General features: G+C 71.6%; 49 protein-coding genes and 3 pseudogenes (1 of these 52 running past the window's edge). 26 read left to right on the plus strand and 26 right to left on the minus strand.

The window, feature by feature from the left end:
- Positions 1–1320, minus strand: partial view of a right-handed parallel beta-helix repeat-containing protein gene (locus ABZ880_RS45730; protein WP_361276736.1) — the 5' portion only. Its footprint begins 429 nt before the window's first position; the window shows 1320 of its 1749 coding nt (coding positions 1–1320); the start codon lies at positions 1318–1320; its stop codon lies beyond the left edge, outside the window.
- Positions 1321–1500: 180 nt separating this feature from the next.
- Here ABZ880_RS45730 and ABZ880_RS45735 point away from each other — a divergent pair, with 180 nt between their 5' ends.
- Entirely contained in the window at positions 1501–2439 is a 939-nt protein-coding gene (locus tag ABZ880_RS45735) for a glutaminase (protein ID WP_361276833.1), read from the plus strand.
- Positions 2440–2449: 10 nt separating this feature from the next.
- On the opposite strand, the gene ABZ880_RS45740 is transcribed toward ABZ880_RS45735, so the two are convergent.
- Positions 2450–3220 carry an alpha/beta hydrolase gene (locus tag ABZ880_RS45740; protein WP_361276738.1) on the minus strand — a complete coding sequence of 257 codons (771 nt, stop codon included), beginning with the start codon at positions 3218–3220 and terminating at the stop codon, positions 2450–2452.
- A gap of 178 nt (positions 3221–3398) precedes the next feature.
- On the opposite strand from ABZ880_RS45740, the gene mptB reads away from it, so the two are divergent.
- A complete protein-coding gene (gene mptB / locus ABZ880_RS45745) occupies positions 3399–4793 on the plus strand; it encodes a polyprenol phosphomannose-dependent alpha 1,6 mannosyltransferase MptB (protein WP_361276740.1) in 1395 nt (464 codons plus the stop codon).
- On the plus strand, positions 4790–6121 hold the full coding sequence (locus ABZ880_RS45750) for a glycosyltransferase 87 family protein (RefSeq protein WP_361276742.1): 1332 nt from the start codon (positions 4790–4792) through the stop codon (positions 6119–6121). The genes mptB and ABZ880_RS45750 overlap by 4 nt, the downstream gene beginning before the upstream one ends.
- Positions 6122–6171: 50 nt before the next feature.
- On the opposite strand, the pseudogene ABZ880_RS45755 reads toward ABZ880_RS45750, so the two are convergent.
- From ABZ880_RS45755 to ABZ880_RS45765, 3 genes and pseudogenes are all read right to left on the minus strand, one after another.
- Positions 6172–7053, minus strand: a pseudogene (locus ABZ880_RS45755) (serine hydrolase); the annotation flags it as partial.
- Positions 7054–7131: 78 nt separating this feature from the next.
- Positions 7132–8277, minus strand: coding sequence for a transcription termination factor Rho (gene rho, locus ABZ880_RS45760; RefSeq protein WP_361276744.1), 1146 nt, complete (start codon positions 8275–8277; stop codon positions 7132–7134).
- Between the two features lie 278 nt (positions 8278–8555).
- Positions 8556–9383, minus strand: a complete 828-nt coding sequence (locus ABZ880_RS45765; RefSeq protein ID WP_361276746.1) for a class I SAM-dependent methyltransferase — start codon at positions 9381–9383, stop codon at positions 8556–8558.
- Positions 9384–9493: 110 nt separating this feature from the next.
- Here ABZ880_RS45765 and ABZ880_RS45770 point away from each other — a divergent pair, with 110 nt between their 5' ends.
- From ABZ880_RS45770 to ABZ880_RS45790, 5 genes are all read left to right on the plus strand, one after another.
- Positions 9494–10414 carry a zinc-binding dehydrogenase gene (locus ABZ880_RS45770; RefSeq protein WP_361276748.1) on the plus strand — a complete coding sequence of 307 codons (921 nt, stop codon included), beginning with the start codon at positions 9494–9496 and terminating at the stop codon, positions 10412–10414.
- 541 nt (positions 10415–10955) lie between these two features.
- Entirely contained in the window at positions 10956–11726 is a 771-nt protein-coding gene (locus ABZ880_RS45775; protein WP_361276750.1) for an SDR family NAD(P)-dependent oxidoreductase, read from the plus strand.
- 6 nt (positions 11727–11732) lie between these two features.
- Positions 11733–12146, plus strand: a complete 414-nt coding sequence (locus ABZ880_RS45780; RefSeq protein WP_361276752.1) for a VOC family protein — start codon at positions 11733–11735, stop codon at positions 12144–12146.
- Positions 12147–12157: 11 nt separating this feature from the next.
- The gene (locus ABZ880_RS45785) at positions 12158–13690 is read left to right on the plus strand and encodes an MFS transporter (RefSeq protein ID WP_361276754.1); all 1533 of its coding nucleotides are present in this window, start codon (positions 12158–12160) and stop codon (positions 13688–13690) included.
- Between the two features lie 163 nt (positions 13691–13853).
- Complete coding sequence (locus ABZ880_RS45790; RefSeq protein WP_361276756.1) at positions 13854–14438, plus strand: DUF402 domain-containing protein; 585 nt, start codon at positions 13854–13856, stop codon at positions 14436–14438.
- An 82-nt stretch (positions 14439–14520) separates the two neighbouring features.
- Here the strand turns inward: ABZ880_RS45790 and ABZ880_RS45795 are convergent, their stop codons facing one another.
- Together ABZ880_RS45795 and ABZ880_RS45800 are read right to left on the minus strand one after the other, a co-directional pair.
- Positions 14521–15072 carry a hypothetical protein gene (locus ABZ880_RS45795; RefSeq protein ID WP_361276835.1) on the minus strand — a complete coding sequence of 184 codons (552 nt, stop codon included), beginning with the start codon at positions 15070–15072 and terminating at the stop codon, positions 14521–14523.
- Between the two features lie 81 nt (positions 15073–15153).
- A pseudogene (locus ABZ880_RS45800) lies at positions 15154–16247 on the minus strand (M20/M25/M40 family metallo-hydrolase).
- 89 nt (positions 16248–16336) lie between these two features.
- Between ABZ880_RS45800 and ABZ880_RS45805 the strand changes: the two are divergent.
- Genes ABZ880_RS45805 through ABZ880_RS45825 form a run of 5 tightly spaced genes read left to right on the plus strand, consistent with a single transcriptional unit; the run spans position 16337 to position 20214 of the window.
- Positions 16337–17071 carry an SgcJ/EcaC family oxidoreductase gene (locus tag ABZ880_RS45805; protein WP_361276759.1) on the plus strand — a complete coding sequence of 245 codons (735 nt, stop codon included), beginning with the start codon at positions 16337–16339 and terminating at the stop codon, positions 17069–17071.
- Positions 17068–17346, plus strand: a complete 279-nt coding sequence (locus ABZ880_RS45810) for a YciI family protein (RefSeq protein WP_361276761.1) — start codon at positions 17068–17070, stop codon at positions 17344–17346. Before ABZ880_RS45805 ends, ABZ880_RS45810 begins: the two co-directional genes overlap by 4 nt.
- Complete coding sequence (locus ABZ880_RS45815) at positions 17343–18599, plus strand: RNA polymerase sigma factor (protein WP_361276763.1); 1257 nt, start codon at positions 17343–17345, stop codon at positions 18597–18599. The genes ABZ880_RS45810 and ABZ880_RS45815 overlap by 4 nt, the downstream gene beginning before the upstream one ends.
- A gap of 50 nt (positions 18600–18649) precedes the next feature.
- Positions 18650–18775, plus strand: a complete 126-nt coding sequence (locus ABZ880_RS45820) for a hypothetical protein (RefSeq protein WP_361276765.1) — start codon at positions 18650–18652, stop codon at positions 18773–18775.
- 2 nt (positions 18776–18777) lie between these two features.
- Entirely contained in the window at positions 18778–20214 is a 1437-nt protein-coding gene (locus ABZ880_RS45825) for an MFS transporter (protein WP_361276767.1), read from the plus strand.
- Here ABZ880_RS45825 and ABZ880_RS45830 read toward each other — a convergent pair.
- The 8 genes from ABZ880_RS45830 to ABZ880_RS45865 form a co-directional block, all read right to left on the minus strand.
- The gene (locus tag ABZ880_RS45830; protein ID WP_361276769.1) at positions 20189–20959 is read right to left on the minus strand and encodes an SDR family oxidoreductase; all 771 of its coding nucleotides are present in this window, start codon (positions 20957–20959) and stop codon (positions 20189–20191) included. The genes ABZ880_RS45825 and ABZ880_RS45830 overlap by 26 nt on opposite strands.
- 39 nt (positions 20960–20998) lie before the next feature.
- Positions 20999–21991 (minus strand): LysR family transcriptional regulator, encoded by a 993-nt coding sequence (locus ABZ880_RS45835; RefSeq protein WP_361276771.1) that lies wholly within the window; start codon positions 21989–21991, stop codon positions 20999–21001.
- Positions 21992–22141: 150 nt separating this feature from the next.
- A complete protein-coding gene (locus ABZ880_RS45840) occupies positions 22142–23098 on the minus strand; it encodes a fumarylacetoacetate hydrolase family protein (protein ID WP_361276773.1) in 957 nt (318 codons plus the stop codon).
- A 3-nt stretch (positions 23099–23101) separates the two neighbouring features.
- Positions 23102–24508: an FAD-binding oxidoreductase gene (locus tag ABZ880_RS45845; RefSeq protein ID WP_361276775.1), complete on the minus strand. Its 1407-nt coding sequence runs from the start codon at positions 24506–24508 to the stop codon at positions 23102–23104.
- Between the two features lie 9 nt (positions 24509–24517).
- Positions 24518–25486 (minus strand): cyclase family protein, encoded by a 969-nt coding sequence (locus ABZ880_RS45850; RefSeq protein WP_361276777.1) that lies wholly within the window; start codon positions 25484–25486, stop codon positions 24518–24520.
- Positions 25483–26487 (minus strand): amidohydrolase family protein, encoded by a 1005-nt coding sequence (locus ABZ880_RS45855; RefSeq protein ID WP_361276779.1) that lies wholly within the window; start codon positions 26485–26487, stop codon positions 25483–25485. The genes ABZ880_RS45850 and ABZ880_RS45855 overlap by 4 nt, the downstream gene beginning before the upstream one ends.
- Positions 26484–27608 carry an FAD-dependent monooxygenase gene (locus ABZ880_RS45860; protein ID WP_361276781.1) on the minus strand — a complete coding sequence of 375 codons (1125 nt, stop codon included), beginning with the start codon at positions 27606–27608 and terminating at the stop codon, positions 26484–26486. The genes ABZ880_RS45855 and ABZ880_RS45860 overlap by 4 nt, the downstream gene beginning before the upstream one ends.
- A 40-nt stretch (positions 27609–27648) precedes the next feature.
- Positions 27649–27954, minus strand: coding sequence for an antibiotic biosynthesis monooxygenase (locus ABZ880_RS45865; protein ID WP_361276783.1), 306 nt, complete (start codon positions 27952–27954; stop codon positions 27649–27651).
- Positions 27955–28215: 261 nt separating this feature from the next.
- Between ABZ880_RS45865 and ABZ880_RS45870 the strand changes: the two genes are divergently transcribed.
- The 5 genes from ABZ880_RS45870 to ABZ880_RS45890 all read left to right on the plus strand — a co-directional run bounded on the left by ABZ880_RS45870 (position 28216) and on the right by ABZ880_RS45890 (position 34442).
- Positions 28216–29181, plus strand: coding sequence for a fumarylacetoacetate hydrolase family protein (locus tag ABZ880_RS45870; protein ID WP_361276785.1), 966 nt, complete (start codon positions 28216–28218; stop codon positions 29179–29181).
- Complete coding sequence (locus ABZ880_RS45875; RefSeq protein WP_361276787.1) at positions 29178–30113, plus strand: VOC family protein; 936 nt, start codon at positions 29178–29180, stop codon at positions 30111–30113. Before ABZ880_RS45870 ends, ABZ880_RS45875 begins: the two co-directional genes overlap by 4 nt.
- A gap of 37 nt (positions 30114–30150) precedes the next feature.
- Complete coding sequence (gene hisD, locus ABZ880_RS45880) at positions 30151–31452, plus strand: histidinol dehydrogenase (protein ID WP_361276789.1); 1302 nt, start codon at positions 30151–30153, stop codon at positions 31450–31452.
- A complete protein-coding gene (locus ABZ880_RS45885; protein WP_361276791.1) occupies positions 31449–32219 on the plus strand; it encodes an SDR family NAD(P)-dependent oxidoreductase in 771 nt (256 codons plus the stop codon). Before hisD ends, ABZ880_RS45885 begins: the two co-directional genes overlap by 4 nt.
- Positions 32220–32510: 291 nt before the next feature.
- Complete coding sequence (locus ABZ880_RS45890; protein ID WP_361276793.1) at positions 32511–34442, plus strand: hypothetical protein; 1932 nt, start codon at positions 32511–32513, stop codon at positions 34440–34442.
- Positions 34443–34467: 25 nt separating this feature from the next.
- Here ABZ880_RS45890 and ABZ880_RS45895 read toward each other — a convergent pair whose 3' ends face one another.
- On the minus strand, positions 34468–34866 hold the full coding sequence (locus ABZ880_RS45895) for a nuclear transport factor 2 family protein (protein WP_361276795.1): 399 nt from the start codon (positions 34864–34866) through the stop codon (positions 34468–34470).
- Between the two features lie 107 nt (positions 34867–34973).
- On the opposite strand from ABZ880_RS45895, the gene ABZ880_RS45900 reads away from it, so the two are divergent.
- Entirely contained in the window at positions 34974–35702 is a 729-nt protein-coding gene (locus ABZ880_RS45900) for a methyltransferase domain-containing protein (RefSeq protein WP_361276797.1), read from the plus strand.
- Between the two features lie 3 nt (positions 35703–35705).
- On the opposite strand, the gene ABZ880_RS45905 is transcribed toward ABZ880_RS45900, so the two are convergent.
- The gene (locus tag ABZ880_RS45905; protein ID WP_361276799.1) at positions 35706–37784 is read right to left on the minus strand and encodes an AAA family ATPase; all 2079 of its coding nucleotides are present in this window, start codon (positions 37782–37784) and stop codon (positions 35706–35708) included.
- Between the two features lie 142 nt (positions 37785–37926).
- Complete coding sequence (locus ABZ880_RS45910) at positions 37927–38487, minus strand: AAA family ATPase (RefSeq protein WP_361276801.1); 561 nt, start codon at positions 38485–38487, stop codon at positions 37927–37929.
- Positions 38488–38593: 106 nt separating this feature from the next.
- Between ABZ880_RS45910 and ABZ880_RS45915 the strand changes: the two genes are divergently transcribed.
- The 3 genes and pseudogenes from ABZ880_RS45915 to ABZ880_RS45925 all read left to right on the plus strand — a co-directional run bounded on the left by ABZ880_RS45915 (position 38594) and on the right by ABZ880_RS45925 (position 40449).
- A complete protein-coding gene (locus ABZ880_RS45915) occupies positions 38594–39487 on the plus strand; it encodes an MEDS domain-containing protein (protein WP_361276803.1) in 894 nt (297 codons plus the stop codon).
- Between the two features lie 7 nt (positions 39488–39494).
- Positions 39495–39869, plus strand: a pseudogene (locus tag ABZ880_RS45920) (MEDS domain-containing protein); the annotation flags it as partial.
- Positions 39763–40449 carry an ATP-binding protein gene (locus ABZ880_RS45925; RefSeq protein WP_361276805.1) on the plus strand — a complete coding sequence of 229 codons (687 nt, stop codon included), beginning with the start codon at positions 39763–39765 and terminating at the stop codon, positions 40447–40449. The pseudogene ABZ880_RS45920 and the gene ABZ880_RS45925, both read left to right, overlap by 107 nt.
- On the opposite strand, the gene ABZ880_RS45930 is transcribed toward ABZ880_RS45925, so the two are convergent.
- The 3 genes from ABZ880_RS45930 to ABZ880_RS45940 form a co-directional block, all read right to left on the minus strand.
- On the minus strand, positions 40419–41186 hold the full coding sequence (locus tag ABZ880_RS45930) for a GntR family transcriptional regulator (protein ID WP_361276807.1): 768 nt from the start codon (positions 41184–41186) through the stop codon (positions 40419–40421). The two genes, ABZ880_RS45925 and ABZ880_RS45930, sit on opposite strands and share 31 nt — an antisense overlap.
- A gap of 130 nt (positions 41187–41316) precedes the next feature.
- The gene (locus ABZ880_RS45935; protein ID WP_361276809.1) at positions 41317–42483 is read right to left on the minus strand and encodes a serine hydrolase domain-containing protein; all 1167 of its coding nucleotides are present in this window, start codon (positions 42481–42483) and stop codon (positions 41317–41319) included.
- Between the two features lie 243 nt (positions 42484–42726).
- Positions 42727–43695, minus strand: a complete 969-nt coding sequence (locus tag ABZ880_RS45940; RefSeq protein ID WP_361276811.1) for an acetylxylan esterase — start codon at positions 43693–43695, stop codon at positions 42727–42729.
- A gap of 117 nt (positions 43696–43812) precedes the next feature.
- Between ABZ880_RS45940 and ABZ880_RS45945 the strand changes: the two genes are divergently transcribed.
- A complete protein-coding gene (locus ABZ880_RS45945; RefSeq protein WP_361276813.1) occupies positions 43813–45171 on the plus strand; it encodes an 8-oxoguanine deaminase in 1359 nt (452 codons plus the stop codon).
- 31 nt (positions 45172–45202) lie between these two features.
- Here ABZ880_RS45945 and ABZ880_RS45950 read toward each other — a convergent pair whose 3' ends face one another.
- From ABZ880_RS45950 to ABZ880_RS45960, 3 genes are all read right to left on the minus strand, one after another.
- Entirely contained in the window at positions 45203–45796 is a 594-nt protein-coding gene (locus ABZ880_RS45950; RefSeq protein ID WP_361276815.1) for a hypothetical protein, read from the minus strand.
- Positions 45797–45982: 186 nt separating this feature from the next.
- On the minus strand, positions 45983–46768 hold the full coding sequence (locus ABZ880_RS45955; protein WP_361276817.1) for a ferredoxin reductase: 786 nt from the start codon (positions 46766–46768) through the stop codon (positions 45983–45985).
- Entirely contained in the window at positions 46761–47366 is a 606-nt protein-coding gene (locus ABZ880_RS45960) for a sulfite oxidase-like oxidoreductase (protein ID WP_361276819.1), read from the minus strand. Before ABZ880_RS45960 ends, ABZ880_RS45955 begins: the two co-directional genes overlap by 8 nt.
- Positions 47367–47580: 214 nt before the next feature.
- Here ABZ880_RS45960 and ABZ880_RS45965 point away from each other — a divergent pair, with 214 nt between their 5' ends.
- Together ABZ880_RS45965 and ABZ880_RS45970 are read left to right on the plus strand one after the other, a co-directional pair.
- A complete protein-coding gene (locus ABZ880_RS45965) occupies positions 47581–48495 on the plus strand; it encodes an NADP-dependent oxidoreductase (protein WP_361276821.1) in 915 nt (304 codons plus the stop codon).
- The gene (locus tag ABZ880_RS45970; protein WP_361276823.1) at positions 48492–49202 is read left to right on the plus strand and encodes a GNAT family N-acetyltransferase; all 711 of its coding nucleotides are present in this window, start codon (positions 48492–48494) and stop codon (positions 49200–49202) included. The genes ABZ880_RS45965 and ABZ880_RS45970 overlap by 4 nt, the downstream gene beginning before the upstream one ends.
- An 8-nt stretch (positions 49203–49210) precedes the next feature.
- Here ABZ880_RS45970 and ABZ880_RS45975 read toward each other — a convergent pair whose 3' ends face one another.
- On the minus strand, positions 49211–49684 hold the full coding sequence (locus ABZ880_RS45975; protein ID WP_361276825.1) for a MarR family winged helix-turn-helix transcriptional regulator: 474 nt from the start codon (positions 49682–49684) through the stop codon (positions 49211–49213).
- A gap of 232 nt (positions 49685–49916) precedes the next feature.
- On the opposite strand from ABZ880_RS45975, the gene ABZ880_RS45980 reads away from it, so the two are divergent.
- On the plus strand, positions 49917–50726 hold the full coding sequence (locus tag ABZ880_RS45980) for a putative protein N(5)-glutamine methyltransferase (RefSeq protein ID WP_361276827.1): 810 nt from the start codon (positions 49917–49919) through the stop codon (positions 50724–50726).
- Between the two features lie 107 nt (positions 50727–50833).
- On the opposite strand, the gene ABZ880_RS45985 is transcribed toward ABZ880_RS45980, so the two are convergent.
- Positions 50834–51517, minus strand: a complete 684-nt coding sequence (locus tag ABZ880_RS45985) for a hypothetical protein (protein WP_361276829.1) — start codon at positions 51515–51517, stop codon at positions 50834–50836.
- Positions 51518–51988 lie beyond the last annotated feature (471 nt).

Genomic DNA, 51988 nt, shown 5'->3' on the forward strand with positions numbered 1-51988 from the left:
GCGGACGGTGACGGAACCGAGGTTGGGCTGGAGCCGGAGTGCCGGTGCGCGGACGGAGCCGTTCGCCGTGATCAGCACCGTGTTCTGGTAGATGGACAGATGGGTGACCCGTGATCCCTCCGCCACGATGCCGCCGTAGTCCTGGATCTTGCGGCCGTTGTTGTGGCTGACGTTGTACCGGATCGTGTTGTCGGTGTGGACCGAGTTCCAGATGGCGGAGTACGCCAGGAAGCCCGCCCCGTCGTTTCCGTAGGCCAGGTTGTACTGCATCAGCGAGTGGGACACGTTGTTGTCCAGGCCGAAGCCGCCGCCGTCCACCTGCGAACCGGAGTGATTGGCGTAGGAGATGTTCCGCTGGAACGTCATCCGCGTCGAGTCGTACGTCCAGATACCCTCGGGGCCCTCCATGGCGGTCGCCGAGGACGACATCCCGTTGTCCCGGGCGACGGACTGCTGCACGATGCCGTGGCGGACGCTGCCGAGCACGATGCCGCTTCCCGTGTTGCGGCCGGACGCCTCGGGGTCCCCGACGTTCTGGTACGCACTAACCTTCGACACCGTCACGTCCTCGTGGGCGTACTCGGGCGCGTCCGCGTCGAACGCGGGGCCGTCGGTCACGAGACCCGCGTCCTGGTTGGTGTGCAGCGAGCAGTCGTAGATCTGCACGTTGCGGAAGCCGGACGCCTGGGAGCCGCCGTGCAGCCGGATGCCGTTGCGGAACCCCGTCACCTCGACACCCGAGACCCGGATGTACGGCAGCTTGCGGTGCCCCGGCAGATCGCTCACGAAGGCGATGCCGTCCTCGTCCCGGTAGGCCGCGCCGTCGCCGACGACGATCAGGTTGCGGATGACGACCCCGCTCGTGTTGTGCACCTCGATGCCGCGCGTGCCGGCGGCCGCGATCGTCGCCCGCCCGCTTCCGTAGGACTCGATCACGACGGGCTTGTGGTCGTTGCCCGCGTCTCCCTGACCGATGCTCAGTGTCCCCGGGAAGCGCGCGCCGCCCTGCAGCCGCAACCGGTCGGCGGGCTTGAACCGCAGGGCATCGGCGTGCCTGAGCGTGCGCCAGGCCGTCTCGGGGGTCCGGCCGTCGGCTCTGTCGTTGCCCTGCGGGCTGACGTAGAAGTCCCGTCCGCCTTGTGCATTCGTCCGCAGGGGCACATGCGGCGCGGGCAGGCTGCATCCGGCCAGCAGCACCACCATCGCGCACAGGCCCACCGCGGCGCGTCGGCGCGGCAGCGCGCCGACGGCCGCGGTTTCGCCCCCGTGCTCCCGCCGAGGCGAGCCGGGGACTTCGGTGCATTCGATCCGCTGGCGCAATCTCGCTCCTGTCTCGATGGCTGTACGGCCCCGGGTTCATGGAGACCGTGTCGCCTCACCTTGACGTGCGGGCTCGGGACTGGCGGGCCAGCACGCGGAGTTCGCCCCAAGACATGCCTGATCGGACTCGTGCCCGCGGCCGCGAACGGGGTCGAACCCACTGCGTGGGTTTGCGGCATGATGGTGATCATGACAACGCCGTCGTCCCACTCCTTCCAGCCCGTCCTGGAGCGCATCGCAGAAGAGATCGAACACACCCCCGGCCGCGGCCGCCCCGCCGACTACATCCCGGCGCTCGCGGCCTGCGACCCGCGTCGCTTCGGCATGGCGGTCGCGGAGCCGGACGGCACGGTCTACGGGGTGGGGGACTGGCGGCAGCCGTTCTCCACGCAGTCCATCACCAAGGTCTTCACCCTCGCCCTCGACCTGGCCCGCGAGGGCGACGAACTCTGGGAGCACGTGGGCCGCGAGCCCTCCGGCAACCCCTTCAATTCCCTGGTCCAGCTGGAGTACGAGAACGGCATCCCGCGCAACCCGTTCATCAACGCCGGCGCCCTCGTCGTCACCGACCGCCTGCAGACCCGTAGCGGAGACGCAGCCGGCGAACTGCTGACCTTCCTGCGCACCGAGAGCGGCAACCCCACGCTGGACTTCGACAAGGACGTCGCCGCCTCCGAGGCCGGACACGGCGACCGCAACGCCGCGCTCGCCCACTTCATGGCGTCCTACGGCAACATCGAAAACCCCGTCCCGGCCCTGCTCGACCAGTACTTCCGCCAGTGCTCCATCACCGCCTCCTGCGCCGACCTGGCCCTGGCCACCGGCTTCCTGGCCCGCCACGGCATCCGCGCCGACGGCAGCCGGCTGCTCACCCGCAGCCAGGCCAAGCAGGTCAACGCGGTGATGCTGACCTGCGGAACGTACGACGCGGCGGGCGAGTTCGCCTACCGGGTCGGCCTGCCGGGCAAGAGCGGTGTCGGCGGCGGCATCATCGCGGTCGTCCCCGGCCGCTGCACGCTGTGCGTGTGGAGCCCCGGGCTCGACGAGCGCGGCAACTCGGTGGCGGGAGTCGCCGCGCTGGACCGCTTCACGACCCTGACCGGGGTGTCGGTGTTCTGAGCGGGCGGGCTCAGCCCAGGAACTCCGTCAGCAGCGGCAGCAGCAGCGAGGTGCGCCGCATCAGATCGACGTGCGTGGTGGACGGCAGGACCGCCAGCGCAGCCCGGGGGATCAGCCGCTGCATCTCCGCCGCGTGCTCCACACGCACGAAGTCGGTGTCGCCGATGACCAGCAGCGTGGGCGCCTGCAGCCCGCGCAGGTCGTCGTCCGTCCACGGCAGCGGGGAGTGCGCCGCGGCCGCGACCTTGGCGAGGAAGTCCTGGAAGTGCTCGGGGTGCGGGGCGACGGCCGCGTACGCGTCCGCCATCTCCTGGAAGTCGGCCTGACTGGGAAGCCGAGGGGAGGAGGAGCCAGGGGTGCTGATCTCCTCGTGGTAGCCGCCCTGTTGGTACTGCGTGGCGGCGAGCACCAGCCGTCCGACGCGCTCGGGATGCCGTACGGCGACCTCGAGCGCGGTCAGCCCGCCGAGGCTGAAGCCGATGAAGTCGGCCTGCTCGATGCCCAGTTCGTCGAGCAGCGCCACGACGTCCGAGGCGAGGTTCGGCACCGTCAGATCGCGGTCGGTGTCCGCCGTGTGGCCGTGCCCCTGCAGTTCGGGTGCGACGACGCGGCGATCCGCGGCCAGCGTGGGCAGTACGGCGGCGAAGGACAGGCCGACGGTCTGCACACCGCCGTGCAGCAGCACCAGCGGACGCCGGCTGTCGTCGCCGGCACCGTGGACCTCGTAGTACATCTCCAGGCCGTTGACCTTGGCATGGGCGGAGCTGTGCGGCACGGTCATCACGTCCGTTCTGCGAGAGTCGCAAACGAGTGTCGGGTACCAGGCAGACCCTCCGCACCCGGAGAACTCATCGGTCGGACACCCGAGATCACACGCCGGTCACACGCAGGCCCCCGTCCGGAGGGCGGCGCGTCAAGTTCCGGCCACCCGGCGTTGACACGCTTCCCGAGTGTTGGCCATGGCTTTTCCCGTCGATCTCCGCCGCTGCCAGGTCCTGGGCCTGGCCGGCACCGCCTTCCTCGCCCTGGGCGGTGAGACCTCCGGCGCGCTGCCCGTACGAGACCTGCTGGCCCCCGCCAACATCCACGCGGCGCTGGGCCTGGTCGGCGTCTACTTCGGCGTCGTCCTGCTGATAGCCGCCTGGCTGCTGCTCGGGCGGCTCGTCCGCAGCACCGAACCGCCCACCCCGCGCGACCTGCTGCTCGTCCTCGCCGTCTGGGCCGCGCCGCTGCTGCTCGCCCCGCCTCTGTTCAGCCGGGACGTCTACAGCTACCTCGCGCAGGGCGCCATGGTCGACGCCCATATGGACGTGTACGCGCACGGGCCCTCCCAGCTCGGCGGCCCGCTCGCCGACGAGGTGGCCCCGCTGTGGCGGCACACCGGAGCGCCGTACGGCCCCGTCTTCCTCGCCGTCGCCTCCGCACTGTCCGGCCTGACCCGCGGCGAACTGCCCGCCGGCCTGGTCGGGATGCGGCTGGTCGCGCTGCTCGGCGTGGCGCTGATGGCGGCCGCGTTGCCCCGGCTCGCCCGCCACAGCGGCGCCGATCCGGCCGCCGCGCTCTGGCTCGGCGCCCTCAACCCGCTCGTCCTGCTGCACCTGGTCGCCGGCGCCCACAACGACGCCATCATGCTCGGCCTGCTCGGCGTCGGCCTGGTCGCGGCACTCGGCCGCTGGCCGGTGCTGGGCGCCGTGCTGGTCACGCTCGCCGCCCTGGTCAAGGCACCTGCCGTGCTGGGGCTCGCGGCGGTCGTGGTGCTCCAGGTGCGCGCCGGGCGCCGGCCTGCCAAGGCCGTGGTGACCACCGTCGTGGCCGCCGCGGCCACCACCGTTGCCGCGACCGCCGTCGCCGGCACCGGATACGGCTGGATAGGCGCCCTCGACACGCCCGTCTCCCCGCACAACTGGGCCCTCAGCAGCCTCCTCGGCCGGGCCACCGGCGCCCTGCTGGAACGCCTCGGCAGCGACCTGGCACCCCTGGCCCTCCCGGTCTGGCACGTGCTCGGCCTCGCGGTCACCGCCGTCGTGGTGGCGGCCATATGGTGGCGGCTGCGCCCGCGCCCGGTCTACGCGCTGGGCCTCAGCCTCGCCACGGTGGCCGCCTTCGGCCCGGCGATCCGCCCCTGGTACGCCCTGTGGGGGCTGTTCCTCATCGCCGCCGCGGCGCCCACCGCATCGGTACGGCACCGGGTGGCGGCCGTGACGGGAGTGCTCGCGCTCGCCACCCTGCCGAGCGGCGGCCCGGTGGACAGCGGGCAGCTGATGCTGGCCGTCTCCGGCGGCGTGCTCGCCGTGGTCGTGCTGTGGCAGGCCCACCAGGCGGCCCAGGCACCCGCCCTGGAGCGCACGGCATGACCCCGCCCCGCACCGACCGCGGCCGCCTCCTCCTGGTCCTCGCCCTCGCCGCCGCCGTCACCGTCTTCACCGCGACCGTGCCGCTGCTGCGCGACTGGTTCGACCTGCGCGTCTACTACGGGGCCGTCAACACCTGGGTCCACGACGGCGGACGGATCTACGACTACCGGGTGCCGGGCACGACGTACGGCTTCACCTACCCGCCGTTCGCGGCCGTCTGCATGCTGCCCATGGCGCTGCTGGGCCTGCACACGGCGATCGCCTGCGCGCTGCTGCTCAACCTGGCCGCCCTGGCGGTGGTCGTGCACATCCTGACCAAGGGGGCGTGGCGGCGCTACGGCTGGTACGGCTGTGCCCTGGGCGCCTGCGTCCTCGCCCTGTTCGAGCCGCTGCGCGACACCTTCAGCTTCGGCCAGGTCAACCTCCTGCTGCTGGCCCTCGTCCTGACCGACGCCTGGCTGCTGCGGTCCGGACGGGACCGCTGGGCGGGCGTCGGCATCGGCCTGGCGGCCGCGATCAAGCTCACTCCCGCGGTCTTCATCGGCCTGCTCCTGCTCGCCCGACGGTGGCGCGCGGCCGCCACGGCCACGGCCGTCACCGGCGCGGCCACCGCGCTCGCGGCCTGGGTGGCGCCCGACGCCTCCCGCTTCTACTGGACCCGGGCCCTGTGGGACACCAACCGGGTGGGCCGCCTCGACTACGTCTCCAACCAGTCCCTGCAGGGCATCCTGGCCCGCCTCGGCGAGCCGGACCGCACGATGTGGGCGGCGGCGGTCCTGCTGGTCCTGGCCGTCTGGGCGTACCGGACGCACCGCGCACTCACCCTGGGCGACTGGCCGGCCGCGTTCGCCCTCACCGGCCTGGCCGCCTGCCTGGTCAGCCCGATCACCTGGGTGCACCACCTGGTGTGGCTGTTGCCGTCCTTCGCCGTACTGATCCGCGCCGGACACCCGCGCATCGCGAGCGCCCTGTACGCCGTGCTGTGCACCAGCGTGGTGTGGCTGTGGTTCCACGACGCCTCCGGCATCGACGGATTCCTCGGCAGCAACATCTACGCCTGGATCACCCTCGGCCTGCTGCTGTGGCTGCCCACCGGTCAACTCTCCACCGGACGCACGCCCTTGCCCCGCAACACCAGCGCCACGGCGCCCGCACCGAGCGCCGCGGCAGCGGAGATGACCCCCGCCTCCGGCCAGCCCGTGCCCCGCTCCGGCGCGACGGCCGCGGCCACCGGGTGGGGCCCCGGGCGCGGCCCGGGCCGCAGGGCGTCCAGCGAGCCGACGGGCGCGACACGTCCCGCGGCCCCGAACCCCCAGTCGAGCAACTGACGGGCCTCCTCGTACACCGTGAACCCGCCGCCCGCCTGGGGATTCATCACCGTGACGACGAGCGTGCGCCCGTCCCGGCGGGCCGCGGCGACGAGTGTGTTGCCCGCTTTGCTGGTGTAGCCGTTCTTGACACCGATCAGCCCCCGGTACGGCTCCACGCCGTCCGCCCCGGTCAGCAGCCGGTTGGTGTTCACGATCTCGTACGACCCGCTGCCACCGCCCGGGAACCAGGCCCAGGCCGTGCCGCAGTACCGCGCGAACTCCGCGTTGCGCAGCCCCGCCCGGCCGAACACCGCCAGGTCGTACGCGGACGACACCTGGCCCGGTGTGTCGTAGCCGTCGGGCGAGCGCACATGCGTGTCGAGGGCGCCGAGCGAGCGGGCCTTGGCCTGCATCCGCGCGGCCGTCGCACGCCAGCCGCCGTTCAGCGAGGCCAGGACGTGCACGGCGTCGTTCCCGGAGTTGAGGAAGACACCGCGCCACAGGTCGGCGACCCGGTAGGTGTGCCCCTCGGCGACGCCGACCAGGCTGCTGCCCGGCCCGATGCCCGCCAGCTCCTTCTCCCGCACCGTGTGGCGGATGCCCGCGGGCAGGACAGGCAGCACGGTGAGCGCGAAGAGGGTCTTGAGCGTGCTCGCGGGCGGCAGCTTGCGGTGCGCGTCGTGCGCGGCGAGCACGTCTCCGGAGCGGGCGTCGGCCACCAGCCAGGACAGGGCGGAGACGTCGGGAAGGAGGGGGGCGTCGCCGCGGGAGTGGAGCTGCGTGCCCGGGTGGTAGAGCAGCGAGGGATGTGGCGTTGCTGCCGGCCGCTGGGCGGGCGTGGGCCCCGGGTCGCCGCCGGAGGCCAGGGCCGAGGGGGTGAAGGCCAGCAGGCCGGCCACGCAGAGGGCGCAGGTGGAGAGGGCAGCTCGGGACGTAATTCCGATCATCATATGATCAACGTAGAAACGGACCGGTCGAACGCGGTGGTGCCAGGGCCGAGCGGGGCGCGTGAGCACTCGGATGCCCTATTACTGCTCCGCGGGCACCGTTCCCCGGATCCGCCGCAGGAACGTCGCGTTGTCGGGGGTGTCCCGCATCCGCTCCAGCAGGGTCTCCAGGCTCGCCTGGCCGTCCCGGGTCTGCAGGGCGCGTCGCAGGCCGCGTACGGCGGTCAACTCGGCCGGGGTCAGGAGGAGTTCCTCGCGGCGGGTGCCGGACGGGTTGATGTCGACGGCCGGGAAGACGCGCCGGGAGGCGAGCTCACGGTTCAGGCGCAGTTCCATGTTGCCCGTGCTCTTGAGCTCTTCGAAGAAGTAGTCGTCGGCGCGGGAGCCGGTCTCCACCAGCGCGGTGGCCAGGATCGTGAGCGAGCCGCCCTCCTCGGCCAGCCGGGCGGCGCCGAAGAACCGCTTCGGGCCGAGCAGCGCGGTCGCGTCCACGCCGCCGGACAGGGTGCGGCCACCGGCGGCGGCCGCGTTGTTGTGCGCCCGGCACAGCCGGGTCAGCGAGTCGAGCAGGATCACGACGTCCTCGCCCGCCTCGACGAGCCGCTTGGCCCGTTCGACGACGAGTTCGGCGAGCGCGATGTGCTGCTTGGCCGCCCGGTCGAACGTGGAGGCGTACACCTCGCCGCGCACGGAGCGCCGCATGTCGGTGACCTCCTCGGGGCGTTCGTCGAGCAGCAGCACCATCAGGCGGCACTCGGGGTGGTTGCCGGCGACGGCGGCCGCGATCTGCTGCAGCAGCACGGTCTTGCCGGTCTTGGGCGGTGCCACGATCAGCCCGCGCTGGCCCTTGCCGACGGGCGCGATCAGGTCGGCGACGCGCCCGGTCAGCCCGGCCGCCGGGTGCTCGAGGCGGAGCCGGTCGCGCGGGTGCAGCGGAGTCAGGTCACGGAAGTGGCGGCGGCCGCGCAGTTCTTCGGGGCTGCGCCCGTTGACCCGTACGACCTCGGTCAGGGCGCGCCGACCGTCGCGTACGCCTTCGACGAGGTCGCCCTTGCGCAGGCCGTGGCGGCGGATCAGCGCGGGGGAGACGGGCAGGTCGGACGGCGAGGCCAGCAGGCTTTCGCCGCGCAGGTGCCCCTTCCCGCCCGCGTCGATGTCGAGGACACCGGTGGCGATCTGGGTCGTGGGCTCCTGCTTGACAGGGGGGTGTTCGAGAGTGGTGGTCATGGTGATGGGTCCTTTCGAGGACGGATGGCATGTGACATGCGGAAGGAAGGGGTGGGAGCCGCGAGAGGAAGGCGGACATGGGCCTTCGGCGGCGGGGAACAGCACCTCGGGGTACGGCACAGCGGTGCCGGTCACGAGGCGGTGCTGGAAAGCCGGTGCACCGGCCGGGAAACGGCGGGCGATGCGGCGAACTGAAATGGGACTCGCACCGGCGCCCTCAAGGGGGCGTACACAAGTGCTAGCAGGACCGTACCACAAGGGCTACGGCGTCAAACCCGTCAGCGAGTGGCGAGCAGGCCGTACAGGAGCGGGATCCGTGGCTTCGGCAGTCGCCACCAGCCGGACTCGGCGCGGACCATCTGCGGCCAGCGTGGCCAGGGCAGTTCGTCACTCTCCCGCAGGCTGGAGATGGTCAGTCCTGCCCCGGTCAACGCATTGACGACCTCGCTTATTCCGTGCATCCACTCGTAACTGTCCGTGGCGCCCTCGACGGCCGGGCCGTCGGTGTACGTGTGCGTCGCGTCCCGGTGCACGGGGCCGTCGCCGGCCAAGTAGTCGTGGCGCAGCAGGAGTTCGGGGCCTTCGCCCGGGCCGGGCTTCGGGCCGAGGGAGTTGAGCAGGGGGTGGAACTCGACGAGGTACAACCGGCCACCGGGGCGCAGGAGTCGGGAGACGACGGACGCCCAGCGGTCCAGGTCCGGCAGGTAGCAGAGGGCGCCCTTGCCGGTGTACACGATGTCGAACTGCCGCCCCTGAAGGGCCTGTTCGGCGTCGTACACATTGGCCTGTACGTAGTCGACGTCCAGGCCCGCCTCGGCCGCGATGTCTCGTGCGGCGGACACCGAAGCCTCGGAGAAGTCGAGGCCCGTGGCCCGGGCGCCGCGCCGGGCGAAGCCGATGGTCTCGGTGCCGAGGTGGCACTGCAGGTGGAGCACGTCGCGGCCGGTCAGCTCGCCGAGGTCGTCCCACTCGAAGGAGGCGAACCAGCGGGCCGGGTCGAGGTCCTGGTCCAGGCCGTAGAACCGGCTGGCGAGGTGGACGGGGGTGCGGGCGTCCCAGTTGGCCTGGTTGGCCCGCATCAGCCGTGCGTGCTCGTCGGTGGTCATGAAGACATCCAACCGTGGACGGGCTCCGTATGCCTTCCGTATGGCGGGAAGAACTCCGGACCGGTCACGGTTGGCGTGGGACGGGTGGCCGACGACAGGAAGGGCACGTCATGCGCGCACTGATCGTGGACTCCGAAGCACCCGGGCGGCTGCGGCCGGGGGAGGCCCCCGACCCGCGGCCCGGTCCCGGCCAGGTCCTCGTCGAGGTCCGGCACACCTCGCTGAACGCGGCCGAGCTGTGGTTCGCGCAGCAGGCGAAACCCGGTGAGGTGATCGGCTTCGACGCGGCAGGCGTCGTCGTGGCCGCCGCGGCGGCCGGCACCGGGCCGGCGGTGGGTAGCCCGGTCGTGGGCTTCGCGGAGGGTGGCGGATTCGGCGCGCTGCGGGCGATGGACGTGGCCGATGTCGCCGTGGTCCCGGACGGTGTCGACCTGGGTGAGGCGGCCGCGCTGCCGGTGGCGGCGGGCACCGCGCTGCGGGCGCTCGACCAGGCGGGGGCGTTGCTCGGGCGGCGCGTGCTGGTGACCGGGGCGTCCGGCGGCGTGGGCGGGTTCGCGGTGCAGCTCGCGGCGCTCGGCGGGGCGTACGTCATCGGGGTGGCCGGGTCCGAGGACGGGCTGCGGTGGGTCGCGGAACTCGGGGCGGACGAGACGGTGCGCGGGATCGATCAGGTCACGGAACCGGTCGACATCGTGCTCGACACGGTCGGGGGTGACCAACTCGCCGCCGCCTACGGCCTGTTGGCATCCGGCGGCAGCCTGCAGAGCATCGGCTGGGCCTCCGGGCGGGAGGCCGTGCTGCCCGTCGGCTCCACGCTGGGCAGCAGGGCGCCCAAGACGATCGTGTCGGTCTACAACGGCGGCGGACTCACCGACCGGCAGGCTCAGTTGGGGCGGCTGCTCGCGCTCGTCGCCGCCGGGAAGCTGCGCGTCCCGGTCGGCTGGCGCGGCCCCTGGGACAAGATCGCGGACGCGGTGGACGCGCTCAGCAGCCGCAGGCTGCGCGGCAAGGCGGTCCTCGACGTGGGGTGACGGCCCTGCCGGCGGACGGGCTGCGCCGTGCCTGCCGTCGGCCTTCGTCGTGCCTGCGGTCGGCCTGTGCCGTGCTCGCGGTTGACTTGCGTCGCCGTCGCCCACGGCTCGCCCGTGCGCCGTTCGGCGGCTTGCACCGCGGTTGCCGGCGGGCTCGCCCCGCGCTACCGGTCGCCTGCGCCGTGCGGGCGATGGGATGTGCCGTGCTCGCAGTGGGTTTGCAGCGTGCTCGCCGACGAGCCGCCCCGCGCTACCGGTAGGCCTGGGCCGGACGATGGCATGAGCCGTGCTCGCGGCCGCCTTCAGTGGGTTGCCCGGCGGCTGACCTGGTGCCGCCTTGCAGTGTGCACCGGGCTCGTCGGCCGCCCGCCCGGCGGTAGCCCGCGGTTCGCGCCGCCGTCCCTCGCGACTCCGGCCCGCATACCAGCCATACGAACCCCCGATGGCCCTTCGCTGACCTATTTCTTGTTCCGGCTCAACCCCATACCTACGCTGCCACCACCGCACTTCGGCGGGCACGGGACAAGGGACTTGGGCAATCATGGGTCGACTGGCCGGGAAAATCGCTTTCATCAGTGGAACGGGGGCCGGAATAGGCCGGGCCGCGGCACTGGTATTCGCTGCGGAAGGCGCCACCGTATTCGGCTGTGACATCGACGAGGACAGCGCCGCGGAAACCGTGGAACTCGTCGAGAAGGCCGGCGGAGTGATGCAGTCCCTCGCGCCCGTCGACCTGTCCACCGAGGCGGGCGCAAGGGAGTGGATCGACGCCGGAATCTCGGCCTTCGGCGGGATCGACATCCTCTACAACAACGCCTCCGCGCTGCGGAACGGTCCGTTCGAGACGATGCCGGCCGACGACTGGTACTTCACCATCAAGAACGAGCTGGACATCCCGTACTTCTGCACGCAGGCGGCCTGGCCGCACCTGATCGCGCGTGGCGGCGGGGCCGTCCTCAACGTCGCATCGGTGGCCGCCGTGCGGGGCGCGCCGTTCATGCCGATGGTGCCGCACGGCGCCGCCAAGGGCGGGGTGCTGGCGATGAGCATGCACCTGTGCGCGGCCGGCGCCCCGCACCGCATCCGCGTCAACACCATCGCCCCCGGCATGACCCGCACCTCGGCCACCGCCCCGTTCCTCGACGATCCGAACGGGCCGAAGGCCCAGCTGGAGGCGCGGATCCCGGTCGGGCGGGTCGGCGAGCCCGAGGACATCGCGCGCGCCGCGGCCTTCCTTTGCTCCGACGAGGCCGCGTTCGTCAACGGCGCCAATCTCATGGTCGACGGCGGCGACAGCGCGATGGCGGGCTGAGCGGCCGTGGACACCCGACTCGACCACGTGGGCGTCAACGTACGCGATCTCGAGGCACTGACCGGCTGGTACAAGGAGGCGTTCGGGCTGAAGCCGGTCTTCGAGTTCCGGCTCGAAGGGCCAGGGCTGAGCGCCGTCGTCCTGGAGCATCCGCACGGCTGGCGCATCGAACTGCTGGCCCGACCCGGCTCCGCGCCCGGCCTGCGCGCGCCGGACCCGCTGACCGCCGCCCTGACCGAGGGATACGGGCACTTCGCGGTCACCACCCCCGAACTCGACCCCGTCTACGAGGCCCTGGTGGCCCACGGAGCGGGCGAGGTCATGCCACCGGGAGCGTCCCCCGAGCCCGGTATACGCATGGCCTGGGTCACCGACCCCGAGGGAAATCTCATCGAACTCATAGAGAAAAACGCAGAGTGAGGGCACGCGCGATGACGGAATCGATTTCCTTGAAGAAACTCGACACAGGGACGCTCATAGCGTGCTGTCTCGCGGTGGCCGCGGCACAGCTGTGCATTACGGTGCCCTCGCCGATCAACGGCAATATTCAGGCCGCTTTCGGTGCCTCTGGTTCCCAGGTGGCCTGGGTGACCTCCGCCTTCATTCTCCCCACTGCCATTCTCGAGCTGAATTTCGGCGTGGTGGGCGACCTGTTCGGCCGTAAGCGTCTGCTGGTACTCGGCGGATTCATCCTCGCGCTCGGCGAACTCCTCAACGCCACCTCCCAGAACATCACCATGCTCTGGATCGGCCAGGCTCTCGCCGGTGTCGGCGCCGCCGCGCTCTTCCCCAGCTCCCTCGCGGTGATCGCGGCCGCCACCCCAGGGGAGAGGGACCGCGCGAAAGCGGTCTCGACCTGGGCGCTGAGCATCTCCCTCGCCTCCGCCGCCGGCCCGCTGTCCTCCGGTGTGCTGGCCACGGTCGCGGACTTCCGCTGGGCGTTCGTGCCGCCGGTCGTGCTCGGTCTGGCCGTGGGTGTCACCTGCTGGATCCTGGTCACCGACTCCAAGGCGCCCGAGGGCCGCTCGCTGGACTGGCCCGGTCAGATCTCGATCGCCGTCGGTCTGACCGCCCTGCTGTGGGGCATCATCGAGGGCGGCGAGCGCGGCTGGGGCAGCCCGGCCATCGTCGGCTCGCTCTCCCTGGCCGCCGTGGCCCTCATCGGCTTCTTCCTCGCCGAGAAGCGGTCCGCGTCCCCGATGTTCAACCTGGACCTGCTGAAGATCCCGTCGTTCGCCGCGGCGGCAGTCGTCGCGCTGGCCGGCATGTTCGGGTTCATCGGCACGGCCTACTGCGTCTCCATCCGGCTCGGCGCCGTGATGCACCTGAGCGCGCTCAGGGCCGGCATGCCGTTCGTGATCCTGCAGCTGATCCCGCTGCTGCTGGCGCCCGTGCTGAGCAAGATGCTCACCCGGGTGGAGCCACGCTGGCTGCTGATGGGCGGGCTGCTGCCCATGGCCGCGGGCCAGTTCTGGATCGCCGCGCTGCCCATCACGACCACCTCCCTGGCCGCCTTCATCGGTCCGGTGCTGCTGCTGGGTGTCGGCTTCATCTGCGTGGTCTCCTCGCTGACCTCCGCGGCCGTGAACGCCGTACCGATCAACATGACCGGCATGGCCAGCGGCGCCACCAGCCTGGTCCGCGAGTTCGGCCAGGCGCTCGGCCCGGCCGTGATCAGCACCGTCGCGATGAGTGCCGCCTCCGGGGTCCTGGTCGGCAAGCTCAGCGGCGCCGACGCCGGCATGGAGGCGGCCGCCGGACCGCTCGCCGTCGTCAACGCCGGCAGTGACAGCGCCCGGGCGGCCGCCCAGACCGCCCTCGGGCACGGCATGGCGGTGGGCGTGGTGATCTGCGGCTGCGCCTCCCTGCTCGGCGCGGTGGTCACTCTGCTGCTGGTCCGCAAGAACACCGCCCGCTCGGCGGTGGGCGTGGACGAGCCGAGCATCCAGGCGGCGTCGGCGTAAGGAGCGCGGAGGTCGGTGCAACGAGCACCGAGACAGAGGCCGGGGTCGCACACCCCGGCCTCTTCCTCGTGTTTCGGCACCCCGCGAGTGCTTCGCGGGTTCTGCGCGGTTCGGAGCCTCGCCACACGGTGTGCGATGCATCGTGGTGTGCGGAGGTGGGGCTGTGCGCAGGTTCGAGCCGGGTGAGACGGCTGTTCGCCGTGATGTGTTCCGTCGGCAGGTGTGGAGCGCGCACGCCTTGCGGGTCGTCGAGGACGGCGCCGAGGCGCTCGTGCTGGGCTGCCGGCCCGGCGCGGAGCTGCTGGCCGCGACGACGTGGATCGAGTGGCTCCTGACGGGCGACGAGGCCGCGAGGCTTCGGGCCCTGCCGAACCTGGCCCGTGGGCGCCGGCAGCTCGACCGCTGGTCGTGGCGGAGCACGGCCACGCTGCAGTGGGTGCAGCCGGGTGCGTGGTTCAGCGTGCACGCCTTCTACGACGTCGCCGACGACGACCAACTGGCCCACTGGTACGTCAACTTCCAGCAGCCCATGCGCCGCACGGCCCTCGGCTTCGACACCTTCGACCTTCTCCTGGACCTGGTGATCGCACCCGATCTCTCGCGGTGGAGTTGGAAGGACGAGGACGCATACGCCCACGGTCGCCGACTGGGCGTGGTGAGCGAGGCCGATCATCGGGCCGTCGACCAGGCCCGCGAGGAAGCGGTCGCCATGATCGAACAGCGGGGGCGGGCCGTTCGCCGCGGATGAGATCGGGCGGATCTGGCGCTCCCAGCCCGACTCGCCCGCGCCCCAACTGTCCGGTGACGTCGTGGACTTCGGCCTCTGATGCTCAGTTCAAGCTCGCCGCCCACTCCGTGAGCACGGCGAAATCATCGGGGCCCAGCCCGGCCCGGGGATCGACACGGTGCAGTAGCGCGGGCCCGTGGTGATGCGCCTGCACCCATGCCCGATCGGCATCGGTGATCTCGTCGTCGACCCAGGCGAACGCGCGGCCGTCCGCCCACGCGACGATCTCCGGCGTCTTCCAGAACACACCTCCTGCGGGCTCGGGCCGCGGCGAGGGCCAGGCGATGAAGGGCAGCTCGGGCAGGCCCAGGATCGGCGCGACGAAATCGTTGGCCTCCTCTTCCCACGTCGTCGCCCAGACCAGGTCGAAGGGCAGCGCGGCCAGTGCCGATCCGTGATCCGGATTGAGCCACACCCGAAGAGGCTTCACGGGCCTGGTCGGCGACCCCCACGCGACCAGCCGGCGCCGCTCGGCCGCCTCCCAACGAGGGGTCAGCAGACGGTGCGTTTCGTAGCCGTCGGGCCGCCGGTGCGGCTTCGCCGCATACGGATTCAGCGGTCCGTCGACATCCACCAACAGCGCTGGACGCACCAGCTCACCCCCCCGCAGTCCTACCGCGCACGGTACCGGCCGGCGAGGAGATCACCCAGTGAATTCCCTGGCAGGTGGCGGTCCTCAGGCGTTCCGGATCGCCTTCACGAGCCCGGCAACAAGGTTCGCCCGCTCAGCCATGGAGGCGATGACCAGGTACTCGTGGTCGGCGTGGGCACCGCCCCCGACCGCCCCCAGGCCATCGAGTGTCGGCACGCCGAGTGCGGCCGTGAAGTTGCCGTCGCTGCCGCCGCCCACCGCCCGGCCCTCGATCCAGGGAAGCAGCCGCTGTGCCGACGCGAAGAGCTCGGCCGAGGCCGACTCGGGCATCGGGGGCCGGCCGATGCCGCCCTCGACGGTGACCTTCGCCCCGGCCACATGCGGGGCCAGCGCGGCGAACGCGGACTCGATGCGCTCCTTCTCGGCGCCCGACTCGACGCGGACGTCGACGACGACTTTCGCCTCGGCGGGGACCACGTTGTCCAGGGTTCCTGCGGTCGCGACGGTCGGCGTGACCGTCGTACCGATGTCGGGGCGGCCGAGTGCCCGATGTGCAGTACCTGGTGCGACGCCTCGACCAGGGCGTTGATGCCGGCCTCGGGCTCCAGGCCCGCGTGCGAGGCCCGGCCCGTGACGGAGACCTCGAACGTGCCACAGCCCTTACGGCCGGTCTTCAGGCCCCCGCCGTCCGCGGCGCCCTCGCACACCAGCACCGCACCGCAGGCCAGGGCCCGTTCCTCGATGAGGGCGCGGGAGGCGCGGGAGCCGACCTCCTCGTCGGCGGTCACCAGAATCTCCACGCCCGACCGGTCCTCCAGCGTGGCCACGCCATGAATCGCCTGGACCAGCCCGCCCAGCATGTCGAAGACGCCGGGACCGGTCGCGTGCCGACCCTCGACCTTGAACGGACGGCGCTCGAGGGTGCCCAGCGGGAACACCGTGTCGTGATGGCCGAGGATCAGCACCTTGGGGTCGCTGCCGCCCGACCAGTGCACATGCGGCCCGACCTCGCTCGCGACGAGGACGGCCCGCCCGCCGAGCCGGTTCTCGATGACCGAGGCGACGGCTTTCGCCGAGGTCGTCAGGGCTTCGACATCACGCGAAGGCGACTCGACCTCGACGAGCATCCTGAGGTCCTCGATCATCGCGTCGATGCTGAGATCGCCGGGCATGTGCATGGTCACGGTGCAAGAGTACGGGGGTGTCGATTCGGGCCGCCGCCGTTCGTCGGTGGGGTGCAGGAAGCTCGTGACGACCGGGAGGAACCATGAAGTACATGCTGCTCGTCTGCGGCGACGACACGGCCGACGCCTCGGGCATGGCACCCGTCGAACCCTGGGTGGAGGAACTCGGCGACCGCAGCGTACGGCTGCACGGCCACCGGCTGGCCCTGCCCTCCGAGGCGGTCACCGTGCGGGTGCGCGACGGCGAGGTGCTGCGCACCGACGGGCCGTTCGCGGAGACCAAGGAGTACGTCGCCGGTTTCGACGTGCTGGAGTGCGACAGCCTGGAGGAGGCGGTCGAGGCGGCCGCCAAGCACCCGGTGGCCACCATCGGCGCCATGGAGGTACGGCCCTTCTGGCCGATGTGGGACGAGGAGGACGAGGAGACCTCGGTCCGCCGGCTCGACGCGGAACTCACCGAGGCGGCCCGCGAGCGCGACGTCGAGCGGATGCTGGCCTGCTATGCACCGGACGCCGAGATCTTCCACCCCGCCGACGGCGGGGAGCGGCACGGCCTCGATGCCCTCCGCAAGGCGGTGGAGGACGAGTTCGCGACCGTCACCGGGCCGGTGATCCGTGAGGTGCTGGAGTTCCGCATCCATGTCGATGAGAGCATCGCCTTCGCCCACGCGCTCGTCCGCACGCGTGCCACCCGCACGGACGGCACGTCTGTGGACGAGGTGCTGCGCGTGACCACCGGCTACCGCAACGCAGGCCTGCGCTGGCTGATCACCCACGAGCACGTCTCGCCCGCGCGGCCGGCGCAGGAACAGCCGTGAAGTACGTGCTGTTCGTGTGCGCTCCGGCGGACGAGGAGGAGCCCGCCGACGCACGGGTCACCGCGCGTCTGTGCCATCCCGCCGACGCCACCACCGTCCGCGTCGCGGGCGACGAAGTCCTGCTCGGCGACGGGCCGTTCGCCCGGACCGAGGAGTACATCGCGGGTGTTGACCTCGTGGAGGCCGACGACCTCGACGAGGCCATCGCCCTCGCCGCGAAGCACTCCGCCGCCCTCGGCGGCGGCACGGTCGAGGTGAGGCCGGTCCGCGAGTGAACGTGCGCGATGTCGAGGAGGCCGTCGCCGCCGCCTTCCGCGAGGAGTGGGGCCAGGTCGTCGCCACCCTGATCAGGGTGACCGGCGACTGGGACCTCGCCGAGGAGTGCGCGCAGGACGCCTTCGCCCAGGCCCTGGACCGGTGGCGGCGCGACGGGATTCCGCGCCGCCCCGGCGCCTGGCTGACCACGACCGCCCGCCACCGCGCTCTCGACGTGCTGCGCCGGGAGGCGGTGGGGGCGGCGAAGCTGCGGGAGGCGGCCGTGCTGGCGCGGGACGAGGGACCGTACGATCCGGAGTACGACGGCCACGACAGCGGCGTCGAGGACGACCGGCTGCGGCTGATCTTCACCTGCTGTCATCCCGCGCTGGCCATCGAGGCGCGGGTCGCGCTGACCCTGCGCACGCTCGCGGGACTGACCACACCGGAGATCGCCCGCGCCTTCCTCGTCCCCGAGGCGACCATGGCGCAGCGCCTGGTGCGCGCCAAGAAGAAGATCCGCAACGCCGGTATCCCGTACCGGGTGCCGCCCGCGCATCTCCTGCCCGAGCGCACCACGGGCGTGCTCGGCGTGGTGTACCTGCTGTTCAACGAGGGATACGCGGCCACGTCCGGCGGCGACCTGGTCCGCACCGACCTGTGCGCCGAGGCCGTCCGCCTCGCGCGCGTGCTGGCCCGCCTCATGCCCGACGAGCCCGAGACGCTCGGCCTGCTCGCGCTCCTGTTGCTGCACGACGCCCGCAGGCACACGCGCGTGGACGCGGCCGGCGAGCTGGTCACGTTGGAGGATCAGGACCGCACCGCCTGGGACCGCGCCGAGATCGACGAGGGCGCGGTGCTGCTGGAGACGGCGCTGCGGCGCGGCCGCCCGGGGCCGTACCAAATCCAGGCCGCGATCGCCGCCTGCCACACCACCGCCGCCACGGCCGAGGACACCGACTGGGCGGACATCGCCGCCCTGTACGGCGAATTGGCGCGCTTCGTGCCCTCCGCCGTGGTCCGCCTCAATCGCGCGGTGGCCGTCGGCATGTCCGAGGGACCCGACGCGGGCCTCGCCCTGGTCGCGGACCTCAAGGCGGAGGGCGAGCTGGCCGGCTACCACCTGCTGCCCGCCACCCGCGCCGACCTGCTGCGCCGCAGCGGACGTACGAGCGAGGCGGCCGAGGCGTACGAGCGGGCGCTGGAGCTGGTGGAGAACGACGCCGAGCGGAGGTTTCTGGAGAAGCGGCTCGCGGAGTGTCGATCCGCGTAGGAGCCGTTCGTCGGTGGGGTGAAAGCACCCACACGACACCGGAGGCTCCGATGACCGCTCACGCGCACACCCGCCCCACCTCCAGGCTCCGCCGGATCCTCGCCTCGGTTCTGCGTACACGCCCGACCCACGGCGCACCGGACGTCTGGCTGGCCGGTCTGCGCCTGGGAGGCTGACCGTGCCCGCCACCGACTCCCGCCGCTGGTACGCCCTCGCCCTGCTGTGCGTCGCCGGGTTCATGGTGATCCTCGACGCGCAGATCGTGCTCCTCGCCCTGCCGTCGATCGCGGGCGGTCTCCGGCTGTCCGCGGATGCCGCCCAGTGGGTGATGAGCGCCTATCTGCTGAGCTTCGGCGGTCTGCTGCTCCTCGGCGGCCGCACCGCCGACCTGCTGGGCCGCCGCCGCGTCTTCATGACCGGAACGCTGCTGTTCGGGCTGTCCTCGCTGCTGTGCGGGCTCGCCTGGACGGCCGGTGTGCTGGTCGCGGCACGCGCCGTTCAGGGCCTGTCGGCCGCGGTCATGGCACCGAGTGCGCTCTCGCTGCTGGTCAGCACGTTCGGGGAAGGGCACGAACGCAACAGGGCACTCGCCATCTGGTCCGGCAGCGGAGGCTTCGGTGCCACCGCCGCCCTGCTGATCGGCGGACCTCTGACCGATGTCCTCGGCTGGCAGTGGGTCTTCTTCCTCAACGTCCCCGTCGCCCTGCTCCTGCTGGCACTCAGCCCGCTGCTGCTGCGCGAGAGCCGCACCGACACCCGGGCGCGCTCCTTCGACCCGGCGGGCGCCCTCACCGCCACCGCCGCACTCGTGGCCTGCGTGTACGCGGTCGTCGAGGCGCCCGAGGCGGGCTGGCTGTCGGCGCGGACGACCGGGCTGCTCGCCGCCGCAGTCGTCCTCGCCGTCCTCTTCACCCGCATCGAGGCCCGTGCCACGGCACCCCTCGTCCCCCTGCGTCTGTTGCGCGCGCGGACGGTCAGCGGCGGCAATCTCGTCGTGTTCCTGCTCGGCGCGAGCGCCTTCGGGATGTCGTACACGCTGTCCCAGTACGGGCAGGGCGTCCTTGGCTACTCCCCGCTGCGGTTCGGTCTCGCCAACGTCGTGATGCCGGTCGGCGCCGTCGTCGGCTCCTACGCCGGACAGGCCCTGGTCACCCGCATCGGTGCCCGCCCGGTCGCCGTCGGCGGGCTCACGCTGGTCGGCGCGGGCAGCCTGCTGCTGGCCGGGGTGCCGGTGCACGGCGGCTTCGTCCGCGACCTGCTGCCCGGGCTGCTGCTCTTCGGACCGGGCCTCGGCGCCTGCGCGGTGGCCGGCTCCATCGCCGCCCTGACCGGCGTGGGGGAGCGGGAGGCAGGCGTGGCCTCCGGGATCAACACCGCGGCCTTCCAGATCGGCGGCGCGTTCGGGGTCGCCGTCGTCACGACCGTCGCGCTCTCCCATGCGGAAGGCCCTTCACCACTCGGCGCCCTGACCGAGGGCTACCGGGCCGCGTTCACGGCGTGCGTGGTGCTCGCGGCGACCGCGCTGGTCTGCGCGCTGGTCCTGCTGCGCCCTCGACGCCGATCGGGGCAGGCCCGCCCTGCCGAGGTCGTCACGAAACGTCGAGTGCGTTCGTGATCGCCTTCACCCCGCCGTGCGCCGCATACCCGCCGTCGACCGTGATCTCCGCGCCATTGACGTACGACGCCTCGTCGGACAGCAGATAGACGACCAGCGGCGCCACCTCGTCGACCGTGCCGCCCCGCCCCTGGGGCGTCATCGACACGTGCGCCTGCACGAACACCGGGTTCGCGGACGCCATCAGCGGCGTCTCGATGTAGCCCGGGTGGATCACGTTCGTACGGATGCCGCGCGGCGCCAGCTCCAGTGCCGCCACCCTCGACAGCCCCCGCAGCGCCCACTTGCTCGCCGTGTACGCCACCGCGTGATGGGCCGTGAGGCCCGCCACCGAACCGACATTGACGATGGCAGAGCCGGCCGGCATCAGCGGGGCCAGCGCCTGGATGCCGAGCAGGGCGCCCGTCGTGTTCACCGCGAACGCCCGGTTCCAGTCGGCGAGTTCGACCTCGCCCAGGCGGGCCCGCATCGGGATGCCCGCGTTGTTGACCAGCCCGTGCACCACCTCGAGGGAAGCGGCCAGCGCCGCCCAGTCCTCCGGCGACGACACGTCCAGGTGCCGGTAGGTCACGTCCAGGCCGTCGGCGCGCAGGGACGCGGCCAGCTTCTCGCCCGTCTCGTCCAAGACGTCGGTCGCGACCACCGTCGCGCCCTCCCGGGCGGCCGCCGTCACCTCCGCGGCTCCCTGGCCCTGCGCGGCCCCGGTGACGACGACGGTACGGCCCGTCAGACGCGTACGGCTCACGGCTCCTCCAAACTGCGTGCGGGATGTCTCCCGTCCACGCTAGGAAGCCGCGGACAGCTCCGGAAACGCGTGTTCGCCATGGCTGGCATCCACGGCCGCGATCTCCTCGGGCGCGTCCGAGCCCAACGGCACGTCCAGCGAGGCGCCCACCTTCCGCACGGTCTCGCGCAGCCACCGGTGGGCCGGGTCGGAGTGCCGGTTGTGGTGCCAGTACATGGCCTCCACCAGCGGTACGTCCGGGAACGGCGTCGGTACGGTCGTGCAGCGCGCGAAGCCCTCGTAGCGCCGGGCGAGCCGCTCGGGCACCAGGGCGACCATGTCGGTGCCGCTGAGCAGGAACGGCATCACGCTGAAGCCCGGCGTGCTGACCTGCACCCGCGGTGTGATGCCCAGGGTCTCCAGCTGGCGGTCGGCGGGCGTGAGCTTGCCGATGGCGCACGCGACGTGCGGCATCTCCGCCAGGTCGCGCAGGCCGAGGCGCCCGTCCACCAGGCGCGGGTTGTTCGGGTCGACCAGGCACACGAACCGGTCGTGCATCACGGCCTCGCTCACGCCCGGCAGCTGGTAGCCGAGGGGCACGATCATCAGGTCGTGGCAGCGCAGATGGGTCTCGTTCTCCAGCTGCCCTTCCACGATGGGGTGGAAGTCGATCCGCACCCCGGGCGCCTCCTCCGCGATGACCCGCAGCAGCGGCTCCACGAACACCGACATCACGTAGTCGGACATCACCACCGAGAAGCGTTGCCGGCTGCGCTGCGGGTCGAAGTGTCTGGTCAGCGACAGCGCCTCCTCGGCCTTGTGCAGCGAGGCCTGCACCACCGGCAGCAGCCGCTCCGCCAGCGGCGTCAGCTCGTACTCCCGGCCGACCCGCACCAACAACTCGTCGTTGAAGTGCCGGCGCAGCCGGGCCAGCGAGCCGCTCATCGCGGACTGGCTGGTGGACAGCCGGACGCCCGCGTGGGTGACGTTCTTCTCCTCCAGGAGGGCTTCCAGCGCCACCAGAAGATTCAGGTCGATAGCTCCGAGACCCATGGGTGTTCCTTCCGGCCGCGTCGTTGAAGCTCGGTGAAATCGGAGCGTAACGACGGGACAATCGCCGAGGAAGGGCTCCGGGGACAACTCACAGGGATCCGATAACAACCATCGGATCCCTGGATACGTGCAGGTCAGAACGGCGTGTCGCTACGGCCGCGGGGTCCGTCCGCGCTTGCGGGCCCGCGGCAGATACACGTCCGTACGGCCCGGAACCACCCGGTTGGACACGCTGCCCAGCCGCTCCACGGTCAGCGTCACCACGTCACCCGGAGTCAGCGGAGGCGGTGTGCGCTCCCCGAGCCGGCCCCAGAACTCCGCCAGCGCACCCCAGCCGCAGGTGCCCGAGCCGAGGATGTCGCCGGGCCGCACCCAGGCGTCCCGGGCGGCGTAGGCGATCATCTCCTCGAAGGTCCAGGACACGTTGGCGAGAGTGTCGCGGCCGATGAGCTCGCCGTTGAGGGTGACCGTCATCTCCAGGTCGAGGAAGCCGTCGGCGTCCCGCCGGTCCTCCACCTCGTCCGCGGTGACCAGGCAGGGGCCGAGGGTGTTGGCGAAGTCCTTGCCCTTGGAGAAGCCGAGCCCCAGGTTCTTCTCCGGCTTCTGCAGGTCGCGCGCCGACCAGTCGTTGAAGACCAGATAGCCGACGATGTGCTCGCGTGCCTGCCCGGGCGTGAGGTCCCGGCCGCTGCGGCCGATCACCGCCCCGACCTCGAGCTCGAAGTCGAGCACCGAGCAGCCCGCCGGGATCGGTACGTCGTCGTGGGCGCCGTAGGCCGCGTGCGGGTTGGTGAAGTAGAAGTTGGGTGCCCGGTACCACTCCTCGGGCACCTGCTCGAGCCCGTCCAGGGACTTCGAGACGCCCTCGATGTGCGCCTCGAAGCCGACGAAGTCCCGGATCGACGGCGGCTTCAGCGGCGGCAGCAGCCGCACCTGATCGACCGTCAAGTCGCTTGTCTCCTGCAGCGCTTCGACGCCGGCGGCGTACAGGACCTCCTGTTCGATGAGCGCAAGGACGGTGACCCCCTCGGGCAGCGGATGGATCACCCCGCCCCGTACCACCCCGGCGCGCTCCTCGCCCTCGTACTCGTATGTCGCGAAACGCATGCCTCAGTGCTCCCAGTGGTTGGTGTTGGTGACGGCTCCCGCGCTCAGATAGCCCGCGAACAGGCCCTTCGGATCGCGGGCGGCGCGGATCTCCTGCAGCCGCCGCCACTGCTCCTCGCCCATGAACCGCAGCTGCCGGACGGTGAAGTCGGAATCCCCGAGGTACTGCCCGGCGGTCACCGGCTGCATCGCCGCCATCGCCGCGTCCAGCCAGGCGCGCAGCTCGCCGTCGCGCTCGGGCTCGTCGTGGACGACATAGGTGGCGCAGTAGATCTCGGACTGCAACGAGAAGGCCATGTCCGGCAGTTGACGCAGCGGCGCCATGGAGAACCAGATGGTGAAGGTCTGCCGGGTCGGGTGCTCGGTGAACGCCTTGCGGATCGCCGGCACGACCGCCTCGGCCGGGCCGGTCAGCCAGGCGTTGTCGACGAGGTATCGGTGCCCCTCGGGGTTGGCGGTGCGCTGGTTGTCCAACTGGGCGGCCAGCGTGGTGGGTTGGGCCTCGACGCGGAACAGGGCCCGGTCCGCGTACGGGTTGGCGTGCAGCGGGGCCAGCGCCTGGGCGGCCTGCTCCGCGGTGTCGGTCATCGACACGCCCGTGACCAGCAGCACCGGCTCGTCGTGGTCGGGCGGCGTCTGCGTGAGCGCGACGATCTCCACCAGGTCCGAGACCGTGTGGTGCATGCCGTGCAGCCACGTCATGACCTCGTCGAAGAGGTCCAGGGGGTACGCGTGCACCGTGTGCCCCAGGTGCTTCGGCAGCGGGCGGGTGCGCAGATGGAAGCGGGTGACGACGCCGAAGAAGCCGGGGCCCGCGCCGCGCGCCGCCCAGAACAGATCGCTGTTCTGTGTCTCGTCCACGCGCACCAGCTCGCCCTCGGAGGTGACGAGGTCGATCGCGGCGATGTTCTCCGCCGCCCAGCCCCAGCCGCGCGCGTTCCAGCCCTGCCCGCCCTGGAGGAGGAAGCCGCCGATGCCGACGGACGGGCAGTGCCCGCCGTTGAAGAAGCGCCCGAACTCGCCGAGATACGGGTTGAGTTCGTCGCCGCCCTTGACGCTGGGCGTCGCCGTCACGATCCCGGTCGCCGCGTCGTACGTCATCTCGCGGAAGTCCCCGAGGTCGATCAGCAGCGCGTCCCGGCGCACCGACCAGGCGGCCCAGCTGTGCCCGCCGGAGCGGACGGCGACCTGCCAGCCGCGCTCCAGGGCGAGGCGTACGCCTTCGACGACGTCCTGCTCGGTGAGCGCCTTCAGGACAGCGGCCGGTGAACGGTCCGACGGGCGGCGGGCGTTGAAGACCCGGCCGAAGCAGGCCTCCTCGAAGTCCTCGTCACCGGGGAGGTGGAGGGTGCCGGAGAAACGGTTCTCACGCGGGGGTTCGGGGGTCGTCCCCCGATTGATGACAGTCAATTGGGGCTCTCACTTGATCGCGATCGGGTTGACGGGGGCGCCCACCGCGCCGGTGACCGGAAGCGGCGCCGCGACCAGCAGGAACTCGTACACGCCGTCGGCCGCGCAGTCCTCCGCCAGCGCCTCCAGGTCCCACATCTCGCCGAGCGGGAGGCCCATGTTGGGGATGGCGATCTGGTGCAGCGGTGACATCGCGGGCTCGGCGAACTCGTACGGACGCACCTCCAGGCCCCAGGTGTCGGAGGCGATCGCCGCGATCTCCGTACGGTGCAGCCAGCCCAGGGAGGTGAAGGAGAGGCCGGGTGCGTCGCCGGCCGCGTACGTGCCCCATTCGCCCAGCCGCCGTACCCGGCCGATCTGTCCGGTGCGCACCAGGACGAGGTCGCCGCGCCGGACGCTCGACGTCGCGCCCTGCGCCTCGATGGTCGTGCGCAGGTGCTCCTCCAAGATGGGGAATCCGTCGGGGAGTTCACCGGATTCGTCGCCGACCGCCCGGCCGACATCGAGGAGCACGCCCCGCCCGGTGAACGCGTCCCGCATGTGCTCGATGCCCGTCACCGAGTCGCCGTCGCCGTTGACGATCGTGCACGGACGGCCGTTCCACGCCTGCTTGTTGTCGTAGATGTGGCCCAGGCCGTCCCACTGCGTGGAGGCCTGGAGCGGCATCACGATGTGGTCGTCCGCGCCGCCGAAGCCGTGCGGGAAGCCCTGGGTGCCGGCCGCCGCGTCGGAGCCGGTGTCCTTCATGTAGTGGACGGGGTTGATGCGACCGCGGAAACCGCGCTGCGGGCCGTCCTCGTTGAACTCCAGCGAGAGCGAGAAAGACCGCCCCCGTCGGATCAGGCCCGCCGCATGGGCGCGGATCGCGTCGTCGATGAAGTTGAGCGTGCCCAGCACGTCGTCCTCACCCCAACGGCCCCAATTCCGGTACGCGGCACGGGCCTTGGCGAGCTCTTCCTCAATCGGACCCAGGGTCATCGGATACGTCCTTTCAACAGCAGGTCGAGGGCGTTGCCCCCGGCGACGGCGGCACGGTCGGCCGGGGCGAGCCCGGCGGCGTCCAGGCGGGCCAGCGGGTCATCGACGCCCATGTCGAAGGGGTGGTCCGTGCCGAGCACGACACGGTCGGCGCCCACCTCCTCGACCAGGTGGCGCAGCGCGCGCGGGGTGTAGACCAGCGCGTCGAACCACATGCGCCGCAGATAGCTGCTCGGCGGCTCGGCACAACCACGCGCGTCTTCCCGGACCTGCCAGGCGTGGTCCGAGCGCCCGATGCAGGTCGGCAGATAGCCGCCGCCGTGCGCGGCCACCAGCTTCAGCCGCGGATAGCGGTCCAGAACCCCGGTGAAGATCAGGTGGGAGAGCGCGACCGTCGTCTCGGCCGGTTGGCCGACGGTGTTGCCCAGGTAGTTGGTCGCCAGTCGCTCGCCGAGCGAGCAGCCCCACGGGTGGACGAAGACGACCGCGCCCAACTCCTCGGCCTTCTGCCAGAGTTCGTCGTGCCGCGGGTCGGCCAGCTCTCGCCCCTCGACGGTCGTCGAGACGCTGATCCCGTACAGGCCGTACTCGGTGACCGCCTTGTCCAGCAGCGCGACCGCGAGGTCAGGGTGCTGCAGCGGGACCGTGCCCAGCCCGTACAGTCGCTCGGGCGCCTGGGCGCAGTGCGCGGCGACCGCCTGGTTGACGGTGCGGGCGAGCCGGACGGCGAGGTCCGGCTCCGCCCAGTAGTGGTGCATCGGCATCGGGCCGACCACCTGGAGGTCGACTCCCATCGCGTCCAGGTCGGCGAGACGCTGTGCGACGTCCGTCAACCTTCCTGCCAGCCGCTGAAGTTGAGTCCGGTTGACGGCCAGCGACGCGGGGGAGTGGGCGCGCTGTTCGGCCGCCAGCTCGGCGGCGAGACCCGGCGTGCCGGCCACCAGTGCGTCGGCGGCCGGGACGGCCAGATGGCCGTGGAAGTCGACGACCGGCGTGCTCATGCGGCCGCCGTCAGCGACTCGAGCGTCTCCGACATGATGCGGGCGGGATCGGCACCCGGTGTCCCGGGGTTGATCTCCCACTCGGCCAGCTGCAGCGAGTTCTCCAGCACCATCCGCACCCGCGGCAGCCGCCGGGACATGAAGTGATCGAGGGCCTTCTCCAACGGCTCGTCGCCGGTGACCAGTTCGGCCAGCAGCACCGCGTCCTCCATGCACATGGCGGCGCCCTGTGCGATCAGCGGCGGACAGGCGTGCGCCGCGTCGCCGATGACCATGGTGCGACCGCGGTGCCACGGCTCGTCGACCAGCACCGCCTCGATCCAGCGGTAGTCGACCGCCGTGTCCTCGGGCAGCGAGGCGATGACCTTTCCCCAGGTGCCGCCGTAACCCTCGCCGCGCTCGCGCATCAGCGACAGCGGGGCGCGCGGGCCGATCAGTGAGGCGTCGAGGTTCTCGTCGAGGAGGTAGGCGTAGCACTGGTCGGCGGAGATCGGGCTGTAGCCGGCCTTGAATCGGGGGCCGCCGTAGTACACCTCGGCGCAGTCCATCTCGGCGGGACGCTCCGCCACCACCCGGAAGATCGACATGCCGACCGGGCGCGGCCGCCGGGTGATGCCGATGAGCCCGCGCATCGCCGAGTTGATGCCGTCGGCGCCGACCACGAGGTCGTAGCGGCCCGCGGAACCGTCGGTGAAGGTCACGTCCACGTGCGCGGAGGAGTCGTCGAGCCGCTCGACGGACAGGCCGAGCCGCACCTGCACCCCGTGCCCGTACACCGCCTCGCACAGCGCGTTCTGCAGGTCCGAGCGCAGCGCGCCCGCGGTGGACGGCAGGTCGAGGCCGCCGGTGTGCGGGGTGGGCAGCTCCGTGATCAGCGCGCCGTCCGCGCGGCGCAGCCGCATGATGTCGAACGGCACCGCCCGGGCCAGCACCTTCTCCAGTACCCCCACCGAGCGCAGCGCCTTGAGCGCGTTGCCCTGGATGGTGATGCCGTGGCCCACGCCGAACCACTGGGGCGAGATCTCGACGAGGTCCACCTCGGTGCCGCGCTGGGCGAGCGCGAGGGCGAACACGCTTCCGGTGATGCCGCCGCCGACGACGAGCACCTTCTGTACGGGCATGGGCGATCCTTGCGAACGTAGAAGAGGAGAGGGGTCCGGCTCAGCCGGTGAAGCGCGCGTCCAGCTCGTGGTAGTGCTCCACGGCCGGCGGCTCGGCGAAGAACGGTCCGACCAGGGCCCGCCAGCGCCCGAAGCGCTCGGACTCACGGAAGCCGACCGTGTGCGCCTCGACCGAGTCCCAGCCGACCAGCAGCAGGAAGGTCCGCGGCCGCTCCTCGCAGCGCAGCAGCTCGGTCCAGCGGAACCCGTCGGCCTCGGCGAGCACCTCCCGTGCCTTGCCGAAGACCTCCTGGAACTCCGCTTCCCGGCCGGCCTCGACGGTCAGCTCGGCATGCTCGACGACCACGTGTTTCTCCGATGGTGATGGCTCTTGTGGGTGGGTGCTCCGAGCCTGCGTGGCGGTCGATGCACGGTCAACGGATCGAGGCATCGGCAAGGGGGACGTCATCCATCCCGTACGGCGATGGAGGCGCCGCACATCGGTGCAGGCAGGGGCGGCGTGGACCGGTGATGGCAGGCATCGCCAACGGCCATTTCCGCCGTCCCGCGCGGCTGCCTAGCGTCAGAGGCGAGCCCCGCATCCGTACCCGTACGAGGAGAGCCGCCCGTGCCCGATCCCCTTCTCGCCCATGCCGGTCCCTTCGCGCTCGGCACGTTCTCGAACGGCGCCGGAGCCTTCCCCGGCCTGGTCACCGGGGCACACGTGCGTGACCTGTCCGACCAGGTGCCCTCCGTGCGCGCGATCGTCGAGGACTGGGACGGCTGGCTGCCCCGCCTGCACGACCTCGCCGCGTCGGCCGACGGCACCTGGCACGAGCTGGCCGAACTGCGCGTCCTGATCCCGTTCGAGCCGGGCCAGATCCTGCAGAGCGGCGCCAACTACCGCAAGCACGTGGTCGATCTGGTCGCCGCCGAGAAGGAGAGCGTGCACGGCGCCACCCCCGAGGAGGCCCGCGCCGACGCCGAGAAGATGATGGACGAGCGGATCCGCAGCGGTGTGCCGTACGTCTTCCTCGGCTCGCCACGCGCGATGACCGGCCCGTACGACGACATCGTGCTCCCCGGGCTGGGTGAGCAGCACGACTGGGAGCTCGAACTCGCCCTGGTCATCGGCAAGTCGGGCCGGAACATCCCGGCCGAGGACGCAATGTCGTACGTCGCCGCCTACACGATCTGCAACGACCTCACCACCCGCGACCGCCTCTACCGGCCCGACCTGAAGGCCATCGGCACCGACTGGTTCACCGCCAAGAACGCCGACACCTTCCTGCCGACCGGGCCCTTCCTCGTTCCGGCAGCCTTCGCCGGCGACCCGAACGACCTGCGGATCACCCTGCGGCACAACGGAGTCGTCCGCCAGGACGAGTCCACCAAGGACATGATCTTCGACATCCCGCGGCTCATCGCGTACGTCTCCACGACCAGCACCCTGCGCCCCGGCGACCTGCTGCTCACCGGCTCCCCGGCCGGCAACGGCGCGCACTGGGGCGTGTTCCTGAAGCCCGGAGATGTCGTGGACGCGGAGATCACCGGCCTGGGCCACCAGCGCAACACCGTCAGGAGCCACGCATGAGCTTCCAGCCCATCACCCATCTGCGCCATGTCGACCTGGCCGTACCGGACTTCGACACCCAGCGCGCGTTCTACGGCACCACCTGGGGTCTGACCGAGGTAGCGAACGACAACGGCATCGCGTTCTTCGCGGCCGAGGGCAGTCCCGAGCAGTACATCGTGCGGATCCGCAAGGACGAGCGCAAGCGGATGGATCTCGTGGCCTTCGGGGCCGTCTCCCCGGCGGCCGTCGACGAGCTGGCGGTGCGGCTCGGGCGGGCGGGAGTCCAACTCGTCCATGAACCAAAGGTGTTGGACACTCCCGGTGGTGGTTACGGCTTCCGGTTCTTCGACCCGGACGGACGCGTCGTCGAGGTGTCCGCCGACGTCGCCACCCGTACCCACCGCAAGATCGAGGAACGTGAGGCCGTCCCCGTACGGCTCTCGCACTGCGTGGTCAACTCCCAGGACCCGGAAGGGCTCCGGGACTTCTACGTCGAGCACCTCGGCTTCCGGCTCACCGACACCCTGTACTCCACGCACATGGGTGACCTCATGTACTTCCTGCGGTGCAGCCCGCTGCACCACTCCTTCGCCATCGCGCGGGGACCCCATGTCTCCCTGCACCACGCCTCGTTCGAGATGCGCGGCGTCGAGGAGTACATGCGCGGCACGGGACGGGCGCTGCGCGCCGGGACGCGGCTCACCTGGGGGCCGGGGCGACATCTCGCGGGCGACAACACGTTCTCGTACTTCCACGACCCGCACGGCAACACCGTCGAGTACACGACTGAACTCGCCGTACTGGAAGAGGACTTCTGGCACCCGGGCCGCCACGACGTCGACGACCCGATCACCCAGGACCAGTGGGGCACCGCCGACCCGATGAGCGAGTCGGTCGCCAAGGAGCAGTTCAACGACCCCGACGTGCTCTTCGAAGCGCCGCCCGTCTGAGCCGACACCCGCAATTACCCTGAGAGAGGCCGCAGTTGTGGCAGAGATCCTGAAGCACGCCGTACCCAAGGCGGAGGTCACCGCCTCCCTGGGCCAGGTGCGCGAGACCGTCGCCGGCGTCATCGCGGACATCCGCGAGCGGGGCGACGAGGCCGTGCGCGCGTACTCCGAGAAGTTCGACAAGTGGAGCCCGGACTCCTTCCGGCTGAGCGAGGAGGAGGTCGAGAAGATCGTCGCGTCGGTGCCGCAGCAGGTCATCGACGACATCCGCTTCGTCCAGGAGCAGGTGCGCACCTTCGCCCGCCATCAGCTGGAGTCCCTGGGCGAGTTCGAGGTGGAGACGCTGCCGGGCGTGCGCCTCGGACAGAAGCACATCCCGGTGCAGGCCGCGGGCGCGTACATCCCCGGCGGCCGCTACCCGCTGACCGCCTCCGCCCACATGACCATCGTCACCGCCAAGGTCGCGGGCGTCCCCCGGGTGGTTGCCTGTACGCCGCCCATCCGCGGCGAGATCCCTGCCGCCACCGTCGCCGCCATGCACCTGGCCGGCGCGGACGAGATCTGGCTGCTCGGCGGCGTGCAGGCGGTCGCCGCGATGGCCGTCGGCACGGACAGCATGCAGCCGGTGAACCTGATCGCCGGGCCCGGCAACGCCTATGTCGCCGAGGCCAAGCGACAGCTCTTCGGCGAGATCGGCATCGACCTGTTCGCCGGCCCGACCGAGATCCTCGTCCTCGCCGACGAGCACGCCGACCCCTTCGTCTGCGCCGTCGACCTGCTCTCCCAGGCCGAACACGGCCCGGACTCCCCGGCCGTCCTGATCACCACGTCCCGCGAGGTCGCCGAGAAGACCGTCGCCGAGGTCGAGCGGATCCTGCCCGGCATGCCGACCCGCGACTACGCCGAGCCCGCCTGGCGCGACCACGGTCAGGTGCACGTCGTCGACACGATCGACGAACTGTACGCGCTCGCCGACGAGTTCGCCTTCGAGCACGTCGAAGTGCTCACCGCCGAGCCGCGCCTCGCGCTGCAGAAGATGACCCAGTACGGCGCCCTGTTCCTCGGCGAGGGCACCTGTGTGTCCTTCGGCGACAAGGTCATCGGCACCAATCACGTGCTGCCGACCCGTGGCGCCGCCCGCTACACCGGCGGCCTGTGGGTGGGGAAGTACCTCAAGACCGTGACCTACCAGGAGGTCACCGACACCGACTCGCAGGCCCTGCTCGGCCGGTTGTGCGGGCGCGCCTCGCGCGTCGAGCTGTTCGAGGGCCACGCCCGTTCCGGTGACGTGAGGGCCGCGAAGGCCGCCGGTGACGACCTCCCGTGGAACACCGCATGACCCTCGACGGGCGCACGGCGCTCGTCACCGGCGGGGGAGGACCGCTGGGCCGGGCCTTCGCGCTGGCCCTGGCCGACGCGGGCGCCCGGCTGATCCTCGTCGGCCGTGGTGAACAGGCCCTCGCGGACGCCTCCGCCCGGGTCGCCAAGGAGGGCGGTGAGGCCCGCACGGCGGTGTGCGACGTCTCCGACCCCGTCTCGGTGGGGCGGCTGGCCGCCGAACTCGCCGACGAGGACGTGTCGTTGCTGGTCAACAACGCGGGTGTGGCGGGCCCGGTGCGCTCGCTCGTCGACGTCGAACCGGACGAGTGGGACCACGTGTTCGCGGTCAACGTCCGCGGCGTCTACCTCATGTGCCGGGCCTTCCTGCCGCCGATGCTCGAGGCCGGACGGGGCGACGTCGTCAACGTCGCCTCGGTGAGCGGCAAACGCCCGCTGCTCAACCGCACCCCGTACACCGCCTCCAAGATGGCGCTGATCGGGCTCACCCGCACCCTGGCCGGAGAGGTCGGCCCACGGGGCGTCGCGGTCAACTCCCTTTCCCCCGGCCCGGTTCGGGGCCCGCGTATGGACCGGAACTTCCGGCTGACCGCCGAACTGACCGGCTGCACCGTCGAGGAGGCCGAGCACGACTTCGCCTCCCGGGCCGCCCTGGGCCGACTGGTCGAGGAGGACGAGGTGGCACGGGCACTGCTGGCGATGCTCGCCATGCCGGGCCTGTGCGGAGCGGACATCGACCTGTCGGCGGGGATGATCGCACCCGCATAACCGAACACAGAACGGCGAGGTGGACGGCGTGACAGCCGCCCGCCTCGCCGTGCTGCGTGCCCGCGATCAAGCCCTGTGACCACTCTGTGTCATCGCCATGAAACCGGGGGCCCGATCCGAGGCATCGGGTTCCGGGATGCGTGTGTGAAGTGCCTATTCCCCTCTTCCCAGGGCTGATTCACTCCCTCGTGCGCACCATCGGTGCCCTGCTCCGAGCCGTCGCCGCCGTGTACGAGACGGCCGGTTCGTCACACTGCGCAACGGCGCACTCGATCCCTGGGAAGGCATCCAATGACGATGATCACCCGTCGCTCCATCCTGATCGCCGGTACCGCCACGGCGGGAGCCCTGCTGGTTCCGGCCGCCTCCGCCTCCGCCGCCCCGCAGGCGTCGGCGTCGGCGTCGGCGTCGGCGTCGGCGTCGGCCAAGCAGATCACGGTCGGCTCGGGAGAGACGTACGAACTCTCCTCGACGACCCGGCTGGGGCAACTGACCATCGCGGACGGCGGGAAGATCGTCGCCCCGGACGGCTACAGCCTCTCCCTGACCGTCGACGGCGTGGAGACCGGCCAGCTCCTCACCGGGACCGGCGGCACCGCGACCCTGATCCAGGCCGGCACCTACCGGGGCGACGTCGTCCTCACGGTGGCGGCCGCGAACGAGGTGACGTACGAGACGCTCACCTTCCCCTTCCGGCAGGCCCTGTACGTCGACGGCGACGGCGTCGTACGCGACAAGTCCGTCCTCGCGGCCGTCCTCGGCGGCAAGCTCACCGACGCCCTCGCGAAGAACGTGTCGATCACCTCGACCGGCGAGTGCTTCGACGGCGTGTACGTCCAGGACGGCATCTACACGCTGGAGCGGCCCACCTTCTCCCTCACCGGCAACGGCCGTTGCGACTTCGCCGGCTACGGCGCCGCGGTCGTCGGCGACGGCTCCGCCACCAAGCTCGTCGTGGACGGAGCCCGCATCAGCAACAAGGGGGTGGTCCGCACCGGCGTCATCTCCAACGACGGCGCCAACGTGGTGGTCAAGAACTCCTCCGTCCGCTGCCGCAACGGCGTCCTGCCCTCCGACTACCAGGCCACCGTCGAGACGCCCTACATGGAGTCGGTGCCCTGGATGCTCGGCCTCGACGGCAATGTCCGCGCCACCAACCTCATCGGCAAGAACAGCACCGCCACCTACCTCAACTCGACCGTCTTCTCCGAGACCTGGGGCGCCCTGTCGGTCGAGGGAGGCAGCGGCCTCAAGCTGACCGCGGTCAACAGCCACGTCGGCAACACCGGGGAGTACGGCTACGGCACCTACGCCATCGGCGACGCCACCGTCCGTGTCCTCGGCTCCCGCTTCGACGTCGGCAGCTACGCCACCATCATCGCCGGGCCGGCCGCGGTCGTGCACTACGGCGACAGCACCTCCGACGCCGTGGCGTCACTCAACACCGAACTCGAACTCGGCCTCACCGACGCCGAGTTGGCAGCGCTTCCGGCCCGCAACACGGTCGTGAACTCCGGCCACTTCGGCTACATGTTCTTCGGCGCCGGCACGCTCACCCTCGACGGCGGCACCGTCATCAACTCCGAACGGGCCACCTTTCTCAACAAGGGCCAGCAGACCACGATCACCGTCGACGGCTCCAAGGGCGCCCGCCTCAACCCGCGCGACGGCATCATCCTGCAGATGATCGAGCTGGACGACCCGGGCCCGGTCAACGTCAACGGCAAGATGATGAACACCGGCGTCTACACCGAGCCCACCGACGACCCCACCAAGGACTCGTCCTTCGACACCACCGCCGTCCACACCACCGACGGAGCCGCCACCTTCACCTCCATAGCGCTCAGGGGCGACTTCTACAACGGCATGCGCAAGGGCAAGAACATGGTCCTGACCTTCGAGGACTCGACCGTGGAGGGCGTCATCTCGGCGACGAGGGCCAAGCACCGGGTCTCCAGCATCGACGCGTCCACCTTCTACGAGCTCGGCATCGTCACCAACACCGTCCAGGCCGCCGTCAACAACGGCGCCATCGTGAAGCTGGACAGCGGCTCGGCCTGGACCGTCACCGGCACCTCGTACCTCACCGGCCTCACCCTCGCCTCCGACGCCGCCGTGAAGGCGCCGCGCGGCAGGACGGTGACCATGACCGTCGACGGCACCACCACGGCCATCACCGCCGGCAAGAGCTACACCGGCGCCATCACCCTCACCGTGGCGTGAGGTCGGGAGGCGGCGGCGCGGCTCTTCAGACAGACCGCGCCTCCGCCTCCTTCGCGATCTCCTCGAACCGTGCGCCCATGGCGGCCGCCAGCGCCTGCGCACCCGACAACGGCCGCACCATGACGGTGAGTTCGTCGATCAGACCGTCCTCGTCGAGGTGGATGAAGTCGCATCCGGTCAGCTCACGGTCGCCGACCCGCGCCGCAAACACCAGCGCATGGTCGCGGCCGTCGGCGCCGGCGAGCTCACGCTCGTACCGGAAGTCCTCGAACACCTGTGACACCGCGCGCAGGATCGCCGCGGTGATCGCCCTGCCCGGGTACGGCTTGAACACCACCGGGCTCGTGAAGACGACGTCCTCCGCCAGCAGCGCCTCGACGGCGTCGAGGTCACCTGCCTCGACCGCCTCGCGGAACGCGCGCATCGGATCACCTCATAGTGAACTAGTAGAGTAGGTGCCGATGAGAGTAATGAACGATTCCCGACCTGTCCACGGGCCTGTTCCGGACGTGTTCCCCTAAGCTGACGTGGATGTTCAGCCCCGAAGGCCCCAGTCTCCGCGAGCTCGCCGTCCAGGCCCTGTCGTCCGTCGAGCGCGGCTACGACCTGCTCGCCCCGAAGTTCGACCACACCCCCTTCCGTACGCCCGACTCGGTACTCGACGCCGTCGGCTCGGCGCTCGAGCGGACCGGGCCCTTCGACGCCGGGCTCGACCTGTGCTGCGGCACCGGCGCCGGAGTCGACGTACTCGCCCGGGTGTGCCGGCACAGCGTCACCGGCGTCGACTTCAGCGCGGGCATGCTCACCGTCGCCCAGGAGCAGGTACGGCCGCCGGGACCGGCGGTCTCCTGGGTCCGCGGGGACGCCCGCGCCCTCCCGTTCGCCCCCGGCGCCTTCGACCTGGTGGTGAGCTTCGGGGCGTTCGGGCACTTCCTGCCCGCGGAACTACCGGGCCTGTTCGCCCAGGTCCACTCCGTGCTGCGGCCCGGCGGCCGTTTCGCCTTCCCCGTTCTCGCCCCGCCCCGGCCCTCGTCCCCGGCGTTCTGGATGCTGCTCGGCTTCGACGCCGTCATGCGGGTGCGCAACGCGGTGTGGCGGCCGCCGTTCGTCATGTACTACCGGTCCTTCCGGCTCGGCGACGTGCGACGGGAGCTGGAAGCCGCCGGATTCGAGGTGGAGCTGCAGGCCCTGCCGGAGTTCGGGCGCCGCGCGGACGGGAGCCCGCGCGTGCGACTGGTGACGGCCCGGCGGCCTACGTGACGATCAAAGGTCGTCCACGTCCACTCGTACGCCGCCCAGTGCCAGCGCGATCGCCGCGTCCTGGCTCAACTCCCGTCCCTCGGACACCGCTTCGGTGAAGCGGGCGTCCCCGAGGGCCGCGCGCAGTCGGCGCTCGTACTCGCGGTGGAAGACCGTCTTGTCGGGTCTGCCGAGCTGCGGCAGCCCCGCCGCGTACCACAGGCGTCTGCTGATGCCGAGGAGGCGGGCGGCCAGCTCCGCCTCGCCACGCGAGGCCTGCGCGACCACCAAGAGGTCGGCGACCGCGGCGGCACCGAGCCGGTCGTGCACCCGCCACTTGGCAGTGAGCGCCTCGCGTGCAGAACGCACCGCCTCGTCCAGGTGGCCCAGACCGATCGCGGCGAGCGCGAGGAAGAAGTCCCCCCAGGCCCGCATCCACAGCTCCCCGAGCTTGGCGCACTCGGCGCGCAACCGTTCGGCCACCGCGGCACACCGCTCGAACGCAGCCTGACTGGCCAGCAGATACGCCTGCAGGGCAAGTGTCAGCAGCTGGAAGAACTCGGCGCCGCCGTCGGCCGCGGGCGCCTGCCGGACCCGCCCGTACAGCACGGCCGAGCGCGCCGACTCGCCCCGCACCGCCAGGCTCGCCCCGGTCAACGGCAGCGCGGGCACCGGCAGTCGGCGCTCCTCGGCGAGCCACACATAGGCGGCGCTCACCGACTCGGCGGCCTCCAGGTCGTCCGGCACGACCGTGACCAGACGGTGCGCCCAGATCGCGAGTGTGTGCTCGGGTCCGCCACCGTCGGAGGCACGGCGCAGCGCCCGCTCCAGATAGACGCGGCCCTCCTCGGCGAAACCGCAGGCGAACCAGAAGTACCAGAGACAACCGGTCAGTTCGAGCGCCGTCTCGGGCTCCCGCGCCGCCAGGCACTCCTCGATGGCCAGACGTAGATTGGCGTGCTCCGCGGCCAGCCGCTCGGCCCACATCCGCTGCCCGGGCCCGAGCCACTCGGCCTCGCCCTGACGGGCGACCCAGCGGAAGTAGTCGCGGTGCCGCAGCCGCACCGCCTCCCGCTCTCCGAGCCCGGTCAGCCACTCGTCGCCGAACGAGCGCACGGTGTCCAGCATCCGGTAGCGCACCGCGGCCCCGTCGCCGTCGAGGGTGACGATGGACTTCTCGGTGAGCGAGGCCAGCAGCGCGAGGATTTCCTCGGCGTCCAACGGGCCGCCGTGGCACACGAATTCGGCCGCCTCCACGTCCCAGCCGCCGGCGAACACCGACAGCCGGGCCCACAGCAGCCGCTCCAGCGGGGTGCACAGCTCGTGGCTCCAGCCGATGGCCGTGCGCAGCGTCTGATGCCGGGCCAGGCGCGGCCGGGCGGGCGAGACCAGCAGGTCGAAGCGGGAGTCCAGGCCCTCCAGCAGCCGGTCCAGGGGAAAACCCCGCAGCCGTACGGCGGCCAGCTCCAGGGCCAGCGGGATGCCGTCAAGGCGGGCGCAGACCGCGGCCACATGGGCCCGGTTGGCGTCGGTCAGAGCGAACGACGGCACCGCCGCCGCGGCCCGCGCGGTGAACAGCGCCACCGCGTCGTCGCGTTCCCCCAGCGGCAGCGGCGCCACCGTCAGCAGATGCTCGCCCGGCACGCCCAGCGGCTGCCGGCTGGTGGCCAGCACCCGTAACTCCTCGACGTTCGCGAGGAGTTCCTGCACCACCCGCGCGCACTCGTCCAGGACGTGCTCACAGGTGTCCAGCACCAGCAGCACGGGCGCCCCCGCCAGGTGCTCGCACACCGCCTGCAGCAGGGGCCGCAGCGTCTGCTCCGTCAGCCGGGTCGCCTGCGCCACCGTGTTCGTGAGCAGCTCCGGGTCCCGCAGCTCGGACAGCTCCACCAGCCAGGTCCCGCCCGGGAACGCGGCCTTCGCGGCATGCGCGGCCCGCAGCGCCAGCCGGGATTTCCCCACCCCGCCGGACCCCGTCAGTGTCACCAGCCGCTCGGTTCCCAACAACCCCGCGATTTCAGCCAGTTCGAGCTGACGGCCGACGAAGACGTTCGCCTCGGCGGGAAGGTTGCCGATCCTGCCGCCCTGAACAGAGGCCGCCATCGTCCCCCCATCACCGGAACCGATGGCGGACACCTTAACCGTCCCCGAAGGCCGAGCGGGAGGGATCCCGATGCCGGGAACGGCCGTGCTCAGCCGGGTGACCCGAACGGCGTCGGCGGCGGTGGCCGCTGCCGGCCTGCGGTCAGTTCACCGGGGCGCGACGGTGAGCATCCCGGACGATGCGATCGGCGGTCTCCTCGGGCGTGAGGGACGCGGTGTCGAACCACCAGCCGACATCGCCGAGTTCGCGCTTCATGGCGGCATCGAGGTCTTCATAGCCGTCGAAGTCGAACCGCTCCCGTGGATCACGGATCGTGTTGCGGTACCGGCACACCTCGATGCCCGGTGCGAGAACGATGAACAAGACCCGCCGAGCCGGAAGGAGACCGAGGAAGAAATCCAGCTTCTCGCGGGAGGGGACCATCGCATCGATGAGCGGCGTGAAACCCGCGTCGGCGAAGTTGTTGGCCAGTGCGCACAGATTGCGGTGCAACAGCTCCACTTGCCGCGCCGCCTCGTCGGCGGGCTCGCCCAGGGCCCAGACGAAACCGCTGACGATCATCCTGTTGAACTCATCGCCGTCAAGCCGGGCGGAACGCGGCAGCCGTTCGGCGACGAGCCTGGTCACGGTGGACTTCCCGGCCCCCGGCATTCCTGTCACGAGCAGGCAGCTCGGTGCTTCGGCAGCGGTCACGACCGGCATGGTGGCAGCGCGCCCGCCGGCCCGCAATCCGGTTGCCCGACTCCTCACCAGAAGGCTGCTTCCGGCGTAGCGTGGAACCGGTCCATCCACCTTAGGAGGTATGGGGATGGCCGTCATACCCACCCTGAAAACCGTGGGACAGATGCGCCAGGGAGACCACTTGCTCCTCGGCTACGACACGGACGAGGAGCGCGACACCGTCCTCGCCGCGTTCCTGCTGGACGGCCTGGCCAGCGGGCATCGCGGCCTGTTGCTGCCACCCGCCGACATACCGGCCCATGTCGCCCTGTCCTTCCTGGAGGCGCACGGCTGCCGGGTCGACGAGGAGATCGAGGGCGGCCGGCTGTGCGTCGACCCGCACGTCGCCGACCCGGAGGGGTTGTGGGATCTGGACGAGGTGATCCGCCGCGAGGCACGCCGCGCCGTCGGCGACGGCTTCCTCGGCCTGCGGGTGTGCGCGGAGATCCTGCGCGCCCAGGCCGGCAAGGGCCTGAAGACGCTGCACGACAGCGAGTTGCTGCTCGACCCCGTGTTCTCCTCGCTGCCGGTGCTCGGCATCTGCCAGTACGACCGCCGGGTCTTCGACGAGACAGAGCTGACCCCGCTCACCGGACTGCACCACGGCCGGGTCGCCGCCGACGAGGTGTGGCGCGACGACCTCCTGGCCATCACCCGCACCTTCGCACCCCCGGGCCTCGCCCTCGCCGGCGAGGTCGACGACAGCAACGTCACCGCCGTCGCCCGCGCCCTGCAGGCCGAGACGGCCCGCGCCCGCGCCCGCACCGCGAACGGCGCCTGCACCCATCTCGACCTGCACGACCTGCGCTTCATCGACGTCGGCGCACTGCGCCTGCTGGTGTTCAAGGCACTCGCCCTGTACGCGGCCGGCGGCACCCTCGAACTGTCGGGCGTCGCCCCGCACGTCCAGCGGGTGATGCGAGTGACCGGCTGGGACCGGGTCCCGGGGCTGCGCCTCGAGCCCCAAGGAGAGGAGACATGAGCGGTTTGTGCATCAGGCGTTGCGTTGTGGCTCGGACACGGACACCCTCACCGAGACCACCGGCTTCGAGCACGCAGGGCTGGACGCGGGCGACGCCGTCCTGGCCGTGGTGAGCGCCCGCAACCTCACCCAGCTCGGCGACGCACTCGGCGACCGGTCCAGCGAGGTCGAAGTCGTCGACGCACGCGACTGGTACCAGTACCCGTCCCGCACCCTGGGCCGTTACCACACCTACTGCGAACGGCACGGAGCGGACCGGCGCGTGCGCGTCATCGGTGAACCGGTCTGGACGGGCCGCACCGCCTTCGAGACCCGCGAGTGGATGCGCTGCGAGTCCCTGCTCAACATCGCCTTCGCCGGCTCCGGCCACTGGATCCTGTGCCCCTACGACACCACGGCGCTCCCCGAGCCCGTCGTGCGCAGCGCCGCTCGTACGCACCCCCGAACTCACCCACGAGCTCTACGCAGGCGACTACGCGGACGCGGCGGCCTTCTCCGCCGAGTGCGACGAGCACGGTCCGGCCCCTCTGCCCGCCACGGCGCACGGCATCCGCTTCACCCGCGGCGGTTCGGCCGCCGTCCGCCGCGCCCTCGCCGCCCGCGCCCGCCGCCTGGGCCTGCCCGAACAGCGGACGTACGACCTGGTGGCGGCGGTCCACGAGACCGTGGTCAACACGGTGAGGCACGGCGGCGGACACGGTGTCGTACGACTGCACAGCGATCCCGACCACGTCATCTGCGAGATCGCCGACGGCGGGACGCACACCGCGGCGGCCCGTCCGCCGTTTCCCGGTCATCTGCCGCCGAAGCCACGGGCGCTGAGCGGTCATGGGATGTGGCTGGTGCGGCAGTTGAGCGACCTCGTCGCCGACGATCTCGCCCCGTCGGGCCCCGTCCTTCGGCTGTACTTCCGACGCGGACCCGCGGTCGGTCAGCCCGCCGCGGGCACGGTGAACTCGTAGACGAGGGCGCCTTGTTGGGCGTCCACGACCAGGTCGGTGATCTCCAGCGGTCTGGCGTACTGGTCGTGGACCTGCCGGGTGACGCGCACCGAGGGCGCGCCCGCGAGCGGGGTGATGGAGTCGCGGTGGTGCAGGGTGAGGCCTGCCTTGCGCATCCAGTCGTAGGCGCGGCGCAGTTGGGCCGAGGCGGCGCCGTCGGCGCGGTCGCGGTAGCGGGCGAGCTCCTCGACCTCGGCGAGGGCGACGGCGGAGAAGGAGGTCACGGCCGTGCGGCGGTCGCGGCCGTCCGCACCGGCGGACTCGTAGCGGTGCACGAGGGTCTGCCGGTGCGGGGCGAGCCCCAGTGCCTCGGCGTGCTCGGGCGGGGGAGTCTCCCAGGCGACCGTGGCCCGGTCGACGGCGCACGGGTCCGCGGCCCGGGCGCCGACGGGGAAGGCCAGCGAGGAGGGGGTCTCCACCGGCAGACCGGGCAGCGTGGCATGGCTGCCCCGCCGGTCGGTGGAGACCAGACCGTCCCGGCGCAGCACCTCCAGCGCCTGCCGTACGGTCTCCCGGCTGACGCCGAAGCGCTCGGCCAACTGCCGTTCGCCCGGTAGCCGTTCACCGGGCGGGATGCTGCCGTCGCGCAACTCGCCGAGCAGCCGCGTCGCGACGCGCCAGTACAGCGGCTGCGCTGCGGGGAGGTCCTGGTCGTGCGGGGTGGTGCGGGCCGGGTCGTGCGGGGTGGTGCGGGCCATGCCGCGCCTCCTGAGGGTGACGTACCGTAGCCGTGCGGGCTGATTGCGTCACCAGATCTAGCATTGGTCTAAACCACCAGGGAAGACCGTCCCGGCGGTTCGGCCGAAACCGGCCCGCGTGCACCACCCTTCACAGTGCGCTGTACAGGGCGTCGATCAGGGCCATCTTCCGTGGGTCGTTGGCGATATGAGGCCCCATCCGGTTCATCACATAGCCCAGCGACACCTCCGCCTCGGGGTCGGCGAGGCCGCAGGAGCCGCCGAAGCCGTCGTGTCCGAAAGCCCGCGGGTTGGGTCCGTAGGAGCCGTTCGGGCCGCTCAGCCACAGACCGAGCCCGATCTCCGTATCGCTCCCGAGCCCGGCGCCGAGCACCAGGTCCCGGCAGCTGCCCTGTCCCTCGCGCACCCGCTCGGCCGCCTCGGGGGACAGGATGCGATGGCCGTCGTGGGAACCCCGGCCCGCGAAGATCCCGTAGAGCGCGGTGACCGCCCGGGCCGTGCCGTGCCCGTTCGCCGCCGGGATCTCGGCGGCCCGCCACTCGGGCGTGTTGGCCTCATCGGCACCCACCACGGGATTGGCCAGCGCGGCCAGCGCCGCGGGTGCCAACTGGCTGAAGATCGCCGCCTGTTCGCTGCTGGATGCGGCCGGCGGATGCACCAGTTCGGCCGCCCGCCCCGCCTCCTTCTCCGGCAGGCCGACGGTGAAGTCGATCCCCAGCGGCCCGGTCACCTCCCGCTCCAGGAACGCCCCCGGCAACAGCCCCGAGACGCGCCGTACGACCTCCCCGACCAGGAAGCCGTAGGTGAAGGCGTGGTACCCGGACCGCGTCCCCGGCTCCCACCAGGGCTCGGTCGCCGCGAGCCGCTGTGTGGTGAACTCCCAGTCGTAGAGCTGCTCGAGCGAGTGCGGCTCACGCAGTCCGGCGAGACCCGCCCGGTGCGACAGCAGATGCCGTACGAGGACCTTGTCCTTGCCGGCCGCGGCGAACTCGGGCCAGTAGGCGGCCACCGGTGCGTCGAGGTCGAGCAGTCCGCGGTCGGCGAGGATGTGTGCGCACAGCGCGGTCGGACCCTTCGTCGTCGACCACACGTTGACCAGCGTGTCGCTCTCCCAGGGGCGGCTGCGTGCCGCGTCGGCCCAACCACCCCACAGATCGACGACGTTCGTCCCGCCGACGGTGACGCAGACCGCGGCCCCCAGCTCCCCGCGCTCCCGGAAGTTCTCCTCGAACGCCGCCCGCACCGCGGCGAACCGCTCGTCACAGTGACCGTGCACCTCTGGCTCGCGCTCCGACATGGGCTCCTCCGTCGTCCGCCGCAAACCCGGACCGCGACGCTGCGGCCCGGGCATCCCGAACGTACCGACTGGTCGGACTGGAGGGAAGGTCGGAGCAGGAAGAGCTTGCGGCGGGTTCCTGACGACGGTATGCCGTGCCCCTCGGCCGAGCGGATCCGGCGAACCCGTGCGGTGACGCGCCGTGAAGGAGCGCGGGGAACTGTGCGACCAGCCACAGCCGCACGTGTCTCCGTTCCGGGCGCCTCAGACGTACGACCGCAACCACTTCACCTTGGCCGCCTCCTGGTAAGGCCCGCCGCCCTCATGGTCGTTGAAGTCGTACACCTCGATCGTCTTGTCTGTGTGCGACCAGGCGTTGAAGGCGGCGAAGACGGTGGAGGGCGGGCAGGTCTGGTCCTCCAGGGCCGCCGAGAACAGGGCGGGGGCGCGGCCGCGGGTGGCGAAGTGGACACCGTCGAAGTAGGAGAGGGTGCGCAGGGCGTCCTCGGTGTGGCCGCGGTGGGTCTTGAGGTAGAGGCCGATCTCGCGGTACGGGTGGCGGTCCGTGAGGGTCGCCGCGCGCGGATAGTCGCACAGGAACGGCACGTCCGGCGCGATCGCGGTCAGGTCCGGGACCAGGCCGCCCACCGCGATCGTGATGCCGCCGCCCTGGCTGGCGCCGAGGGCGACCGTGCGGGAGGCGTCGGTCAGCGGGTGCGAGCGGGCAGCCTCGACCGCGCGCACCGCGTCCGTGAACACCCGCCGGTAGTAGTAGTTCTCGGGCGCGTCGATGCCCCGGGTCATGAAACCGGGGAAGGCGGGCGCGCCGCCCACCGGGTCCGCGGTGCCGCCGCCTCCGCCCCACGCGCTGCCCTGACCGCGCGTGTCCATCACGAAGTGCGCCCGGCCCGTTGACGCCCACAGCAGATGCTCGTGCGGCAGGCCGCGCCCGCCGCCGTACCCGATGAACTCCACGATCAGCGGCACCGGCTCCGCGGCCCCGGCGGGCAGCGTCAGCCAGCCCTTCACCGGGTGCCCGCCGAACCCCGCGAACGTCACGTCGAAGACCTCGACCGTCGTCAGGCCCGTGTCGACCGGTTCGAACCGGGCGTCCAGGTCGTGCTCGCGGGCCTCGTGCAGGGTCTTGGACCAGAACGCGTCGAAGTCCTCGGGCTCGACGGACGCGCTGCGGTACTCCCGGAGTTCGTCGAGGGGGAGGTCGAACAGGGCCATGTAGGACCGCCTTTGCGAAGGGACAGCTGTGAACGGACAGTGCGGATGATCACACCGTACGTGCGTGGTCGGACGACTCGCCAGGTCTTTCCCGGACTGTCCCTCTACGATGGCGCCATGTCGTCAGCCGTGGATCTGCTGGTCAAGGATGCCGAACTGCTGGTCGTCGACGGAGATCGGGAGATCCCCGGCGGCTGGGTGGCCGTGACCAATGGTCGGGTCACCGCCGTGGGCGGTGCCGGGAGCGAGCCCGAGGCCCGCACCACCGTCTCCGCGGCCAGGCGGCTGGTCACCCCGGGCCTGGTCAACACGCACCACCACATCTACCAGAACCTCACCCGCGCCTACGCCCCCGCCGTCAACGGCACCCTCTTCGACTGGCTGACCACGCTCTATCCGCTGTGGGCCGCACTCGACGAGGAGGCCGCGTACGTGTCGGCGTACGTCGGCATGACCGAACTGCTGATGGGCGGCTGCACCACATCGTCGGACCACCTGTACGTGCACCCCCGCCCGCGTCTCGTCGACGCCGAGATCCGCGCCGCCCGTGACATCGGCTTCCGCTTCCACGCGACCCGCGGCTCGATGACCCGGTCGGTCGAGGACGGGGGACTGCCGCCACGCAGCGTCACCCAGAGCACCGACGAGGTCCTCGCGGACAGCGAGCGCCTGATCAAGGCCCAACACGACCCCGAGCCCGGTGCGCTGATCCGCGTCGCGCTCGCGCCCTGCTCGCCGTTCTCGGTGACCAAGGAGGTCATGACGGCTACCGCCGAACTCGCCGAGCGATACGACGTACGTCTGCACACGCACCTCGCCGAGGACCACGACGAGGACACCTACTGCCTCGAGACCTACGGCTGCCGGCCCGTCGAGTACTTCGAGGACTGCGGATGGATGAGCGAGCGGACCTGGGTCGCCCACTGCATCTACCCGAACGACGACGAACTCGCCCGGCTCGCGGCCGCGGGCGTGGGCGTTGCGCACTGCCCCAGCTCCAACATGCTCATCGGCGGTGGCACGGCACGCGTGAGGGAGATGCGGGAGCTCGGCCTGCCTGTCGGTATCGGCTGCGACGGCTCCGCCTCCACCGACCACGCCTCCCTCTGGATGGAGACCCGCAACGCCCTGCTGCTGGGCCGCTACCGTGGCGGACCCGGCGCGATGACCGCCCGTGACGCCCTGGACATCGCGACGCGCGGCTCGGCCCGCTGCCTCGGCCGCGCCGAGGAACTGGGGCATCTGCGGCCGGGCGCCTGCGCCGACCTGGTCGTCTGGGACCTCCACGAGGTCGCGCTTGCGGGCGCGCTCAGCGATCCCGTCGAGGCCTGGCTGCGCTGCGGCCCGGCCCGCGCCTGGACCACGGTGGTCGGCGGCCGGATCCTGGTCGACCGGGGCGAACCAGTCCTGCCGGGTCTGACTCAGGCGCTCAAGGACCACGGCCGGATCGCCCGGCGCATACAACGGGCCACATAGCAGCGGCTGTTACCACCGCCCCGCCTTCTGCCTACGTCCCACCGGCCTGGCGCCGCGTCCACTCCGGCTCCGTGCGGGCCCAGTCCCGTTCCCACTCCCGGAGCCGGTGTCCGGTGGACACGCGACGTACGACGGCGTTGCCGAGGAGCACCAGGGCGACCGCGCCGCCCGTCGCGCAGGTGCCGATGGTGAGGGCGTGCTGCCAGATCTGGGTCTCGCTCGGCGGCGGGCCGACGATCCGGCCCTTGGAGTCGAACCACACGTTGACCGTGTCTCCCTGCCGGGTGCCCGCCGGGACACGCGTCTTCGTGGTGTGCGGGCCGGTGGCCGGATCCGTCCAGCGGACGTTCACGCGATACGAGTGCTGCTGGCCGCCCTGCACCGAGGGCAGCATGTCCGGAGTCTTTCCCACGACCTCGGCCCGCACCCGGTGGCGCTCGGCGCGCTCGGCCGCCGCCACGGCCCGCGCCTCGTCATGGGCCCACCAGCCCGCGATCGCCCCCGCCACTGGCGCGCCCACCAGCAGCAGGAGGGCGACGGCCAGCGCCGTCCACGCCTCGACCACGTCCGACCGGCGCCGCAGCGGATTGCGCCGCCAGCGCCAGCCGCGCACCCGGGTTCGCATGTCGACCTCCTCGCCGTCACCGGAGCCGGAGGGGCCGTACCGTGTCCGATCCGTATTGTCCCTCCGTACCTCGTATGCGCGCGAGTGCCCACAAAAATCGGTTACCCAGCGGATCGGAGATCGGTCATTGCGAAGTCTTCGCGTCGCGAGGGGAGTCGTGCGGGAAGCGGTGGGCGAACCGGGCCGTCAGCCGAAGCGTTCGATGCGGATCCGGTCCACGGGCTGGCCGGCCTCGACGAGCAGCCGCGAGGCGTGCTCGGCGAAGGCGTTCGAGCCGCACACATAGGCCTCCCACCCACCGGCCGGCTGCTCGGCCAGGAGCGGCGCCACATGTGCGGCCGCCATACGTCCCACCGGCACACCCTCCGGCGCGCTGCGGGTGAACACGGGCGTCGTCTCCGCGCCCAACTCCCGCGCGTAGATGAGCTCTTCGGGGCTGCGCGCGGACACCAGCAGCCGCAGCGGCACGTCGAGACCGCGTGCCCGGTGGTGTCGCACCATGGACATCAGCGGTACGACGCCCGAACCGGCGCCGATCAGCAGCGCGGGCCGGTCGCCCGGCCAGGCGAAGAAGCCGCTCAGCGGGCCGCGCACCTCGACCTCGTCGCCGGGCTTGGCGATCGTGTGGAACCAGCCCGAGACCTCGCCGCCCGCCACGTGGTCCAGGGTCAGCTCGATGTGCCCCGGATCGTCGGGTGCGGACGCGATCGAGTAGTGGCGCTGCGCCACATAGCCGTCTTCGGCGGTCAGCCGCAGCATCAGGTGCTGGCCGGGCAGGTGCCCCGCCCAGGCGGGCACGGCGAACCGGAAGGTGGCGGCGTGCGGCGTCTCTCGCCGGATCTCGGTGAGGGTCGCGGTCTGCCACACGGCGGCGGCCCGGTTGCTCACGGCGATGCGGCCGGGGACGGCGAACCGGGTCGGGGGAGTGAAGGACGGGGGAGTGAAGGACGGGGGAGTGAAGGTCTCAGTCACCGGAGTACCGCTGCTCTTCCCACGGGTTGCCCCGCGCGTGGTAGCCGTTCTGCTCCCAGAACCCCGGCTCGTCCCGGTCCAGGAGCCGGATGCCCGCGATCCACTTGGCGCTCTTCCAGAAGTACAGGTGCGGCACCAGCAGCCGTGCGGGTCCGCCGTGCTCGGGGGAGAGCGGCTGCCCGTCGTACTCCCAGGCGATCCAGGCCCGCCCGCCGGTCAGGTCGGCCAGGGGCAGGTTGGTGGTGTAGCCGGTGTGCGAGTAGGCGACGGCATGGGTCGCGGACCCATGGGGTCGCACCACATCGAAGAAGGCGTCCAGGGACACGCCCCCGAACCGCACGCCGAACTTCGACCAGCTCGTCACGCAGTGGATGTCGCCCTCGTACGCCGAGGACGGCAGCGCGTGCGCCTGCTCCCAGTCCCAGGTCTGCGGACGCTCCACCAGGCCGTCGATGCGGAAGGTCCAGTCGGCGGGGGCCAGTTCGGGCGTGACCTCCGCGGACAGCACGGGCCAGTCGTCGCCGGCGTCGTACTGGCCGGGCGGCAGCCCCGGGTTGTGGACGCGGGTGCGTCCGGTGAAGCCTCGGGTGACGTTCATGCGGATCCAGCGGGACGGAAGTGATTGCTTACGCATTCAACCGTACGTGCCCGGCGGGCCTGCCCCGCTCCCGGGCCGCCCCGCGATCATTAAGGCCGTATGAACACTCCCGAGCCCCGGGAATAGCGCCCCGCCCGGGCAACTTGCCGACTGATGGCGGGACCGGTGGCCCTTACAACCGGTGACCGGGCAACAGCGAAGGAGAGTGGGAGCAGTGCCCAAGGCGTACGTCTTCACGCGCTACGGCGGACCGGAGGCCGAGGCCTTCGTCGACGTGGACCGGCCCAGTCCCGGGCCCGGTCAGGTGCTGGTCGCGGTGCGTGCCGCGGGTGTGAACCCCGTCGACTGGAAGCAGCGCACCGGCTACCGGCGCCCCGGAGAGACCGGTGAGCGAGAGTTCCCCGCCTACTTCGGCAACGAGGTCTCCGGCGTGGTGGAAGAGGTCGGCGACGACGTCGAGGGCTTCGCCGCCGGGGACGCGGTCTTCGGCCGGCCCGTCGTCGGCGGGTACTCCGAGTACGCACTGCTGTCGGTCGACCTCATCGCCCACAAGCCCGCCGCGCTGTCCTTCGCCGACGCGGCGACCCTGCCCGTGGCGGGCGTGACGGCGTACGACGGGATCCGCCAGCTCGACCTGCCGGCCGGCGCGACCGTGCTCGTCACCGGCGCGGGCGGCGGGGTCGGGGTCGCGGCCGTGCAGCTCGCCCGCGCCGCCGGTCTGCGCGTCCTGGGGCTGTCGAGCGCGGCCAAGAAGGACTTCGTCGAGTCCCTCGGCGCCGTACACGTCCCGTCCGGGCCGGGCTGGACCGAGCGCGTGCCGGGAGACGTCGACGGCGTGTACGACCTGGTGGGCGGCGATGTCCTGGAGGAGGCGGCGACGCTGCTCGCCGACCGGACGAAGCTCGTCACGGCCGGGGCGCAGCCCGAGGTGGTCGAGAAGCTGGGCGGCTCCCGTGTCGCCCGGGTCCGCACCTCCGAACGCCTCGAAGCCGTGGCCGAGTTGGTGGTCGACGGGGCCCTGGACCCGCACGTGACGCAGACCTTCCCCCTGGAGCGGGCCGACGAGGCGCTGCGCACCGTCGAGGACGGTCACGCCCGCGGCAAGACGGTGATCGAGGTCGCCGGATGAGCCACATCCTCGACAATCCCGCCCTCGCCTCCCTGACCGGCCCGCACGCGCACTTCGCCGAGCGCCGCGGCAGGGTGCTGCGCTACCCGCTCGACGTCTCGCCGTGGCTCGCACTGCCCGACGAGCCCGACGCCCAGGACTGGGCCGACCTCGCGGCGCTGTGGGGTCCCGGCGCGGAGGTGCCACTGCCCGGCTTCCGCGGGGAGGTCCCCGCCGACTGGGAGATCACCCTGCAGATCGACGGCGTGCAGCTCGTCGACGACGGCCTCTCCACCGCACCGGACCCGGAAGCCGTCCGCCTGGGCCCCGCCGACGTGCCGGAGATGCTCGACCTGGTCGCCCGGGCCAGACCCGGCCCGTTCGAGGCCCGCACCATCGAGCTCGGCACCTATCTGGGCATACGCCGGGACGGTGTCCTCGTCGCCATGGCGGGGGAGCGGCTGCACCCGCCGGGCTGGACCGAGATCAGCGCCGTCTGCACCGACCCGGCCTTCCGCGGTGCGGGCCTGGCGACCCGGCTGATCCTCGCCGTCGCCCACGGCATCCGGGAACGCGGCGAGAGCCCGTTCCTGCACACCGGCGCCGGCAACACCACCGCCATCCGCCTGTACGAGTCCCTCGGCTTCCGGCTGCGCCGCACCACCGTGTTCGGGGCGGCCCGCGTCCCCGAACACCTCACGGACGAACGGCCGTTGGCCGTCTCCTAGGCACTCTTCTACGCATCCTCGTGGGCGTCGCCTTCGGGCCGCGCCCACGAGTTGTAGCGCACCAGATAGTCGGCGAACCGCGCCAGATCCTCCCCCGGCCAGCCCGCCAGCCGCTCCCGGAAGGCCGCCCGGCGACTGTCGGTGACCTGGGCGAGGATCCGGCGGCCGGCCTCGGTCAGATGCAGGACCTGGACGCGGTGGTCGTCCGGGTCGAGACGCCGCTCGATGAGGTCGGCCCGCTCCAGGGCGGCCACCTGGCGGCTGACCGTGGACTTGTCCAGCGCGTAGTGCGCCGCCAGATCGGTGGCCCGGCCGCCGCCGCTCTCCTCCAGATGCCCGAGCAGCGTGTACGAGACCAGCGACAGCTCGGGGTGCATACGTCCCGCGGAGGCCCGGGCGCGGCGGGCGAAAACCGTCATCTCGCGCTGGATGGTCTCCACGGCCTCGTCTGCTTCCACCTGACCTCCCTCACTCAGTTGCATAGCGCAACTGTAGTGCGGTCGAGGCTGTTCGCGGTGGTCCGCTGGAGCGTCGGCGTACGGCCGTTGGGGTAATGTGGCCGTCCGGCCGGGGATGTTCCGGCCGTCGTGACCGAGGAGGTGAGACCCATTACCGCTGTGTCAGGTCGGGTGCTCTCTTCTCGAGTCGATGCGGGTCGTCGGTCCTAGGCGACCGCGAGAGCGCCCTTCGAGTACCGAAAGGCTCTCCGCTTTCATGCCTCCGCTTTCCCCGTCTTCTTCCTCGCCCTCATCGCCGTCCTCCCATGATTCCGTGGTCGCCGCGCTGCGTGCCGCGGGCTGTGTCTTCGCCGAGGACGAGGCGCAGTTGATACTTTCTGCCGCCCGCACACCGCAGGAGCTGGCCGCCATGGTGGACCGCCGCGTCGGCGGGCTGCCCCTCGAACTCGTCGTCGGCTGGGCCGAGTTCCACGGTCTGCGCATCGCCGTGGAACCCGGCGTGTTCGTGCCCCGCCGCCGAACCGAGTTCCTGGTCGAACAGGCCCTCGCCCAGGCCCCGGCGGCATCCGTCGTGGTCGACCTGTGCTGCGGCTCGGGCGCCGTCGGCGCGGCCCTGGCCACCGCGCTCGGCCAGGTCGAGCTGCATGCCGCCGACATCGACCCGGCCGCCGTGCGCTGCGCCCGCCGCAACGTCGCCGCCCTCGGCGGTCACGTCCACACGGGCGACCTGTTCGCGGCGCTCCCCGACGACCTGCGCGGCAGGATCGACATCCTCGCCGCCAACGTGCCGTACGTCCCCACCGACCAGGTCGGACTCCTGCCCGCGGAGGCCCGGGACCACGAACCCCTGGTCGCGCTGGACGGCGGCACGGACGGACTCGACGTGCTGCGCCGGGTCGCCGCCGACGCACCGCACTGGCTCGCCCCGGGCGGCTGCGTACTGGTCGAGACGAGCGAACGCCAGACCCGTGCCGCCCTCGACGCCTTCACCGCCAGCGGCCTCAAGGCCCGCCTGGCGGTCTCCGAGGAGCTGTACGCCAATGTGGTGATCGGCACGAGGCCGTAGCCGGCCGGCGGGCTCAGCTCCGCGTCGCGGACCGCCTGGTCGGGCTGCAACAGCCGCTCCCCATGGCCGACCTGATCGGCCTTAGGGCTCTGGTGCCCGCCGGGCCGTCAGGTCGTCGCGCCGTTGCCCGACGGGCTCGTCGACGGGGAGGGCATCCGCCAGTCCCGGGGGCCGTGGCCGCCCGGGAAGCCGTCGCGCCAGCCGCCGGGATCCCTGTTGTCCGAGGTCCCGGAGATGACCCGCGTCGCGGTCCGGGTGTCGTCGTCCGAGCGGGTGCCGACCAGGACGGCCGTCTCGTCCTTCTTCAGGTCACCGGTTCCGGAGGACTTCGTGCCGTCGTGCAGCACGGTGGTGTCCGAGTTGACGGCCCACGTCCACTCGGCGCCGTCCTCGCTCTTGACGGTGACCTGGTCGCCGTCGACCTTCTCGACCGTGCCGCGCTGCCAGACCCGTATCACCCACTTGCCGGTGTCCTGGTCCTTCACCGTCGACTCGCCGTGCACGCCCATGCCGCCGAAGTCGAACCAGTGGCCGCCGTGCCGGCCACCACCCGGCTTGTCCGGCGACGCGGACCCGGACGCCGAGGGCGTCGCGCTCCCGCTGGAACCGCCCGAGGTCGCGGCGTAGGCGACGGTGCCGCCGAGGGCCAGGACGGCGACCGTGGTCGCCGCGATCACCGCGCGCGCCCGGTTCGAGCGCCGCCGCCAGACCTTGTCCCAGGCGGGCTCCGGCGTACGGTCCGCCCCGCCCGGGCCCTGCATCACTTCCCAGTCGTCCGACTCGTGCGTCACTGCTCGCTCCCATCGGCCACGGCACCGGCATCCCCATGCCACGCCTTGCTGTGATTGTCGGTTGCGGACGATAAGGAACAGGTAATCAATACCTGTGAGAACCGGGCGTCCCGGGCGCTTCAACCTGGTGGCGCGGGGCGCCGCCCATCGCTCGGTAGAGCTCCCACGACGGCGCCGCGCCCAGTCCGCGGCCACACCGAGCGCACCAACCGGCGCACCCGGGAGCACTTCCACTGTCGTCGGTGCGGCCTCGCTGGGCCGGCCGACCACGTCGCCGGGGCCGACATCGCCACACGCGGGACCACGGCGTGGGTGTTCGCCAACATGCCCGACCTGGCCACCGCCTGAGCGGGGAACAAGCCCGGTCGTTCACGGCCAATGCCGCGTAGTTAAGCCGTGAGGTCGTGCGTCAACTTGATCATCGGCCGTGGTGCCGCGCTGAACAGCATGGGAAACGGGACCCCTGCTACT

The sequence above is a fragment of the Streptomyces sp. NPDC047043 genome, assembly GCF_040644055.1.
GTDB lineage: Bacteria > Actinomycetota > Actinomycetes > Streptomycetales > Streptomycetaceae > Streptomyces.

What these genes read in the sequence shown, in the direction of transcription:
- ABZ880_RS45945 (WP_361276813.1), top strand. Translation starts at nt 43,813, where the DNA reads ATGTCGTCAGCCGTGGATCTGCTGGTCAAGGATGCCGAACTGCTGGTC.
- ABZ880_RS45820 (WP_361276765.1), top strand. Translation starts at nt 18,650, where the DNA reads ATGACCGCTCACGCGCACACCCGCCCCACCTCCAGGCTCCGCCGGATC.
- rho (WP_361276744.1), bottom strand. Translation starts at nt 8,277, where the DNA reads ATGACCACCACTCTCGAACACCCCCCTGTCAAGCAGGAGCCCACGACC.
- ABZ880_RS45910 (WP_361276801.1), bottom strand. Translation starts at nt 38,487, where the DNA reads ATGCCGGTCGTGACCGCTGCCGAAGCACCGAGCTGCCTGCTCGTGACA.
- ABZ880_RS45905 (WP_361276799.1), bottom strand. Translation starts at nt 37,784, where the DNA reads ATGGCGGCCTCTGTTCAGGGCGGCAGGATCGGCAACCTTCCCGCCGAG.
- ABZ880_RS45840 (WP_361276773.1), bottom strand. Translation starts at nt 23,098, where the DNA reads ATGCGTTTCGCGACATACGAGTACGAGGGCGAGGAGCGCGCCGGGGTG.
- ABZ880_RS45835 (WP_361276771.1), bottom strand. Translation starts at nt 21,991, where the DNA reads ATGGGTCTCGGAGCTATCGACCTGAATCTTCTGGTGGCGCTGGAAGCC.
- ABZ880_RS45935 (WP_361276809.1), bottom strand. Translation starts at nt 42,483, where the DNA reads ATGTCGGAGCGCGAGCCAGAGGTGCACGGTCACTGTGACGAGCGGTTC.
- ABZ880_RS45890 (WP_361276793.1), top strand. Translation starts at nt 32,511, where the DNA reads ATGACGATGATCACCCGTCGCTCCATCCTGATCGCCGGTACCGCCACG.
- ABZ880_RS45900 (WP_361276797.1), top strand. Translation starts at nt 34,974, where the DNA reads ATGTTCAGCCCCGAAGGCCCCAGTCTCCGCGAGCTCGCCGTCCAGGCC.
- ABZ880_RS45785 (WP_361276754.1), top strand. Translation starts at nt 12,158, where the DNA reads ATGACGGAATCGATTTCCTTGAAGAAACTCGACACAGGGACGCTCATA.
- ABZ880_RS45885 (WP_361276791.1), top strand. Translation starts at nt 31,449, where the DNA reads ATGACCCTCGACGGGCGCACGGCGCTCGTCACCGGCGGGGGAGGACCG.
- ABZ880_RS45855 (WP_361276779.1), bottom strand. Translation starts at nt 26,487, where the DNA reads ATGAGCACGCCGGTCGTCGACTTCCACGGCCATCTGGCCGTCCCGGCC.
- ABZ880_RS45735 (WP_361276833.1), top strand. Translation starts at nt 1,501, where the DNA reads ATGGTGATCATGACAACGCCGTCGTCCCACTCCTTCCAGCCCGTCCTG.
- ABZ880_RS45975 (WP_361276825.1), bottom strand. Translation starts at nt 49,684, where the DNA reads ATGCAACTGAGTGAGGGAGGTCAGGTGGAAGCAGACGAGGCCGTGGAG.
- ABZ880_RS45850 (WP_361276777.1), bottom strand. Translation starts at nt 25,486, where the DNA reads ATGACCCTGGGTCCGATTGAGGAAGAGCTCGCCAAGGCCCGTGCCGCG.
- ABZ880_RS45750 (WP_361276742.1), top strand. Translation starts at nt 4,790, where the DNA reads ATGACCCCGCCCCGCACCGACCGCGGCCGCCTCCTCCTGGTCCTCGCC.
- mptB (WP_361276740.1), top strand. Translation starts at nt 3,399, where the DNA reads ATGGCTTTTCCCGTCGATCTCCGCCGCTGCCAGGTCCTGGGCCTGGCC.
- ABZ880_RS45740 (WP_361276738.1), bottom strand. Translation starts at nt 3,220, where the DNA reads ATGACCGTGCCGCACAGCTCCGCCCATGCCAAGGTCAACGGCCTGGAG.
- ABZ880_RS45960 (WP_361276819.1), bottom strand. Translation starts at nt 47,366, where the DNA reads ATGAACGTCACCCGAGGCTTCACCGGACGCACCCGCGTCCACAACCCG.
- ABZ880_RS45980 (WP_361276827.1), top strand. Translation starts at nt 49,917, where the DNA reads ATGCCTCCGCTTTCCCCGTCTTCTTCCTCGCCCTCATCGCCGTCCTCC.
- ABZ880_RS45770 (WP_361276748.1), top strand. Translation starts at nt 9,494, where the DNA reads ATGCGCGCACTGATCGTGGACTCCGAAGCACCCGGGCGGCTGCGGCCG.
- ABZ880_RS45875 (WP_361276787.1), top strand. Translation starts at nt 29,178, where the DNA reads ATGAGCTTCCAGCCCATCACCCATCTGCGCCATGTCGACCTGGCCGTA.
- ABZ880_RS45805 (WP_361276759.1), top strand. Translation starts at nt 16,337, where the DNA reads ATGAAGTACATGCTGCTCGTCTGCGGCGACGACACGGCCGACGCCTCG.
- ABZ880_RS45950 (WP_361276815.1), bottom strand. Translation starts at nt 45,796, where the DNA reads ATGCGAACCCGGGTGCGCGGCTGGCGCTGGCGGCGCAATCCGCTGCGG.
- ABZ880_RS45895 (WP_361276795.1), bottom strand. Translation starts at nt 34,866, where the DNA reads ATGCGCGCGTTCCGCGAGGCGGTCGAGGCAGGTGACCTCGACGCCGTC.
- ABZ880_RS45970 (WP_361276823.1), top strand. Translation starts at nt 48,492, where the DNA reads ATGAGCCACATCCTCGACAATCCCGCCCTCGCCTCCCTGACCGGCCCG.
- ABZ880_RS45860 (WP_361276781.1), bottom strand. Translation starts at nt 27,608, where the DNA reads ATGCCCGTACAGAAGGTGCTCGTCGTCGGCGGCGGCATCACCGGAAGC.
- ABZ880_RS45940 (WP_361276811.1), bottom strand. Translation starts at nt 43,695, where the DNA reads ATGGCCCTGTTCGACCTCCCCCTCGACGAACTCCGGGAGTACCGCAGC.
- ABZ880_RS45765 (WP_361276746.1), bottom strand. Translation starts at nt 9,383, where the DNA reads ATGACCACCGACGAGCACGCACGGCTGATGCGGGCCAACCAGGCCAAC.
- ABZ880_RS45930 (WP_361276807.1), bottom strand. Translation starts at nt 41,186, where the DNA reads ATGGCCCGCACCACCCCGCACGACCCGGCCCGCACCACCCCGCACGAC.
- ABZ880_RS45775 (WP_361276750.1), top strand. Translation starts at nt 10,956, where the DNA reads ATGGGTCGACTGGCCGGGAAAATCGCTTTCATCAGTGGAACGGGGGCC.
- ABZ880_RS45915 (WP_361276803.1), top strand. Translation starts at nt 38,594, where the DNA reads ATGGCCGTCATACCCACCCTGAAAACCGTGGGACAGATGCGCCAGGGA.